Raw genomic sequence first — 57,671 nt, 5'->3', positions numbered from 1 at the left:
GTGCGGGTATCGGACAGACAACCCGTGCAGTTATCAATCAGGGTTACGAGCAAGATCTTCCCGTGGCGTTTGCACGTATTGAAGCGAATGCCAGTTCCTGGGCCGGCGAAGGTATTAAGGCTGTACGTGTAGGCGGTAGCGGTAAGACAGCAGTTGCTTTCGAAACGTCACAGGTATACAACGAAACAACCTCTACGACCCTTCTGGGTTATTATCCGCGTGCAACAGTGGCTACCTCGAGCGATCAGGATAAAGTTACAGTGCCTTATACGATCAACGGTGATATGGACATTATGGCAACAGAGGTCTTGACGGGTTCCAAAACCGCTCCGATTCAGAATTGTACTTTCCAGCGTCTGCTTGGTCAGTTGCAGTTCCAGTGTGTCGGTTCTGCAGCGGCGATCGCAGCCTGGAAGAATATCAGTATCAAAGTGAAAGGAGTTCCTTCCACATTGGAGGTATTGTTGAATAAGTCCACGGGAGCCAGTTTGAAGGTCAACAGTACACCTACGGTTGACCTGAATGTCTATAACTGTCCGACAATACCGACAAATCCGGATGCGCAGGATCCTGTAATAGGTTATACGATGCTTTGTCCGGTTGCCGACCTGGGTTCCGTGTCTGCTCCGATCACATTGGAAGTGAATGGAAGTCATAGCAATACTTCGTTGAGTAAACAAATCACAATCAGTAACATCCAAGGAGGCGTGAAGGCAGGTGTCTCTCACCTCATTACGCTCATCTTTACAGTCGACGGAGAGATATCGGCTTCAGCTACAGCTGAAATCGCCCCTTGGAATCCGGGTAATGCAAGTAGTGGGGTAGTAACTCCCAACTAATCACTAGCAGTAAATGAAGAATAAAATAGTGATAGTGATCTTCGTTTCCCTCCTGGGCTTTACGGCCTGTTCGGACGATAGCGGCCGGGAGCCGCAACCCGTTCGTGCGACAGCCGTGCGCCTGGAGGGGGCGATCGGTCTGTCTACCCGTGCGGTGATCGGTTCCGGCTATAATGAGGATCTGAAAGTCTGCTTTGCCCGCCGGGACGTGCTCACTCCCGGGTTACCAGATGTGACAGGTTCTTGGGGAGTACATTCTGCCGTGCGTAGCGGCGGGGTCGGTAGCCGTCCGATCGTGTTCATGGAGACGCAGACCTATCCGGCAAGCGGTAGCGTCTACCTTCACGGCTACTATCCGACTGATGGTGGAAAGGCTGTGCCAGACCTCGCTGCGGGCAAAGTTACCTTTACCATCGACGGACAAACGGATGTGATGGCTACAGGATACTTCAAGGCCTCGTCCGATCAGGCATCCGTCCCATGTACTTTTTGTCACCTGCTGACCTGGCTCTCTTTTGTCTGCTACAGCGACGAGTCCGGTAAATGGGGTAAGATCGTAGAGATTGAAGCCGCGGATATCCCTTTGCAGCAGGAAATGGACTGGACGTCAGTATCCGGGGAGGTGAAGTTGCGTGTTGCAGCCGGTAGCCCGGCAGGCACATTGCCGGTGCAAGACATTGCCTATCCGTTGCCTCTGTTGCAGGTAAGTCAGGATGATCCGCTGCCTGGCGAAGATAAAGCAACGGGGTATATCCTGTTACCCGTAGCAGGTGTGGCAGGCAACCTGGGTACCCCGGTTAATGCGTTGTGGCTGAACATAACGACTACGAAGGACGGAAAGGGTGTAGAAACGGAAACGACCTTTCGTGTCTCTGTCTCTGTCGAAGGAGGTCTTCAAGCCGGTAGCAGACATATCCTCTCTCTTTTTTTTACCGATGGTATCGGTATAGAAGTGGCCCGGGTCGGCGTAACGCCTTGGGAAGACGCGGCTATTACGAACCCTAATATTCCCATGCAATAATATCCACCATAAAATAACAGATCATGAACAAGACTGATTTAATAAATGCATTAGCGTTAAAAAATGAGAATCAACCGGAGTGAGTCCGGTCGGTTTCTCAACAGCTTTCTGGAAGTATTGGAAGATACCTTGAAAGCGGAAGAGCCTGTGGGGCTTCAGGGATTCGGGAAATTCGAACTGTGGAAGCAGACGGAACGTCTGGGTCGCAATCCGCGTACGGGAGTTCCCTGCATAATCCCGGCCCGAACCAGTGTAAGATTCAAAGCCGGTAAGTATTTGCTGGAAGCGTTGAACGCACGGGATACTTATATGCCGGCAGATATGAATGCATTATACAATAGTCAGAAATAAACTAACAAGTAAGAAAATGGCAGGGTATCGAATAAGGATATATCTATTGGGAACAGTCTCGTTTTATCTGTTGTGCGGATGTACGGCGGAGCCAGTTATAGATGCCGGTTCGGCAGACGCCCGTCCGGTGACACTGAGTTTTACCCGACCCGACCTGGGCAGGCCTGTTCCTGTTTCACGTGCCGGTGACGGGCTCGTCCCGGAGCGACTTCCGGTGAGGGCTACTGTCCGGATCGCCGCCTATTATCTCCGCAAAGGGGCGGACGGCGCGATACAGCCGGCTTCGTTCGACACTTCGGCACCACGTATGAAGCAACCTACGAAGTGCAGGCAGACGGTTCCCTCTCGCCCTGCATGGTCGATAACGATGGCAAAAAGATAGACGGCGCGGCTTCCGGCCTTTCCGTCCGCGGCGGCACCTACGATTTCTATGCCGTATCCCCGGCACGCCCCCTGCAACAGGGTTCAGGCAGCAAATATCAAATAACTAATATCCCTCATAAAGAGGACGTAATGGCCTCTTTTCAGCGTAATGTCGAAGTCTCGGCAACCTCTAACGTCGTTGCGCTGAATACCTTCGCCCGAAAATGTGTCTTAGTTGTTTTTAATGTCGCCCCTTCACCCGACAATGCCCTTCCTTTCGACCAATTGTATGGCACTTCCCTGATCCTGAAAAAAATATCTACTTCCGGTGCCAGCCTGATAGCAGGCGAAAGTACCGGTATTCCTCTAACGGGCGGCAACGCAGGTACGGCTTCTGAGGTTACTTTCTCCGCCGCAGACTTCGAGCCTGTAAGCGGCCTGCATCCTGACGGACGGAACAAAGCCAAAGGTGTTGTCCTTCCCAAAAACAATACCGCGTTCGATGTTTCCCTGACAGTGGTTCGTGACGATGAAACGGCAACCCTGAGTGCCACCATCGACAAACAGATCACCTTCGACCCCGGCAAACGCTATATCTTCACCCTCGACGTAAAAGATAACACCAGCAGCCTGCTGCTGACGATACTGAACTGGACTGCGGTTTCTTTTACAGATACAGGCGTGGGTGGCCCCGATGGTTCCCGTCCCGATCCCGATATCAATGCGGGGACAGGTACAACGATAACGGTCGCACAGTGGGATGAGATGTCGTGGACGGATGAACAGGTTGGACTTAGTTCGCCTGTGAGAACGGTGGCAATAGTAGCACACGTTGCGGACAGTACTTCGACAATGGCAATTTCAAAGGCTACAACACCACAACGGGTAGCTACTATGTCAGGTGTGTCGGGGATTAAGAAAATCAATTAATCAATTCAATAACTACTCTATCTTGAGCAGTCTGATATAATAAATGAAATACAATATACGATGAAACAATCAATAACAAGAAACCGATCACTTACCGGTGTCCGGAGTATCTTTTCTCCTCTCGAGAGGGGGCAGGGGGCGTGTAAATGCCCGCCCTTCAATCATTTTTATCTTCTTCTCCTTTTCCTCCTAATCGTCGGTTGCACCGAAACCGAGGTAGTAGACGGCCTCCGTCCCTCTGCCGGGCAGGAGGTAGAAACATCCTTCAACCTGCAAGTACTGGCCAATCAGACAACTAAAACACGCAGTATCACCTTCACTGCCGAGGGCACGATCGAGTCAGACAGCCTGGCGATAGACACCGCAGCCCCTAATATCCCAGATTCGATACGGACAAAGTCTACCAACCCTTTAACCGAGGTGCAGGAAAACCAATTATCCAGCCTGTGGGTCGGTCAATACGATGCAGCCACAGGCCAGCGCCTGTTCAGCCAGTATTTTTCTAGGCTGTCCGGTAATACAGTTAATATAAAGTTGAAAGTAAACACCGCCGGTCAGACCAGCCATGTATACTTCGTGGCAAATACCAGTGACCTGGGCGTAGTCGCCGATGAAGCGACTTTGAAAACACGCACCTTGCCTTATGGTTCTACAGACGCAGGCTTACCAAACAACAACCTCTGTATGATGATGGGACAGTGGAACGGAGCCATACCTTCCGGCGGTGTAAATAACATCACCGTGCAGCTAAAACGACTCATCGCTAAAATATCTTTTACTTATGCGGTCAGCAGCTCCGGTTTCTCGTTTACGCTTGACTCCGTGTCCTTAAGGAATGCTCCGGCCTTGTCTCAGGTGGAAGCTCCCACGACACAATTAACAGTCGCAGGCATGTCTTATACCCATTATACCGATAAGAATCCCAATCCTACGAGTAAAACCTTTTACTGGTATCTGCCCGAAAATATGGCCGGAACAGTCACTGGTTCCAACGCCGTCACTTCCGAGATGCAGAAGGTCGGTACCGGTGTAACCAACGCCACCTGCATCGAACTGCGAGGCAGTGCCGTGCAGGACGGTGTTACCTACAGCAATGTCGTTATTCGCTTTTTCCCGGGTGCCAATATGAATAATTACGATATAGTGCGTAATGCCCACTACCAGATGAAGGTTACTCTGGTCGGTCTGGATGCCTCCGACGACCGCATCACGATCGGAGAAATTCCCCCTGTCGAAGTCGACCCTGGCAAGATGGCGGCAGAAAAGGGCAGCGTGAAAGCCGTCCAGATTCCTGCCCGCCCGGGTATACCCTGGAATATGTATTTACCCGTCTGGCTATCCGCTCTGGTGGGCGGTACTAACGCTGACGCCGGTTCCACCATTACCTATGAAGGCCCTGTTCTTGTGACTTTACAGGCTGCCACAGCCAATCCGAAAGCAGAGGACAGAACCGAAACGGTCAACCTTTCTATCGATAATACTCCCCAACCTTTTGAGCTTACCCAGGCAGGTTCCTAATTGACGCTTGACAACAACAATATCTTGCTGGGTGAAGCGGGTGAAACCGTAAGTTCGGCCACTTTTACCACTACCAAAGGGTTGCCGTGGACAGCTGTCCCCAGTGCCGGGTGGATCATCTTTGCACCTGAAAATCTCGCAACCGAAGGTGAAGCAACCGGTCAGCAGCAAACCCTGAAAGTAAAAGCTGACGGAGCGAATCCGTCTGCCGCATTGCGTGAAGGTAGAATCGTGCTGAAAGCGGGTGCTTCTATAGCCGACAACACGTATACGGGGCTTAATAAAGAGGCATCTGTCGTGCAGAAAGGTTCTAAAGTAACCAACTGCACGGTGTTAAATAATATAGTCGCCGAGGGTGCTCTCAACTTGACCGGATCATTCACAGCTACGCCGGGTCTGGACTGGCGAACAAGTGTTGGAGCCGACACCTGGCTCCATGTAAAGGGTGGCGGTTCAGGCACGCCGACAACGGGTTCGTCCCAGACTATCACTTTTGATGTAGTTGCCAATCCCAACTCCACCCTCCGGTCGGGAGGTATTACCGTTGAAGCAGGTAACCCCGAGTCCGGTCCCAAGGGAAAGATAGTCGTGAGCCAGCTGGGTTCTACCTTTGAGCTCATTTCGCCTTCAACCATGGAAATTAACTTTACGGCTACAACCTTTAATGCTGTTATAAAGGGGACAAAGGGGTTGACATGGGAAGTTAACCCGCATGATGGAGCGAAACAGATAGCTCCGCTACTCTTTAATGGTGATGTAACCGGTCAGAATCAGAATATAGCGTTTTCAGCCCGCGAGAATTTCGGGCCGCCGCGCACCGATACATTTAACATAACCGTCCCGGGTGGTGACCATAAAAAGATGGTTGCCGTCAAGCAAATAGCCAATCCGATATTAACGATAAACCAGGAAATATTGACGAAGTATGCTGCAGAGTCTAAATATCCTCCGTTCGATATAGATGGTGATGGAGGTCAGTGGATCAAAGACAATCACCCCGGTGTCGATTTTACTTGGGGAACCCCTACTATGATCGGAAGTTATCGTCTCCAAGTACAGAGTACGCAATTCCCGCACCGTGTACCTTATCTAGACGGTGCCGATTTTGTAGCTCGGGATTATTGTAAGAATCTTTCTGAGGGGGGGCTTTCCAATTGGCGTTTACCAACTCAGATCGAGTTGTATACCATGTGGGATAAGGCTAAAGGAGCTAACTCTGATGCTACAGATAACGAGCCTGACACCCAGCTCTACGGCGCACCGTTCCTCAACTACTATTACTGGAGTAGTTATGGCAATGTCCAAACTCATGGAGTAGTGTTGTTCACCACTGGCCTAAACGACTATGGCGGCACGTGGCAATCGCTTCATGTCAGGTGTGTCAGTGATATAAATTAACCATTTCTTTCAGGAGGTACTTGTTCCCTGTATGATAAATGCCCGCACCAGTGTAAAGTTTAAACCCTGAAAGTTTTTGTTGGAGAGCCTGAATCCCGCAAGCAAATAATATCTGAAGAAAATAGTGTGCCGGATAACGAGGGCTAATCATTCCCTTGTTATCCGGCATTTTATCTGTGCGAACCGCTGTTGTCCCGTAAGTTACTGCGTTTGTTTGAGGGATTAGGTCATGAAAAAGCTATTGAAAGAGATGCAGTTGCTGTTTGGCAATGCACCACCTCCTGCATCGTTCGACACTAAGTTGAAAACTCTCGAAGAGCCTCTTCGTCAGCAGTATCGCCTGAACCTCTGCCGCCTGGCCTTCGGCTATTACGACCAGCTGCCCGGTCCGTTTCGAAAATTTACAGCCGCTTACCTGAAGCATGACCGCGAATTATATATCGATTATCTGCTAAATTATACTCCCTTAGCTAAACTCCGCTACACCTTACACAACCCCGAGCTGTTTCTTCCTTTATTATACGTATTTGAAAATGCCGACCACCGGGGTCGCGTCATGTACCACCAATTAGCCTCCAGCCTCTTACTGGCATTCTCCATCCCTTATAAACTGGAAACGCTGGACAACTACCTCTGCCACTCCCAACCTGACGCAGATACATTGAATGAGTTCCTTGCCCTGATGGGAAAGGTGAAGGTGGAAAGTGATTAGTTTTCTAAAAGGTTATAAAAAACATCTCATTTGCTTTCCTGAATTTGTTCGCGGAAATGTGACTTTTTTGTTTATTACATCAGATTATCAGCTTTTTATTAGTCTTTGTTCAGGAATTCTTCCGTTTTCTGCCGTAATACCTTTGTATTGTGCTCAAGAAAGAGTACGTAACATTTTAAATCATAAAATTATGGCATTAAAATTTAAGAAAGTACAGAGAAAGATCATGTTCGGGGAAGACAAGGACAAAGTGAAAACCTATGCAATGGCTAAGGCATCAGGCTATTGCGATATGGCAAAGTTGTGTGAGCTGATCTCTAACCGCTCTGCTATGTCGAGCGCGGATGTAAAGGCGATACTCGACTCGTTGAACTGGGCTATGGGGCTGGAACTTCGTTCGGGAAATATCGTACAGGTAGGGGAATTCGGTAATTTCCGTTTGTCGGTGAGATCTACCGGTACGGAGAATGCTGACGAGTTCAATGCTTCTAAAATCAAAAAGGCACGTATTGTATTTACACCGGGGGCGAGCTTGCGCTGGTCGAACGAGATCACGAAGTTTGAAGAGGAATCGGACAAGAAAGAAAACAAACCGAATACGGGCGGTGGAGATGATGACGATCGTCCGGTAATCGAGTAGTCAGATGAAGCGGTTGACGGTTCAGTTACTAATGGCAATCCTACTCGTTGTGAGTGGGATTGTTCTTCTCTTCTCCGGTTTTTGGATAGCCCCTGCCGGAGAGATCCACAATAGCGTACTCGTTGCTTTTGGTGAGATCAGCACCTTTGCCGGCGCCCTGTTTGGCGTCGATTATTCATACAAAATAAAACAAATAAAAGATGAAAAAGAACATTAGCAGAGATTTTACATGGGAGGAAATGACTTACAGCAACATTGCTGTACTGAACGGTTTGAGAAATGATCCTCCGGAAGAGGCTCGCGATGCTATTAGAGAACTGGTGAAATGCCTTCTTCAACCCCTCCGTATTGCTTATAACAAACCCATTGCTATCACTAGCGGCTATCGCAGTCTGGAGGTAAACCGTCTGGCCGGTGGTGTCCGTTCCAGTCAGCATGTGAAAGGAGAAGCAGCCGATTGTTATGTGCCGGATATTTATCTTCTTTTGGATATACTGAAGAAAAGCGGATTGTCTTTCGACCAGGCTATTCTTTACCGTAAAAAACATTTCCTTCATTTGTCTTACAAAGTGAATGGCAAACAAAGACGTCAAATATTATACAGGTAAAAGAATTAGGTATGAAGTATCAGAAAAAGTGTTTCCTGACTATTATTATTCTGCTGTCTATCTTACTCCTGTCGTCTGGTTGTCATACCGGACGACTCAGTAACAAACAGCGTATCCTGCGTAGCTCTGTTTTGACCCAGACCATTACTCATTCCGATAGCATTTCTTTATCGCAACAACTCCAAGCCACTTGTCAACAAAAGCTTCGTCTTGAACATATCGAACTTTTTCCACCTGATAGTTTACAAAGACAATATATCCGTTCAGTAACGAGGTTAGAAGGAGATAAAGAAACAGAAGAACTTAGTGTTATTTCGGGTAAAATAAATAAAGAAGAAGATATTTCTGTTAATAAAGAAAAGGTGGTTACTTCTAAAGTGACAAAGGTTTTATCGTCTTTTTGGTGGGGAGGCGTTGTTTTGCTGGTGATGGGGTGGATATTGGTTAATAAAAAAGTCTACTTTCACAAGTAGACTTTTTTATTCTTATAATGACCAATACCTTAACCTTAAACGAGAGGCCTAAGCCTCAAATATTACTTTGTGACAAATATATATATACTATTTGATAAATGCAAGCGCTATCGCTTTTTTTCAAGACGTATGTAAAAAAGATAATGGCTGGTTGCTACTGAAACTGGTGAAAGTGAAACCAGAGTGTAATTAAATAGTAAAATAGATGTCATTTTGATCCTGCTACATCATAAACTAGAATGTTTTAAAAGTGAATATGCGCTGCTTTTCAATGAAAAATGTTATATTTGTGGACAAGTGTAAAAGTCTAAGCTTCTTCGTCTGTTGTTTGTGATTCGGGAAATGAACTATCCTTTATAATATAATCGCGTTTGAATGAGCGATCTGAGACTTGAATTATTCTAATCTATCTAAAAAGCAGTGATGTTTATGATTAAAAGAAAAGAACTAACGTACGACAATTCTTATTTACTAAAAGTGTTTAACAGAGATTTTCCTCATTTGATAGCAATGGCGGAAGAGAGCTGGAGCGTGGAGCTGTTTAGAGAAGCTCTTCGTTCTTTTGTCTCTTCACGGCTTGAAACAGGTGAAGGGGGCAGTAATATGGGGAATGCCGTGGCGAAGCGTATTTTACTTTTATTGGATTATGATGAGACAACAGTGGATGAACTCTCAACGGGAGAGCAACTGTCTATACATACTTTTTCTTATTTCTGGCAGTTATTGACTGGGAAACTGACTGATAATGCCTCTCCCGATCTTTTCATCGATTTGTATCATCAATTTATGTTGCTGGAACGTCCGGAAGAAATAGTTCCCGACCGCTCGCAGGTAAAACGGCAAATGAGTCGTTGGCCGACAGGGTTGGATGAGGAAGTGGTAGCTGTTCGTGAAGCGAATAAAGAACGGATAATCAGAAGACTGATCCGTAAAATAGAACGTCGTAACGCACCATCGTCCCGATATCAGTTTTCTCCGGAAATGACAGAGGAGGAGAAATATGACCAGGTGAAGGAATGGTGGAATACGGCACGTTTCCATTTGGCTATGGCCATCAAAGGTCCCAAAGAACTTAATTATTTTTTGGGCGATTCGTTGTCGGAGGAGATGATGCAATTGCTGGGTCATGCCCGGAAAAAAGGTATGCCATTCTTTGTTACCCCTTATTATCTGTCGTTGCTTAATCCGGGAAAAGAGGGATATGATGATGAGACAATCCGGTCGTATATACTGTATTCTGAAGAACTGGTGGAGACATACGGAAGTATCAAAGCATGGGAAAAAGAGGATATAGTGGTATCCGGGCAACCCAATGCTGCCGGGTGGTTGCTGCCCGAAGGGCATAATATCCATCGTCGTTATCCTGAAGTTGCTATCCTGATACCGGATTCGATGGGCCGGGCTTGTGGGGGACTATGTGCTTCCTGTCAGCGAATGTACGATTTTCAAAGTGAACGTTTGAATTTTGATTTCGAAGCATTAAAAGCAAAAGAAAGCTGGGATAAGAAGCTGCGCCGGTTGATGCACTATTTTGAAGAAGATGCTCAATTAAGAGATATCCTGATCACCGGAGGAGATGCACTGATGAGTCAGAATGCTACACTACGGAAGATATTGGAGGCAGTATATAAAATGGCTGTTCGTAAACGGAAAGCCAACGAAGAACGTCCGAAAGGTGAAAAATATGCCGAGTTGCAACGCGTACGTTTGGGATCACGTTTGCTTGCCTATCTTCCGTTGCGTATAACGGACGAACTGGTTGCCATTCTCAAGGAGTTTAAAGACAAAGCATCTACGGTTGGTGTTTCCCAGTTTATTATCCAGACCCATTTCCAGTCTCCTTTGGAAGTAACTCCCGAAGCTAAACGAGCCATACAGGCGATCCTTGATGCCGGATGGATTATTACCAACCAGTTGGTTTATACGGTAGCTGCATCCCGACGGGGACATACGGCTAAGCTACGCCAGACTTTGAATTCCGTCGGAGTGATTTGTTATTATACCTTTTCTGTGAAAGGCTTTAACGAAAACTATGCCGTATTTACACCTAACAGCCGTTCATTGCAGGAACAATACGAAGAGAAGGTATTCGGTCATGTTCCTGAAGATAAACTGGAGGAACTGGATGATATCGTAACAAACAAGCGTCCGTTGGGTAAAAAGTTGATCAGTTTCCTTAGAGACAATCATTTATTATTTGCTGCAACCGACCGGAGTGTATTGAATTTACCGGCAATCGGAAAAAGCATGACATTTAAAACAATAGGATTTACAGCGGAAGGCAAGCGTATCCTCAAGTTCGACCATGATACCGGTCGTCGGCACAGCCCGATCATTCATCAGATGGGAGAAGTGTTCATTGTCGAGAATAAATCGGTGGCAGCCTATCTCCGGCAGTTGGAAGAATTGGGAGAGGATGTGAAAGAATACCGTAGTATCTGGAATTATTGCGAAGGCGTCACGGAACCACGTTTCAGTTTATATGAATATCCCGATTATCCGTTTGAGATCACAGAAAAGATGACAAATCTTGAACTTGAAAACGAGTAAAAGTGTATCTTTGTTCCTGCTAAACCAATAAAGAAATGATACAAAACGAAAGAGAGATACGACACGAATATGTGTTAACTGCTGTCCGTCAGATGATGACGGCTGCCCGGACGGCTCCGAAAGGGAAAGGTGTCGACATTATAGAGATTGCAATGGTAACGGGTGATGATATCCGGCATCTGTCCGAAGAGATGCTTAAGGTGGCTGCTGAGACGGGATTAAAGTTTTTCTTACGTGATGCGGATAACATCCTGAGTGCCGAGGCTGTAGTGATACTCGGTACGCGCCAGCAGGTACAAGGACTGAATTGTGCACATTGCGGATATGATACTTGTGTAGAGAAACCGGCAGAAGTTCCATGTGCTATTAATTCCGTAGATTTGGGTATTGCAATCGGATCAGCTTGTGCTACGGCTTCCGACCTGCGTTTGGATACGCGTGTCATGTTTAGTGCCGGCTTGGCTGCACAGCGTTTGGGCTGGCTCGGTGAAGACAGTAAGTGTGTCATGGCTATCCCGGTCAGTGCCTCTTCTAAAAATCCGTTCTTCGATCGTAAACCCAAAGAACAACCTGTGAAGTAATTAGCTGGATTTTGGACAAATAACAAGATGATTCTATGATAAAGTTTGAAAACAAACTTGAACTTCGTTATTCTTTTAACGATAAGTCCAGCTATATGGACGCTATGATTAAACACCGTTGTGAGAAAGAAATACTTTCCATGATCCGTGTATTGGCCGATATGCTGGATGTGAAGATGACTGCTCATTGCGAACCTGTTCCGCTGGCAGGTGGATACCGGATAGTATGGCCGATAGCTGGCGAAAGTCCGCGTGCTATTTCCATTGTATTGAATATATTGATGCAGGTTCTGTCGCGTCCGACCCTGTCGGTAGGGGGGCAACCTATTGCCGACCGGACGAATGCCGATGAAGAGAAAATGCAAAAGGAAATACTACTTCTGAAACGTTCGCTCAAACTAAAAGATCCGGGTGCCCGGATCCCTCATGAACTGATTGAATTGCTTTCTTCATGGCCTAAGTTCAGTAAGTGTAAATCCAATTTTTATGAAGCGTTGAAGGGATATCCCAAGGTGACAAAAATAACTGTACGCGAACTGAATGCAAACAATGGTAGTCGCTCCGGTTCTCTGGATGTGAAACGTGATCAGTTTGATTACTTTATCCTGCGTTCAGACGATCTGCCTACCATCAAAGATAATAAAGCGACGATAGAAATCATTTCGCCTGTATTGAAAGATAGCCGTTACCGTTGGAAAGGTATCTATAATAAAGGAGGCGAGACGATCGACTTTTATATGTGCGACGAAGATTTCAAGAAACAGATGTTCGATGAAAAGATATCTTTCACCAGCGGCATGTGTATCGACTGTGTATTGGAGATTGCACGTAAGTTAAGCGAATTGGGTGAAACGATCAATGTCAGCTATACGGTGACTACTGTGGTTCGTACCCGTTTCGATAAACTTGAAATCGTTACCCCACAGGGTAAGCGTCACCTGCGCAAGCTGGAAGCGGAGAAGAAACAACTTACACTCGACTTATTTGGCTAACTTTTCCTATCTTTACGCCAAATCTTAAAGATGTATGGCTAAGACAAAAACAGTATATGTCTGCTCCAATTGTGGAGCAGACTCTCCTAAATGGGTCGGTAAATGTCCTAATTGCGGTGAATGGAACACGTATGTGGAAGAAATCGTCACCACTAAAGAGCCCTCGGCAAAACGTATTATTCCCGGAATAACCGACAACGAAAAGGTTCGTCCGGTCTTACTGCGCGACATCACATCCGAAGAAGAATCCCGTATCGATTTGAAAGATGAGGAATTGAACCGTGTCCTCGGTGGGGGGCTGGTGAAAGGATCGTTGGTATTGATCGGTGGTGAGCCGGGTATCGGCAAGTCTACCCTGGTGTTGCAGACCGTTTTGGGGCTGAACGGGTTGAAAACACTATATGTTTCGGGGGAGGAAAGCAGCCGGCAGCTTAAACTTCGTGCCGACCGTCTGGCTCATGAAAATCCGGACTGTTTTATCTTATGTGAAACAAATCTGGAACAGATATTTGTACAGGCTCGTAACGTGCAACCGGATTTAATGATTATCGACTCTATCCAGACTATCTATACTGAGATTGTGGAATCGTCTCCCGGTAGTGTCTCCCAGGTACGTGAATGTAGCGCCGCTATTCTGAAATATGCTAAAGAAAGTGGTGTGCCTGTTTTGCTGATCGGCCATATAAATAAGGAAGGAAGTATTGCCGGGCCAAAAGTATTGGAACATATTGTCGATACGGTGCTTCAGTTTGAAGGCGACCAACATTATATGTACCGTATTCTGCGTAGTATTAAAAACCGTTTTGGTAGCACGGCGGAATTGGGTATCTATGAAATGAGGCAGAATGGTTTGCGTGAAGTAAGCAATCCGTCAGAATTATTGTTGACCCAGAATCATGAGGGGCTGAGTGGCGTGACGATCGCCGCCGCGATCGAAGGGATTCGCCCTTTCCTGATCGAGACTCAGGCATTGGTAAGTTCCGCTGTTTACGGTACGCCGCAACGTAGCGCAACGGGATTCGATCTGCGACGAATGAATATGTTGCTGGCAGTCCTTGAAAAACGTGCCGGATTTAAATTGATACAAAAGGATGTGTTTCTGAATATTGCCGGTGGTTTAAAGGTAAATGACCCTGCTATTGACTTAGCTGTTATCAGTGCCGTGCTTTCATCGAGTCTCGATATCAGCATCGAGCAAGGCGTATGTATGTGTGGTGAGGTCGGTTTATCGGGTGAGATCCGTCCGGTCAACCGTATCGAGCAACGTATCCTGGAAGCAGAGAAGCTAGGCTTCTCGCGTATAATTATTCCTCATAACAACCTGAAAGGTTTCGATACCGCTAAATGTAAAATACAGATTATACAGGTGAAGAAAGTGGAAGAGGCTTTCCGTCATCTGTTTGGATAATCGTTTTCTCTTTATAACAAGCAAATAAATAATGATACAAGAATTACAACTCCGTATTCTGCCGGAAGAAGCAGTCAATGAGCAATCCCTGAAACAAGTCGTTGCACGGGAAACCGGTACTCCTCTCAAAGATATACAAGCTGTACGGCTATTGAAACGTTCGATCGATGCCCGTCAGCGTACGATTTATGTAAATGTTAAACTGCGCATATTTATTAATGAGCAACCGGAAGAGGCAGAATACCAGTCGGTGGAATATAAAGATGTATCAAGCGGTAAACCAGTGATTGTGGTTGGTGCCGGCCCCGGAGGATTGTTTGCCGCTCTGCGTCTGATTGAACTGGGTTTGCGCCCTGTTATCATAGAACGTGGTAAGAATGTACGCGATCGTAAGAAGGATATTGCGTTGATCAGTCGTGAGCATGTCGTGAACAGTGAATCGAATTACAGTTTCGGTGAAGGTGGTGCCGGGGCTTATTCGGATGGTAAACTATATACCCGCAGTAAGAAACGCGGTTCGGTGGATAAGATTCTGAATGTTTTTTGTCAGCATGGTGCCAGCACATCGATCCTGGCAGATGCCCATCCTCACATAGGAACGGATAAATTGCCCCGTGTGATAGAAAATATCCGTGAGCAGATCATCCGTTGTGGTGGTGAAGTTCATTTTGAAACCCGTATGGATGCTCTGATCCTGAAAGGCAATGAAGTTGTCGGTATTGAAACCGATACAGGAAAGACCTTTCTTGGCCCGGTTATCCTGGCAACTGGTCATTCGGCCCGTGATGTCTATCGATATCTTTATGAGCAAAAGATCCCTATCGAAGCTAAAGGTATTGCCGTAGGTGTTCGTTTGGAGCATCCGCAGGAGTTGATCGACCAAATTCAGTATCACCGTAGGGAGGGGAGAGGAAAGTATCTTCCGGCTGCCGAATATAGCTTTGTTACGCAGGCTGGCGGAAGAGGTGTGTATTCTTTCTGTATGTGTCCCGGCGGATTTGTCGTTCCGGCGGCAAGCGGTCCGAAACAAGTTGTTGTAAACGGAATGTCACCGTCTAACCGAGGTTCGCGCTGGTCGAATTCCGGAATGGTGGTCGAGATCCGACCAGAAGATTATCCGGAACTGATGAAGCATGAAGAGATAAAGGTTCCTGCCGATTCGCCTTTAGCATTGATGGCTTTTCAGGAAAGGCTGGAAGAAGTATGCTGGCTGAATGGTGGTATGAAACAGACGGCACCGGCCCAACGTATGAATGACTTTGTTACGAAGAAAAACTCGTTCGATTTGCCGGAGTCTTCCTATACACCCGGGTTGTTGGCATCACCGCTTCATTTCTGGATGCCTGAATTTGTAACCAGCCGCCTGCGTGATGGTTTCCGTCATTTCGGAAAAACTTCCCGGGGCTTTCTGACTAACGAAGCCCTGATGATAGGCGTAGAAACCCGCACGTCTTCTCCGGTCCGCATCCTTCGTGATCGCGATACCTATCAGCATATCACCCTGAAAGGACTTTTCCCCTGCGGGGAAGGAGCCGGTTATGCCGGAGGGATTGTTTCTGCGGCTATCGATGGTGAACGCTGTGCAGAAGGTGTTGCTGAATATCATTCAGTAGGTTGATCCTTTCCAGTGAGAAAGTTGTATCGTGAGCTTGCAGATATTCCAATAACTCCTTTGCGCGAAGAAGCATTTCACATTGATCTTTGGGTTGTTGAAGGCCGTCTTCGATCAAGGTTTTGATCGCGATCTCGAGACGTAATACGCCTCCTTGATCTTCGTTGTCGAGGAATCGGAGGATATCGTCAGGCGCGGTTGTCATCAGATAGTTACGATCCACTTTCAGGTTATCGTAAACATCCTGTATCAACTCTGGGTTTCTATCGGTTGTATTGTTGTTGCGGTTGAAGATTACCTGGGCGATCATTTTGCCCAGTTCTTCGATCTGTACCATGATAAAATCTCTTTTTAGCATATGAATGGGGTTTATTCTACGGTTACACTTATAATTCTAATATCTTTTTGCGGACGGTCATACTGGTCTTTTGGCTGATTGGCGATAATGTCCAATACATCGAAACCTTCCGTCACTTCACCGAAAATCGTATAGATGCCATCCAGATGGTGACAACCACCGGTTGTTGTATAAGCTTTCCGCTGTTCGTCGGTAAAGATCAAATGTCCGGGAGTAGCCAGTATCATGGAGTCGATCTTAGCATTGATTGTAGTGATACGTTTGTTGTATTCCCGTTTGTTGCTTTGTTTCAGCATTTTCAGCTCTACGGCTTCCGGACGGTAAAATTCGTCGAGTGCCTTTTTGCGGATATTCTGGTTTGCAATCAATTCCAGCGTATCCAATTCTCCGTTGCGGTATACTTTTCCCTGCACGATAAAGAATTGCGACATATCCGATTTCTTTTGTGGATTGACGTCATCGTTTTGGCGGGGAGCAGCCAAGGCTCCTTTTTTATGGAAATATTTACTGTTCAGTTCCGGTAGTATCTCGGCAGACGAGTCGCCGAAACCGCAACGAGCACCCGGGGGAGCTGTTTTTGAGTCGGGAGCACCTCCCTGTATCATAAATTCTTTGATGACACGGGTAAAAAGCGTACCATTGAATTCACCCTGCCGTGCCCGGTTGATGAAAGTACGGACATGATTAGGCACGTCGTCGTATAGCCGAGCTTTCATCGTCCCCACATTCGTTTGGATTGTTACTGTCTTTCCTTCACCTTGCGCGTGAAGTGACCCTGACATTGCGAACAGTAGTAAAACCAAGTAGTATATCTTATTCATGCCTTCTATTTTTATTTGCCGGGTAAAGATAGTATTTATGTTGTTAAACACAAACTAAATGGTTATCTTTGCCCACTTTATTAAATAGTGACAAGGTTTTTTAATATTAGAATATGAATTGGATCAATGATTTATTATGGGGAGAAGGCATTGGCCACTCCATTCTGTTGCTGTCGTTTGTGATAGCGGCCGGAATTCAATTGGGTAAAATTAAGGTGTTTGGAGTCTCTCTGGGCATTACACTGGTTTTGTTTGTGGGTATCATTCTGGGGCATTTCGGTTTTACGATCAACCACAATGTAATTCACTTCTTTAAAGAGTTCGGTCTTATCCTGTTTGTTTACTCTGTGGGTATGCAGGTGGGACCCGGTTTCTTCTCGTCTTTTAAGAAGGGAGGAATAACCTTGAACTTACTAGCTTGCGGAATTGTGTTCCTGGGAGTAGTAACAGCTGTTATCTTGCATTACACAACCGGTATTCCAATGCCCACAATGGTTGGTATTTTGTCTGGAGCGGTGACAAATACACCGGGTCTGGGTGCTGCTCAACAGGCATATTCCGATATGTATGGTACAGCTGATAATACAATAGCACTGGGATATGCGGTTGCTTATCCGTTGGGTGTGATCGGTATCATTCTTTCGATTATGTTTATCCGTTATGCATTCCGTGTGAACTTCGACAAGGAGAATGAACAACTGGATAATGAGGATTCATCTCATGCTAATGAGGCTAAACCTATTTCCCTGGTGGTTAAAAATCCGGCAATATTTGGAAAAACGGTAGGGGAGTTGTCCGGTTTGCTGGAACATCGTGATTTCGTTATATCCCGTATCTGGCATGACAACAACAAACAGATTGAAATAGCTTCAGCTAATGCCGTATTGCATGAGAACGATAAAGTTTTTGTAATTACAACCGAACAGGATGCCGATACCATCAAGACTTTCGTCGGCGAAGTGATCGATATGGAACGCAAACAGTGGATTCGTATGGAAAGCCAGTTCATCAACCGTCGTATCCTGGTTACAAAGCCTGAGTTGAACGGTAAACGTCTCGGACAACTGAAACTACGTCAGTTATACGGTATCAATATTACCCGTATCAATCGTGCCGGCGTCGATCTGGTAGCTACTCCGCACCTGACACTGCAAGTTGGTGACCGTGTAAATGTAGTAGGTACCGAGACTGCTGTCACAAATGTAGAAAAGGTATTAGGTAACTCAATGAAACGTTTGAACGAGCCGAACCTGATCACGATCTTTATCGGTATTGCGCTGGGTATTGTGTTGGGTAGTATACCTATTACATTCCCGGGTATCCCTCAACCGGTAAAGCTGGGATTGGCCGGTGGACCGCTGATTGTGGCTATCCTGATCAGCCGGTTCGGTTATAAATATAAACTGATAACCTATACGACTCAGAGTGCAAACCTGATGTTACGCGAGATCGGTATCACCTTGTTCCTTGCCTGTGTCGGTATCAGTGCCGGTGATGGCTTTGTCGATACGATTGTGAATAACGGTGGTTTTGCCTGGATCGGTTACGGTTTTATCATAACGACAGTTCCTTTGTTGATCATCGGATGTATCGGCCGTTATTTCTGTAAGGTGAATTACTTTACATTAATGGGGTTGATTGCCGGTAGTACAACCGATCCGCCTGCACTGGCCTATTCGAATGCAACAGCCGGAAACGATGCTCCTTCCGTAGGGTATGCAACTGTCTATCCATTGACAATGTTCCTGCGTGTATTGACGGCACAGTTATTGATTTTGTTCTTTGCCTGATTAAGGATAAATAATAGGATAAAAAGGTGTTTGAATAGTTTTCAGACACCTTTTTTATTTAATAGATATTCGCCATACTAACTAATGGCTCATATAATTTTTCGATATCCTGGGCATCTATTTCGAGGGTTAACTGGTCGCCGGGCATGATAGTTTGGCCGGTAGGAGGGAAGTCTTTGCGGTCTCGGTGGATATTTATAATAATGCAGTTGTTCGGTAGATGCAGGGTATCAGTCTCTTTACCGTCGAAATAGGCCCCTGTCATGACCTCTACATCCAGCCTAAGCCGTTTTTCTTCCTGAAAGAGAGGCTTCTTGATCATCTCTTCGTAAAACATTACGTTGAACGGCTTTATTTCTAATAGTTCGGTGAAGTAGTAAGTCAATCCCCCGACGACGATTGAAGGATAGAACACCTCAAAATGCCCTGTGATCTCCGTTATCAGTATAATAGCTGTGATGGGAGTACGGACAACAGCCACCAGGAAAGCGGCCATCCCGACCAGCATCACATAACTGATGTTTTCGGGAGCGATAATTCCATGTTGCACCAGTAAAAGCGCACATATCTTTCCAAGCAAACCACCGGTGACGAGTGTCGGGATAAAACTGCCTCCGGGTAATCCGGAAGAAAAGGAATAGACCGTAAACACCATATGTAACAGCATCATGCCGGTAATCCATAATATACTTTGTTTACCGCCCAATGCTTGTTCCATCAGGAACTGTTCGCCTCCTCCCGTAAGATCGGTTATTGTCAGCGAAATGACATACGCCATGATCAATAGCCCCAACAACTTTATATATTCGGGCTGTTTGATGGTAGGGAACAACCTTTTAACATAAAGCATCAGTAGTGAGTAGAATTTTCCGAAGATGGAAACAACTACGGCAAACAACAGGAACAATTTGATCTGTAGAGAGAATGAAAGTTCGGGAGCTATAGCCTCTATCTCATGATAAGGATTGATCGGAAACATCATATTGGCAATCGTACCGGCCACAACTCCGGCCAGAATAGTAGTGATAGCCGTTTTGGGTGCGTCGAAACGTTCGATCGATTCGATCACCAGAGTGGCGCCAGCCAGTGGTGCGGCAAAGGCCGCTGCCAGTCCGGCACCGGCACCTGCAGCGAGTAGTTGCTTTCGTTCTCCGCTCAGGATATGCCCCCACTTGCCGACCAGGTCGCCTATATAAGAGCCCATTTGTACGGAAGGTCCTTCGCGCCCCATGGAAAGTCCGCTGCTTAATGTTAGTACCCCGCCGGCAAACTTAGCCAGTAATTGCCGGAACGAGTGTTTGTAAACGATCCTGCCATTGATTGCTCCGCGTGTTTGCGAGATGCCTCCACCTCCTATGTAAGGCCAATGTCTTACCAGTTTTGATACGAATATAAGCACAGCCCACAAAGTGAAGAAAGCGATTATATGAAGATACCAGGGAGGAGAAGATTCAAAAAAATCTTTCCGGTAGTTATAGAACAGCTGCAATAAATAATGGTAAGGAACTGCTACCAGGCCGGTTAGCAATCCTACGATGAGACTCACAAAATAGAGCCTGGCATCCACTAGTTTCAGCTTTAATATCCTCCAGTTTACCTTCATAAGCTCGATAAAAACAAGCCTGGTTTAGTTTTGGTTCTGATCTCCAACCAAATAATTGTCAATTGTCAATTGCCGACTGTCAATTTTTACTACATTTGCCTTTACAAATCTTTAAACCATATTAATACCATGAGACATTTATTTTTAGGAAAGCTGTTCATTGTGTTGATTTCCATGTTGTGTGTATGCTCGGTGTCAGCCAGGAAACCTATCAAAACTTTATTAATAACAGGGCAGAATAACCATAACTGGCAGGTCAGCCATGTGGTGTTAAAACAGATACTGGAAAATTCCGGCCGTTTCTCAGTCGATTTCGCGGTTTCTCCTTCACAGGGAAAAGACATGTCAAGCTTTGTACTTGATTTTACTCCTTATGAATTGGTAGTACTCGATTATAATGGTGACTCCTGGCCGGAGGAAACAAACAAACGTTTCCTCGATTATGTACAAGGGGGTGGCGGAGTAGTGATCTATCATGCCGCCGATAATGCTTTCTCCAAATGGCCGGAGTTCAATAAGATATGTGCTTTGGGAGGTTGGGAAAACCGTAATGAGAATTCAGGCCCTTATGTCTACTGGCAGGATGGCAAACTGGTCAAAGACAGTTCTGCCGGTCCCGGAGGCTCACATGGCAGCCAGCATGAATATGTTTTGAACGGACGTGATAAAGTGCATCCGATCGTCAAAGGTTTACCTCTGAAATGGCGTCATACAAAGGATGAATTATATGATCGTATGCGTGGGCCGGGTAATATCGATGCTCTCCTGTATACTTCTTATTCTGATAAGGAAACAGGCGGATCAGGTCGCGAGGAACCACTGATCTTCACTGTCGATTACGGCAACGCCCGTATCTTCCATACGATGCTCGGACATGCCGGTGAGACGGCTGAAAATAATACAGCTATGCAATGTACGGGTTTCCAGGTTTTACTGTTGCGTGGTGCTGAATGGGCGGCAACCGGAAAGGTGACTCAGAAAGTGCCGAAAGACTTCCCTACGGAAACGGAGTGTTCTTATCGTAAAGACTATAAAGAACAGAAATAATAGTACTTTTTTATATTAATGGATAAGACGACTCAAAAGGTCGTCTTATTTTTTTTGTTATTATTTCTCCTCATCATATTATTCAATCTCTGCATTATTTATTGGGGTTATCTGACAGGGGGATAGGCTTTTATTTTCTTTGCTTTTCATAACCTTTGCTGTATTGGCTTATTGGGGAAAAGTGCGTATTCTTGGGTCATAATAATAACTATATGACATAGATGGCAAAAAATCAAACAGCAGATCTGTTTTTAGCAGATGTATTTAAAGATCAGATCGATTATCTTGGCAAAAGTAAAAGCCAATTTACGGTCGACAACTATCGGAACGTCTATCGTTCCGTTTGTGATTTTGTAGGAAAAAAAGTAGATAAGCTCAAGGTGAAGGATATAACGGACTTATGGCTTAATGCTTATGTTATGCACATGCAGAAAAGCGGAAGTTTATCGTTAGCTAGTGTAGATAATTATTGTCGTATACTACGTGCGGTTTACAATAAAGCGGTGAAGACGTATTCGATACCTGCCGGTTCCAATCATCCTTTTACGAATATTCGTATACCTGTTCCCGCCACCTTGAAACGCTCACTAGAGAAAAAGGCGGTTTTAGACATAATCAGCCTTGATCTTTCCGGGAAGAAAGAACTTTGTAAGGCGCGCGACCTGTTTATGTTCCTGTTTTATGCACGAGGTATGTGTTTTGTGGATGTGTTTAGTCTGCGTTATGACTCTATAAACGGTGAGTATATTTGTTACAAAAGAAGTAAGACTTCTGCACCATTGCAGGTGAAAATTGTGCCTGAAATGAAAATGATCATGGAGCGTTATCGTGAGTCAGATAATCCCTATGTTTTTCCTTTTTTACGAAGGAACTCGTATGGTGGAAAAGATATTTCAGAAAAAAGTTCACTGAGGCGTATCAACCGTCAGTTAGGTAAGATAGGAGAAATGTTGGGATTGAAGCTAACTACTTATGTGGCGCGACACAGTTGGGCCTCGTTGATCGAAGAATGTGGAATGAGTATCGCTATTATCAGCCAGGGAATGGGGCATGGCTCGGAACGAGTCACGAAAACTTACATGAGAGGAATGCCTTCACGTGTGATTGATAATGCAAATGAAGAGATGTTAAACAGATTGATAAGAAAGAAATCAATAGAGAAAGAAAAAAAATGTCCCCTTCTTAGTAAGAATGAGACATCTGCTGGTTGATTTTTTTGAGCCTTTATTATTCAAAGGCTATCTTCCTGCAAATGTACATGTTATTATTTAATAAACAAATAAAAGATATGAAAAAGTAACCTTAAATTAAATCTTATCAGAAGAAAAACGCCTGTCTAAAAATACTATTCTATTTAATAACTCATCTTTAATCCGTTGTAATTCAACAAGTATACGATCTTCGTTTAAAGATGTCTCATTCTTACTAAGAATGAGACATGTACATAGGGTAGAAGATATGAAAAGAACGGGATTAAGAACGAAAATCAGGGTAAATCTCTTGCTGATCTCTTTGTTACTGCAATTGTCGGCTGTCGTAGCGCATAGCCAACAAATTGGAGTCAGGACGAATACGCTCTGGTGGCTAACAACAACACCGAATCTGGGTGTAGAGGTAGCGATTAGTAAGAAGCTGACTCTCAGTGTAGATGGAAATTACAATGCCTGGACGTTCTTTTCAGATGGCATGAGTCTGCGTCACTGGTTGGTACAGCCTGAACTTCGTTACTGGTTCTGTAAAAGCTTCGAAGGACACTTCCTGGGTGTGCATGGACATTACGGTCGTTATAATGTCGGACAGATTCCTTTCCTGCCGGATCTGGATACATATACTTATCGTGGCGAACTTTATGGTGGCGGTGTTTCTTATGGTTATCATTTTGCAATAGGGCGTCGTTGGGGTTTGGAATTGACCGCGGGTGTTGGCTATACCTATTTGGAATATAATAAATATGTATGTTCTGAGTGTGCGGAACTGATGGGCCGGTATAAACGGCATTTCTTCGGACCTACGAAGTTGGGGGTTTCTTTTATCTATATTATACATTGATTGGTATGAGACAAGCCATTAACACACCCTCTGTCTCCTCTCGAGAGGGGAAAAGTTACCATCAGATACTACAATCAGGTAGTGTTGGGAGTATTCTTTCCCTTCTCGAGAGGGGTCAGGGGGTGTGTCATTGGCTGTGTGTCATTCTTTTAATAATGAGCACCACCCTTTATGCTAAAGAGGTTACCCCCGACGGCATCCGCATCATCCCGCAGAGCCTTACTGTAAGTGACGATAGTGTCCATATCGACCTGAAGATCACCGCTACCGGTATCCGCATCCCTTCCGAAGAGTCTCTGACGTTGATCCCGTCACTCCATTTCGGAAAGAAAGAGGTGGCCCTTCCTCCGGTAGTTCTTTCCGGTAGCCGTCGTGCCCGTTTCGATCGTCGTGAAGAAACGGTGAATCCTGACCGTAACAAACCGCTCGCTTATCATACCTGGATCGGTGTCAAACGTGGAAATAACTACACCCTTCGTTATAATGTCAGTATCCCTTATGCCTCGTGGATGGAGCATGCCGAATTGCGTTTAAAGCAAATCAGCAAGGATTGCTGTACCGAACTGGTGTTGGCTGACGACATACTAACCACCGATATCAATCTGCCTTCACCTTGTGCTTTATTAGCGGCAAGTGAAGATGTTATCACACAACAGATGCAGGATAATCCGAAACGGGAGGCTGTTGTTCCGCAAAAGAAAATTATAAAGGAGATTATGCAGGTTCAAACGGTAGACACTTTCCAAAAGGTCACTAATCTTTATTTATATGCTGAAAATGTAAACATCCAAAAGTTGGAAGAAACTCCACCGTCAAAAACTCGAACACAGGAACAGCATGTCGCTGCCGCTACCCTTTATATCGACTACCCGCGTGGCGGTTCGAGAGTAGATCCTGCTTTTGGTCGTAACCGGCGTGAATTGCTGAAGGTAGACAGCCTGCTTACTCCGCTTTTGGGTAACCCTTACATATATATAAAGGAAATCCGTGTTACGGGTTATGCATCGCCCGATGGTGCTTATTACGATAACGAAGCACTAGCCAAAGCTCGTTCTTTAGGTTTTCGTAGCTATCTGACTAAATCATACGGGTTGGAAGATTACCCGTTCCGTACTGCCTGGGTGGCGGAAGACTGGGAAGGACTGCGCCGGTTAATCCGTGGTAAATCTTATGAAAAAGCTACCTGCTTTATAATAGACAATTACGGCATCTTTGAAGGACGCGAACGTTACCTGATGGATCTGAACGGGGGAGTACCTTACAAAGAAATGCTCCGTGAACTTTTCCCGAAGCTGCGGCGTATGGAGATAAATATAATATATAATGAAAGATATGAGAAGTAACCGTAAAACAACAGTGGTGTGGTTTGTGCTCTTGTCTTTTGTCCTGACCATGCTTATTTCTTCCTGCAATATCGACAGGGATCTGGAAGAATGTCCTTACAATGCCCGCTTGGAATACTGGTATACCGGAACCGGCCAGGCCAATATATTACCCGATTATATCTACCGGATGAAAGAGTTTGTGTTCGACTCCTTACAAGTGCTCCGTCAGGTAAACGAACTGGGAGGAAAAAAGAATATAGCCGCCGAATTAAACCTGCCTCCGGGTAGGTACACGCTCGTAGCTTGGGGCAATCTGGATAGTTGTAGTAGTCTGAATGACTCGGAGGTAGGGCGAACGAAGCTAACTGATATCCTATTGTATGCCAACAATCCCGTTCCGCCGTCAACCCGTATAGATTTACCATTGCGACAACAAAACGGTGAGCAGCTTTACTACGGATATGCCTCGTTCACGATCAAAAACAGGGGTGTTTCGCGGCAGCGCATCGATATGGTACATGCCCACTTGAAACTGGATGTAACGGTGAAGTGGAAAGGAAAGGCTCCTGCCGATACCGGTGATTTGTATATGTCGCTTAACAATATGCCTTCCGTTTATCGTTTCACGCCTGCCTTTGAGGTAAAAGGGTCGCCTTACTCGACGTATGGAACGGCCGCCGACGGTAGTCCTACGCGTTCCGGAATCTGGTATTACATACCGGAACGTTCGGATGATTATCCCTTGATAAGTTATGAGGTTCCAGTCAAAATGGATATAACGCATAGTGTGAACGCGACCTTCGTAACGTACCGTATCGGTAGCGACGACCACCCTGTGCTTCGGCTTTACGGCGGTGGTAAGCTTCTGATTAAGGAGATCGACTTATATAAATATTTCCGCACGATGCAGATCGATCTGGATGAAAACCTGCGTCAGGAATTCAGTCTGGTGTTGGAGGTGGATGCGGGCGGTGGTATCATCGTTTCGTCGGCAACAGTAAGCGACTGGGTGGACGGTGGTTCGATAGGAGGAATGATATGAACAATAATAATAGGATTTATGAATAAACATCAGGCAATTGCTTTGTTGGTCGTAGTAGCGACAGGGTGTTCCGCTCCCCGCTCGTTTGTGGAGAAGGAGGGTGCGGGAGAAGTACAGCAAAAACATATACCTCTTATGCGTATGCAATCGGTTGCTCAACTACAGGTAGACGCTGCTTCAGTTTATGGGCAGATGATCGAGTATTATTTGGAGAGTGAAAAGACAGCCCGTGACGGGGAACTGGCGGATAGGACGCAAGCCGTGTCGCGCAGGCTTGATGCTGTCCTTTCTTTTAAACCGGGCAGTACGGAGTTGTTGCCGTCGTATGGAGGTAACCGTACGGAACTGGAACGTATCAGTCATGAACTTGCCATACTGATGGCAGAGACCGGTGGTAATTTGCAGACAGTTTGCATCACCGGTTATGCTTCGCCGGATGGAAATACGAAACGCAATGAAGAGCTTGCTGCCGGACGGGCTTTACGCTTCAGTAATTATCTGAGTCGGAAAGAAGGTATTCCACAGCCAAAGATAATTGTCGGTGGATGTATGGAAGATTGGGATGGATTACAACGGCTTGTATCGGAAGCCCGAAAGCCGTATGCAGCGCAGGTGACTACCGTGTTTGCTCAGACCCCGGATGCCGATTCCCGACGTAAAGCATTGAAAGCCATCGAAAAGGGGCGCGTATGGAAAGATATGGAACAGACATTGTTCGGCCGTTTACGGCGTATGGAACTCGAGGTTATTTACCAGTTGCAGGAAGAGATCCCAGCTACCGACAATACAGATATGATGGAGAATACAACAGACCTGAATCGTTTGCTGGCATTATTTAACAATCACCCGGAGCAACTGACATTGGATGAATTACAGACAATCGCTCTTGTGTTTCGCCCCGGTACGGAACAATTTCGTGAAGTGTATGAACAGGCAGCTTACCGTTTTCCCGATTGCGCTGCGGCACAGCTTAATGCCGGCGCTGCCGCCCTTGCTGCAGAAGATACGGAAGCAGCTCGTTTTTTCCTGAGTCGTGTGGAAAATGATCCGCGTGCATGGATTAATCTTGGTGTCCTTTCTCTTATGGAGCATGATGCCGAAAGCGCTTCCGGTTGGTTTCGTAAAGCCTTACCTTATAAACCGGTGTTGGCACGCAGGAATTTACAGTTATTGAAGAATATCTAATCGCAGCCATTGGGGGCTGCCCAGTATAAACAATTTAATTTTATGATTTATGAAAATGAAGTATTATTTGATGGCGCTTGCGGGTCTACTGATGTCCTCCTGCAGCGATGACAATGATTCTTTGGGCCTTGATGGCGGTCAGGGTCAAACGGGTAGTCGCGAGCTCTCGTTTGTGTTCCCCGGTACAGCCCAGGGAGTAGTTCCGTATGCCGTAACGGCTTTGGATGCGGAAAATGAACTTAGCACATTGGATATTTACGTATTCGGTGTCGACTCAATGAATGGTGCCAGTCCCAAACCAATGGTGTTGGAAGAGATCTTCCGTAGCGGACAAGGGTATACGCTGACGACGAACGGGTCTGACAAGCAAGCAAAGATCAGTGTTCCGGCCGGGAACAACAAAGCCTTCTTCTTTGTTGCCAACGCTCGCGAACATCTGTCGCTCGACAGTGTGGTATTGCATGATACCGACACGGCTGAATTCAAGAAAAAAATGAGTAATACGCTCAAAGGGCATATCACCTGTCCGATGCTGATGAGTGCGCAGGTGGATATGCCGGATGTGGCACAGACGGTAGCCGATGCCAATACTGCCGGCACCGGTGTTAAGGTAGAGCTTACCCGCCGCGTAGCCCGTTTCGACATCAAGAACAACAGCGAAACGTCTAACTTTGTGATCAGCAAGATTGCTCTAGCCGATGTGCCGGGTAATGTTCCTTTGTTCCCACGTGACTCGTATACTGCTCCGATCGTGGCAGAGATGCCCATCATCGATTTTTCAGCGATGAAGAATTCGAATGCGGGTGTTACAAACAGTGCGTTTTATCTGTATCCGATCAAGATGACGACAGGCAGCGAAGTTGCTTTCTCTCTGGTTGGAACGAATCTGGTTACAAATGCTGCCCAGGTACTGGATGTCGAGTTCAAAAATTATAAGACGGATGCAGTGGTAAACGTCGAAGCCAACAACCGTTATCTGGTGGAGGTGGAAGACCTGGGTAGTGGTGAACTGACAGCAACCTTGAAGGTAATTGAATGGATCGTGGGTGATACCGTTAATGTTAATACCGGTGACGGAACCATTAGGCTCAGCAGTGAAGATGCCGGTTTTGCCAATAACACATTATCTATTGTTGCCGAACCGACCCTTACCGACTCTGTAGCGATAGCCGTTGCTGCCGATGGTGAATGGGAACTGATCGTAGAAGACCAGTACAAAGACTGGATCGGTGTCAGTGTACTTGCAGGCGATACAGTGTTGAAAGAGTTTAAGGTAACCACCTTGCTACCCAACCCCAGCAGCAAAGAAGAACGCCAGGGTGTAGTCATGGTACAGAACGTGCGCCGTCCCTCTATCCGCCAGCCGCTTATCATCAAACAAGCCGCTCAGGACCCGACAACCGGCCGTTTCCTTGATATCTCCGGAAAAGCCGTAGCTGGCAACCTGTTGAGTTTTTCGGGTGAAAAGACCGACAGTGATTCTTTGAACGTAACGATCTCCGCTCCTGCGGGAACAACATGGACAGCCACAAAAACGGGTTCGTGGTTCACTTTCGGAAAAGAATCGACCTTGAAAAGCGGTGCTGCCGTTGATGGTTCTACTTTTGAAGGAACCGGTAAAGAGACTTTCTCTATAGCCCCGACTCCTAATACGGATAAAGATAACGCAAGAGTGGATACGATCACAATCACAATCGCTAAGTCGGGTGAACTGAAAACGGATCTGGTACAGAAACTAATCGTTCGTCAGGCCGCTCAGAATCTGGGTTCAATTACAGCCAAATGTATCGGCCTGTCTAACGGCAAAGTGACATTACCTGCCACAGGCTTTACGGATAAGGGAGATAAAGATGGCAGTCATGTAGGTGAACGTAAGGTCACAGTCAATGCAACAACCGAGTGGAAGGTTGTTATTCCGGTCGATGCAGCCGGTTGGTTGACTCAGGAAGGATCAATAATCCTTGTTCCTCAGAGCCAGAACGGTAGTTTCTATCTGAAAGCAACAGCAAATACGGCAGTTGATGCCACAGAACGTACGGCAGTTGTTCGTATCGAAAACGTCCAGGATGCAACAATCTATCAGGAAATTACATTTGTACAAGCAGCTGATCCTGCTCCTGCTCCGGTGACAAAACCTACTTTAGGTGTTTCCGCCCTGACGGTAGACAACGATGGTACTAACCTGAGTGCATCAACGATCACAATTAGCGGTATCGATGCTTCTGAGCTTAGCAATTGGAGTATCGAAGGTAGTTACAATTGGATAAGTGCAGTGTTGACTGACGAGACAACGATCACGTTGACAATGGCCAGCGATGGAAACGAAGACAATTCCGGAACGGGTGCCACAGAACGTATAGCCACATTCACATTGAAGCATGGCACAGATGCTAATGCATCTGTTACTTTCAAAGTAACTCAGGCCGGTGAAACATTGCCCACGGCTCCAGTATTGGCTTCGAATGCCCTGACGGTCGACAAAGATGGTACTAACCTGAGTGCTTCTACAATCACTATCAATAGTGGTGTTGCTGATGCCGGTGAATGGGAAATCGAAAACGATGGCAGCAATGCCTGGGTAAGCGCTGTATTAACGGATGCCAGCACCATAACTGTAACAATGGCCTCTGACGGAACAGAAGACAACTCAGCCGGATCGGAGCGTGTAGCTACTATTAAATTGAAGAACAAAGCTCATCCTACAGTATCTGTAACATTTACTGTCACTCAACCGGGTGCTTAAGATTAGACAAACTAGTAATAATATTAAAACAGAAAAATCATGAATTATAAATTAGCCATGGTTCCTTTATTGTTAGCCGGCATGTTTGCTTCGTGTAACGATAGTGAGGAACTAATCAAGACAAATCCTGATTTTGTAGAAGCGGGCTATGGCGCGCTTACGCTGACCTTAAAATACCCTGATGCTCAAAAAACGAGAGCGGTTGGTGATACGCTGGTAGGTGTAGCCTATGATAAGGAGAAAACCATCAGCAGTGTTGCTTTCTTTGTCAATACGGAAACAGAGACTGTTGACGGAGTGGAACAGTACGGTGCTTTCGGCGGTTATTTCAGCGATGAAGAGGTTCTTTCTGCCAATGGTTTGCAGGAAGAGCTGGAAGAAGTCGTAGCCAATACACCGGGTGAGTATACCGCCAAGATCCGTCACCACAGTGACGGTTGGAAGAATCCCCAGGTGATCGTTATCGCAAACTATCTTGAGAATGGCTTGGCCGATAAACTGAAGGCCGTGACAAACTGGGAAGAGTTGGGTAAGGTGGTGTCTGAAACTGTCTCTAAGAATCCACAGACCCCTCTTTTAATGTATTCAACTAAAACGATCGAAGCCTGGAAACGTCAGCCGGGCGGTAATGGTGGTGGTTCTGCTTCGATGGATTTCGATATGGATCGTTTGGTCTCTCGTATCGACATTCATAACAATGCTTATAACAAGGCAGACGAATCCGCCGGTTTTGTGTTGACCTCCGCTCAGCTGGTTCGTCCCAAAACGTCTTCTTACCTTTTGCCGGGTTTGCCGGGTTCAACGGGCTTGCCTGCTCAGGATGTATCTTCTGTTCCTTTCGAAATAAGCGGAACGGTAGTCGAAGAAGGAATCGATCCTGACATCATCCAGAAGTTGGATAGTTTGTATGCTTATGAGAATGACAATGCTGATGCAGCTACTGCAACAGCCGTTCAGATCAACGGGACTTATCGTGGTGGTAAGATTTCTAAAGTGATTGACTTTAAGAAAGCGGATGGTGTAGGTACGACCGGTGATCCTATCGCCCTGGCTCGTAACCACCGTTATGTGGTCAACATCAATGCAGCTCCCGACAGTACGGATATCACATGGGATATCGTGGTAAAAGAATGGTCTGAGTCTGATACGATCAAGGTGAAACCTGTTTATACGAAACCTGTACTTTCAGACTTTGTGGAAGTCGATATGAAGGGCGCTGTCTGGGCGGAAGGAGCGAAAACATTGGATATAACGAATGTATCAGCAACCGGTGGAAGCATGACCTTCAAAACGATCGGAACAACCGCTTCTGTGGTGAAGTTAGCTTATGGGTTCGATGCGGATGCTTCTTCTATCGGTGGCAAGAGCGATGCAATAGCGAAAGCAGGCGATGCCATTGTCACTTACGCAGGTGCTAAGGTAGAAACTCCGATCACGATCAATATCCCTAAGCAGAATGATGATGAAAGAGTTCCTTTGGATATTTATGTAATCGTTCAAAACGGTGGTAATCTGAGTGCTTGCGATACGATAACGATTAAGAGCCGTCCGGTTTATAACGGAGTAGCCAATGCCAACCCGGTGTTGATGAAGGATGGCAAATATTGGGCTCCTATTAATGTTGGTGCAACGACTGTAAATAATAAAGCTGTTACCACAGCTAATACAGATATTACTGCCGATTGCGGCAAGTTGTTTCAGTGGGGACGCTTGTATGGTTTTACTGCTACTAACAATGCTTCAACAACAGCAGCCGATACCACTGGTATAAAGGATTTGGGTCGCCCTGTTCAGGCAGATCTTGCTAACATATCCAAGTGGGACGGTAAATTTATTTACAGTACATCTGCCCTTCAGTATAACTGGTTGCAGATCAACGGTGAGGGTAATCCTAACCCTGCTGGTGCCGATATGGGAAAAGGTGCTTGGTATCAACAGCTTTGGAATGTTAATGAAGGTAAGGATAATAGTGATGTCGTAAAGAATACAGCAACAGATCCTTGCCCAAAAGGTTGGCGCGTTCCGACTCAGGCTGAATGGATTGCTATCGGTGCAGGATTAGAACCAGCTCAATCCGGTACAACTTGGGATGCTACCAACTTACGCTTAACCGTTCCCGGCAAGGAAAGCGGAAAGAACCTTCTCTTGCCTGCTGCGGGCTACCGCGGCAACAGTACTGGAGGCTCCTACTATCAGGGTAGCTACGGCTACTACTGGTCGTCGTCTGCTCCTGCTGTTAGCGTCAGCGCCAGCAGCGTGTACTTCAGTAGCGCAGGTAAGTTGATTGCGAGCACGAGCAATCGTGCCAGCGGCTTCTCGGTGCGTTGTGTCCAAGAATAAAGGGAGGCGAATTGCCTCCCGCATCCGATTAATTTGATTGATTTGATTATTTCTTAAGACCCGCCGAAAGGCGGGTCGATTTTGGTCTAACAAGTAATAAATGGTATTTATGAACCTGAAAGAGAAAATAGATGCAGAACAGCAAGACAAACCATTAGTCCTTTTATATATGGAGGGAATGTTTTGGAAAGCATACGAGCAATCAGCCATGCGGTTTACGAAGGAGATTAAAGCATACAAATTACAAAAGCGCTTTTTCAAGAATGTGAACAGCGAAGTTGTCTCGTTAGGTTTTCCCGATGGGAGCTTGCAGGAGGTGTTGAAGGGACGAGAATTTACGCGGATCAATGAAAAGCAGATCTCTTTTTTTTTGAATACTGCTTTTACAACCGATGAATTTGAGGACTGGAAAAAGGCACTTCCTCTCGAAACCGAAGCTGACGCTTCGGTTTCGAGTCCGGCTGTTACTCTTACGGTGCAACCGGATACCCGTTTTTCGGATGCCGAACGCCGCGTATTGGCACAGTTGTCTGCCTTCCGCGTCGAAACGGCTTCCCCTTTACAGTGTATGATGTTGGTTTCTGATTTACAGGCTTTGTTGAAACAATGATATACGATAATCTGCCTGTTTATAAGGCTTCATACGATCTGCTGTTGACTATATTCCGGTTGAACCGGAATTTTCAACGCGATTACCGTTATACACTGGGTGAAAATGTGAAAAACGAGTTGATTGCTTTATTGGTATGTATCTATCAGGCGAATGCCACCACGCAGAAAGCTCCCCATTTGTTGAAAGCAAGGGAGCACGTGGTAGTGATAAAATTGCAAATACGCTTGTTGATGGACCTTAAACAAATCAACCTCAAACAGTATGCCACTGCTGCCGAGCAGATCGAGTCGATCTCGAAGCAACTGGCAGCGTGGCATAAATCGAGCGAAAAAAAATAAATAGAAGGGCGATTCTTGTCCGGAGTACCGATAGCTAAGGTTATCGGTAGAGAGACTTGTAAATTCAGTAACCCACTGGCAGAGTAAACAGACGTTAGGATGAATAAGGCGTATCCACGTTTCTGCTAGTTAATTTTCCCGGTTATCAGCATATTTGCTTAAGTGCATCTGTTCCGATAATTCATCAGAGGTTACTTATCTTGCCTGCTGCGGGCAACCGCAACAACAGTACTGGAGGCTCCAACAATCAGGGTAGCAACGGCAACTACTGGTCGTCGTCTGCTCCTGCTGTTAGCGTCAACGCCAGCAACGTGAACTTCAATAGCGCAGGTAAGTTGAATACGAACACGAACAATCGTGCCAACGGCTTCTCGGTGCGTTGTGTCCAAGCATTTACTAGTCGCCTTTTATTTATAAGTTGAACTAATGTATGGATTTGATTGAAGACATATTCAAAGCCTATTTCGATGCCCGACGCGGGAAACGAAACTCGGTGAATCAGCTTCGGTTTGAAATGAACCTGGAGGAAAACCTCGTCGCGCTTTATCGCGAAGTGGCCGACCGCAGGTATCAGGTAGGGCGAAGTATCTGTTTCATGGTGACATATCCCGTAAAGCGGGAAGTGTTTGCCGCCGATTTTCGCGACCGCATCGTTCATCATCTGTTATTCAATTACATTTCGCCGATATTCGAACGGGTTTTTATTGATGATTGTTATTCCTGCCGGAAAAACAAAGGTACATTATTCGGGATTAAGCGTCTCGATAAGCATATCCGCAGTTGTTCGCACAACTATACGAAGGATTGTTATGTGCTGAAGCTCGACCTTCAGGGATATTTCATGAATATAAACCGTCAGATATTATATGATTCCATCCTGAAAACGTTAGACAGATACGGATATCTGGAAATGCCGGACGGTATTCATTGGGAGGATTCGGAAGAATACGAGTTGGTAAAATATCTTTTGCCGCTTGTGGTATTTAATGATCCTACGCTGAACTGTGTCAGGCGGGGGGATGTGGCTGACTGGGAAGGACTTCCTCCTTCCAAAAGCCTGTTTCATTCGCCGCAAGGATGCGGGTTGCCTATCGGTAACCTGACGTCGCAACTGTTTAGTAATATTTATCTCACACCTTTCGATAATTATGTGAAACGGGAGTTGGGAATTAAGCATTACGGACGGTATGTCGACGACTTTTTCCTGGTTCATGAGGACAAGGAAGTATTGAAATCCCTGATCCCTGAAATCCGTAATTATCTGTGGAATACGTTGGGAGTGACGTTACATCCTAAAAAGATAGCATTGCAGCATTATACAAACGGGGTGGAGTTTCTGGGTGCGATGGTTAAGCCGGGTCGTATCTATATCCAGAACCGTGCCAAGCGGAAGTTTGCTGCCGAAATGTATTATTGGGAGAGTAACCTGGATGATAATCGGGCGCCTCCCGACAAACTTCGGATGATGCGTGCATCCATCAATTCGTATTTGGGTATAATGCAGCATTTCTGCACCTTGAATATAAAAAGAAAGATTCTGGGCCGTTGTTCGCAGATATATCTCTACGGATATTTCTGCAACGGTTTCCAGAAATACATATTACGTAAAGAATTTGAAAAATATCCGGGGATAAACCGGATAAATCATTTGGTATAAACAATTAAACAACGAATGAAATGGCTGATTACGAAAAAGACCATTATTGGGAATTCACCCTGCGTGACAATCCCTTGACAAAAGACAATACGGAGGACTGTGTGGCCGAAGTGAAAAGCGGGCCCAGGACGTTGCGCAAAGAGGATATTGCCAAGGAGATCAAACGTACCGGTTCCGAATTGAAGCTGCCGACTATCCTTTCGGTAACCACCCAAAGCAATGATATTATAATGGAAGCCTTGTTGAACGGCGATAGCGTGATTACCGACATTTGTCAGTTCATCCCGCGTATCACAGGCCCGTTTTATAATGTAGATGCTCCGTTCGATCCGGCTATCCACCGGCTGACGTTCGACGTAATATTTACCAAAACGATGCGCGAAGGGTTAAAGAAAGTAAAGACTATCAAGCTGGGAGCTAAAGAAAGCGTGGCTCGTATCGGCACTGTTACGGATACGCTGACCGGCCTGATCGACGGAACGATCACTCCGAACGAAGATATCATGATTTCAGGAGATCTGATCAAGATCGCCGGCGATGAGTCCGTAGTCGGTATTTTCTTCGTGCCGGAAAGCGGCGAGGCGGTAAAAGTAACGCGCCGTCTGACTCAAAACGATCCCGGCAAGATAATCGCCCGTGTACCTGCCCTGGCGGATGGTAGCTATACGTTACGTATTGTAACACAGTATAGTACAAGTAGCCATCAACTAAAAGAGGCCCGTACGCTTGAATACAAGAAGCCCCTGTTCGTAGGCGATCCCGGCGGCGAGGATGATCGCCCCGTAATCGAGTAATTCTCGTCGGGTGTGTCGACAAGCGTTAGTCGATGATGCCGACCTGTGTTTGTCGATCCCTTCGACACGTGCGTGTCGACACCTCCGACTAACGTTAGTCGATAGGGCTGACACCGCCCCTACATTCACATCTGATAATAATTGAAACAAATGAAAATAAACCATTTGATTGGAATCTTATTTTGCAGTTCCTTGCTGCTTGCCTGTAGCGAAGAGCACAGTGTGAAAACTGTGCCGTCTGCCCGGCGTACTGTCCTGGTTTATCTGGCGGGCGATAACAGTCTGTCGGGTGAAGTATGGGAGAAGGTGGACGCGCTTGTTTCGGGCTGGCATAATATGCAGGATAACCTGCTGATCTATCAGGATACACGGGGGGAGAAAGGAACTCCTTCACTGATGAAGGTGATTTGCAATGGTAGTCATTCCTATACCGAGGTCGTAAAAGAATATCCGGATGCCAATTCGGCTGATCCGCAGGCCTTTTCGGATGTTTTGAGGGATGCAACGAGTGGTTTTCCGGCTCCTTCTTACGGGTTGTTGCTTTTCAGTCATGGAACGGGCTGGCTGCCTGCTGGAAGTTATGTCGATCCACGTGCTGCTTATCGACCTGCTGGAAGAGGGGTGTCAGGAGAAGGGCTTCGTTCTATCATTGACGATGCCGGACGCGAGATGGAGATAGCGGATTTTGCAGCGGCTATTCCTGACGGACAGTTTGACTTTATCGTTTTGGAAGCGTGCCTGATGGCTAGTGCGGAGGTGGCTTACGAGTTACGGGACAAGGCCGGTTATCTGCTTGCATCATCGACTGAAATACTGAGTCCGGGGTTCACTCCGGTGTACGAAGATATGCTTCAGGCTTTGTTTGCACAACCTGAAGCGGCACTGACAGAGGTGGCTGCTGCCTATTATACGTATTGCAATGAACAGGAAACTCCTTACCGGAGTGCCACGGTCAGTGTGATACGGTTGGATGAAATGGAGGAACTGGCACGGGCAGTAGGAGAGGTATATCGTCTTTTGCCTGATGAGATCAGTAGTGAAGAGTTGAAAAACATTCAATGTTTCGACCGCTCGGACGATCGGCTGTTTTTTGATCTGGCAAGTCTGATTACCTATGCAACCGGAAAAGCGGACGGACGTGTAGTTGCGGAACATGCAACGGAGGTGTTGTCGGATGTTATTCGTTATAAGTGTGCGACACCTTTCTTTGTCAGTTTGCCGATACATAGCCATAGCGGCCTGACCGTTTATATACCACAGCATGACTATCCTGTATTGAACAAAGCCTGGGAGCAAACCGGATGGGGAATACAGATGAAATGAACAAATAAATAAAAAGAAAACAGTATGAATAAAACAGAATTAACAAAACGAGTATCTAAACGTATGTCTATCACCCAAGTGGAAGCCAGGCGTTTTATAAACGCTTTCGAGGCTTCTATGGCGGATGCGTTGAAAGAAGATAAAACTTTGATGTTGCAAGGGTTTGGAACCTTCTATCTTTGGGAGCAATCAGCCCGTGAAGGCCGTAACCCGCGTACGGGAGAGGCTTGTTTGATCCGTCCCCGCTTAAGTGCAAAATTCAAACCGGGGAAGATTTTGCTGAAGGATTTAAATAAATAGGGATGATTGTCAGTTGACAGTTGGGCTTCGCGCTCGGATGTAGAAAGATATGAGTCAAATGTAGAAATAACTGAGCTATTATAGCAAGATATGAGCTTATGTGCCCACCGGCTAACTGTCCTTAATAAGACAAACCCAGTTACAGGTTTATTTGCCGTCAGTTTTAACTGACGGATCAGTAAATGATCTATTTCTCTGGACTTTAGTCCCATTTTAAACAGTCTCTTTATTTACAGAGAAATGTGGCTAAAGCCAAAAAAGGATAAACAACTTGTAATCCGTCAGCTAAAGCAGACGGCAAATGAACCTGTAATGGCGAAGTCTCTTTGATAAGGGGAAGCTTCAATGATAGCTCATATCTGACAATAATATAGCTCAAAACCGGTAAAGCATAAATTTTCTTAAGCTTGTGTTGTATTTCTCCAAACCCGTACCATATAAAATGGCAAATGTGTGAATGCGAATACGAACGAAATGATCAGTAGAATCTTGCTTTCATCCCATCCCACTGTCTGCTGATGCCATAGTCCGGTGATAACACAGAGGACGGAGAGGGTGATACCTATCATGTTGAGTGAAAGCTGCCCTTTACGATGCTGCTGCATATATTCCAGTTTGCTGTGTTTAATGCCATAGCAAGCATAGATATCCAGTCCGAGCAACATCCATAAGATTAAACGTATCCAGGTATCGGCCGGGAGAAAGAGCATCATACAAAGGCAGGTCACGATTCCCAGAATAGGAATGAGCGGAACAAACGGCGTTTTGAAAGCTCGCTGAACGTCCGGCATTGTCTTTCTTACCACCAATACTCCGGCACATACCAGTGTGAATGCAAATAAAGTTCCGATACTGGTCATTTCACCTGCTACACGGGCCGGAACAAAAGCTGCCAACAGTCCTACCAACAGCATAAAAAGCAGATTACTTCGTGCCGGCGTACGGAACTTTTCGTTGATATGGGAGAAGAAAGGAGGTAAAAGTCCGTCACGACTCATACTAAGGAATACGCGGCTTTGTCCAAGCAGGGTCACCATGATAACCGAACAGTAACCGAACAGAATGGCCAGAACGATCGCTTTATTCAGCCAGGGATAATCCGGCTGGATGATACCTGCCGTATCTGCATTCCCCATATGTGAAATAGCAACGGCTACGGGAGCAATCCCTTCTTGTCCGCCAAACTGGGTATAATGTGCCACCCCTGTCATCACATGGGCGAACAGCATATACAAGACGGTACACACCAATAGAGAGACGAGAATACCGATCGGCATGTCGCGTTTCGGGTTTTTAGCTTCTTGTGCTGCGGTAGATACTGCATCGAATCCGAGGAAAGCGAAAAAGACGATAGCCGCTCCGCGAAGTACTCCCGAGAAACCGAACTCACCGAGCGTTCCCGTATTGGCAGGGATATAAGGTATATAATTGTCCGTATTGATATATTTCCAACCCAGTACAACGAAAACCAGTACCACGGAAACCTTCAGGAATACAATGATCCCGTTAAAGATCGAACTACCTTCCGTTCCGCGGATCAGGAAGATACTCATCAGGACAACGATCAGGAAAGCAGGGATATTGACTATGCCACCATCCCAGGGACAGGCAGTAAGTGTTTGTGGTAAATGAATGCCTAACCCTTCCAGGAAAACTACGAGGTAGCGGCTCCAACTGATACTGACGGTCGTTGCCGCCACGGTGTATTCGAGAACGAGATCCCAACCGATAATCCAGGCGATCAGTTCGCCCATAGTCGCATACGAGTAGGTGTAGGCACTTCCGGCCACCGGGATCATCGAAGCAAACTCAGCATAACACAGTCCGGCAAAGCAGCAACCCAGGGCAGCAATGGCAAACGATAAGGTGATGGCCGGTCCGGTATATCCGGCTGCAACGGTTCCTGTGATCGAGAATAATCCCGCTCCGATAATAACGCCGACGCCTAGTGCTACCAGGCTCCACGGCCCCAATACCCGTTTTAATGTTTTACTTCCCGATTCATTTGCTTCTGCCTGTAGGGTTCCCAGAGGTTTCTTTATGAATAATCCCATTTTCTTTTATTTGTGCATTTTGATAACCGGGCACAAAGGTAGAGATTACGGAAAAGATATACAAATTCAATTATGGATTGACAATCGTTCCCAGACGTAGGAGGGGATCAGTTTCCAGAAGAACACAAGAGTTACATAACGCCAGTCGATGATGACAGTGCGTTTTTTTCTGCTCAGTGCCCTCACGATCTTTTGGGCAACTCGTTCAGGACGCATCAAAAGAGGATATTTATCATTTTTCAATAGGTCTGTTTTTACGAAGCCGGGACGGATATCGGTAAAATGTATAGGCAGTTTCTCCATTCTGGCCAATTGGGCCAGAGCGTCGATGTAGGTATTCTGAAATCTTTTGGTGGCCGAATAGGCAGGAGCGGCTCCCAAGCCTTTTGTTCCGGCTATGGAACTGATGACAGCCAGATGTCCTGCCCCTTGTTCCTGAAAATAATGGTAGGCGGCTGTTACCATGCGGGTAAAACCGATAGCATTGGTATTCACCGTTGCCAGTTCTATGTCCGGATTTAACATCCTATTCTGGCTACCGATGCCTGTACTGAGCAGGAATAGATCCATGCCTCCCAACTTGTCGGTCAGTTGATGAAGTTTTTCTACTGCATCGACCTCGGTAACATCAAGTTGTTGTATCTCTATCTGTTCAGGAGCCTGTTCTTTGAATGCTTCGAGCCGTTCGATACGGCGTCCTGCCACTCCGATACGCCAACCTAGCTGACGGTATATTTTTGCAACTTCATAACCGATACCCGACGTTGCTCCGATGATAACAATCCTCTTGACCATTTCCCTTGTTTAAAATATATAGTGGGACAAATATAGGGATATACTGTGAATATAGGAAATTATTATCTTTGTAAACCTTATAACGGATTCAGTAATCCCAAAAACAAAAAAGATCGTATGACAAGAATACTGATAGTAGAAGATGAACAGCGTGTAGCGGAGCTCCTGAAGGCCGGTCTGGAAGATTCCGGCTATCAGGTGTCGGTGGCTTTTGACGGGGAGATGGGGTTGCGTCTTTTTCGGGCTTCGGGGTTCGATCTGGTGATCTCCGATATTATCCTGCCGAAGATGAATGGTTTTGAGTTGACGAAAGAGGTGCGGCAACTGAATCCGGATATCCCTGTTCTGATGCTTACTGCTTTGGGCACAACCGATGACAAGCTGGACGGCTTCGATGCCGGAGCGGACGATTATATGGTCAAACCTTTCGATTTCCGCGAACTGGATGCCCGTATCAGGGTGTTGCTGAAAAGAAAAGTTGTCGCTTCGCAGACTGTCCAACCCCAGGAGTTAAACTATGCCGACCTTCGTATCGATCTGTCCGGCAAGTCTGTCTTCCGTGATGGACGTGAGATAAAACTGACACCTAAAGAGTTCAATTTGCTGGCTTATATGATGGAGAATCCGGAGCGTGTCCTGTCGCGTGCGGAGATAGCCGATAAGGTTTGGAACACTCATTTCGATACGGGGACTAATTTTATCGATGTCTATATCAATTATCTTCGAAAGAAAGTCGACCGTGATTTTTCTGTTAAACTGATCCATACTAAGCCAGGCATGGGTTTTATACTGCGTACCGATGAAAATCAGGACTAAACTGACGATCCGTTATACGGCAGTCACAGCTACTGTCTTCCTATTCCTGATGGGAATGATCTGGTTCTTGTCGGAAAGTAACCGGAAAAGTGTTTTTTATCGTGACCTGAAAAAGGAGGGGATTACGAAAGCCAATCTGTTCCTGCAACATAAGGTCGATGCCGCTACCATGCAATCCATTTACATGAAAAACCGAGAGTTTATCGATGAGGTGGAGGTGGCGGTCTATGACCCGTCGTTCAACCTGCTTTATCATGATGCCAAAGAGATAGACCGGGTGAAAGAAACCCCGGAAATGATCCGGCGCATTGTCGAAAAGAAATCTATCGAATTCTTTGAAGGAGATTATCAGGTGGTCGGACTTTTGTATCCGTTTGAGGGGAAAGACTATGTAATCACGGCTGCTGCATTTGACGGTTATGGCTATGCGAAACTCGATGCTTTACGGAATATCCTGCTGATATTATGGGGTATCGGGCTGGCGGTACTGGCTGTTGTGGGGTATTTTCTGTCGCGAAGTGCTTTGTCGCCTGTCTCGAATATCGTCAGGAAGGTGGAGAAGATAACGGCATCCAATCTGGACGAAAGAGTTCCGGTAGCGGACGAGAAAGACGAGTTGGGAGAGTTGGCTGTGACCTTCAACCATACGCTCGACCGGTTGGAGCAGTCGTTCGATGCGCAGAAAATGTTTGTCAGTAATGTCTCCCATGAACTTCGTACGCCTATGGCTGCCTTGATCGGTGGCCTGGAGGTTACGCTTCTCAAGGAGCGTTCCGGTGAAGCCTATCGGAAAGCGGTGGAAGAGGCTTTGACGGATGCGGATAAGGTGGTGAAATTGTCTGAGGGCTTGCTCAACCTGGCCCGTGCCAGTTATCAGCCGGAGCAGATCAGTATGGAAGAGGTACGCCTGGACGAATTGTTGCTCGATGCCCGCGAACTGGTTTTGAAAGCCAATAAGGAGTATAAGGTCAATCTGCTTTTTGAAGAAGAGACTGACGACGATGCCATGATCACCGTTTCCGGGAATGCTTATTTATTGAAAACAGCCTTTGTAAATCTGATGGAGAACAACTGTAAATTCTCCGACGACAAAACTTCCTCAGTACAGATATCTTTCTATGAAGAAAAATCCATCCTCCGCTTTTCCGATTCAGGCATCGGAATCCCCGCAGAAGATATGGAACATCTTTTTACCGCCTTTCACCGTGGCAGTAACCGTAACTATGCTGTCGGCAATGGAATAGGGATGGCGTTAGTTCAAAAGATCGTTTTCCTCCACAAAGGAAATATCTACGTTCATTCTTATCCGGGCGAGGGGACTGTGTTTGTGGTGGAGTTTCCGCATATATAATTAGCATAATACAAAATATTATGTACCTTTGCCGCATGTTAAACAAACTATTTAAATCGGATTTGGTGTAGTAAACAATCTGTATTCCTTGTACAGGTTGTCCTTTCGTTTATTCCCGGGTAATTCTGCTCGGGCATAATTTCTATTGTATTAGTTCAATTTTAATCAGTGTACAATGATGATAGCATTGTTATGCTTTCACGAGTATGCTATATACATAAAAGAAAATGAGTAACGAAAATAAAACAATTCACGAATTCGATATTAATTTAATCTGCGAATATTTTTTAAACACAGAACGTCAGGGACCCGGAAGTCCCGAAGTGACCCTTAAAGCATTGAGCTTTATAGACAACCTGACCGACCGGTCCCTTATCGCCGATTTGGGTTGCGGTACGGGTGGACAGACAATGACATTGGCGCAGCATGCGCCGGGACATATTACGGGTCTCGACTTTTTTCCGGGATTCATCGACCGGTTCAACGACAATGCCAGGAAACTGAATCTTCAGGATAGAGTGGAAGGAATCGTCGGTTCGATGGATAACCTTCCTTTCGGAGAAGGTGAATTAGACCTGATCTGGTCGGAAGGAGCTATTTATAATATCGGCTTTGAACGCGGACTGAACGAATGGCGTAAATATCTGAAAACAGGAGGATATATCGTCGTTTCCGAAAGCACATGGTTTACCGAAGAACGTCCGGCAGAGATCCATGATTTTTGGATGGAGGCTTATCCGGAAATAGATACTATTCCCAATCAGGTAGCCCTGATACAAAAGGCCAGGTATCTTCCTGTCGCTTCCTTTATTTTGCCTGAGACTTGCTGGACAGAGCATTATTTTGCGCCTTTGGTTAAAGCACGGGAAAAGTTTCTAGCCAAATATCCGGGAAATAAAACAGCCGAAGAACTTGTCGCGATGTCACATCACGAAGAGGAATTATACCGTAAGTATAAAGGATTCTACGGCTATGTGTTTTATATCGCTAAAAAGATAACGCTATGATCTGTTTGGATATGTATGGTTGGAATGACAGGTTGAACCAACTGAAACAAGAATCGGCATATAATACGTTATCTCACGGACGGATAGCCGTCGTGCATCGCACCTGTTATGAAGTTATTTCCGAAAATGGATTGTTCCAATGTGAGTTGACGGGAAATATGATGTATGGAAGATCTGACTTTGAACTGCCTTGTACGGGCGATTGGATTCTGTTTCAACCTTTCGACGATAGTAAAGGGATTATCGTCGATATGCTGCCCCGTGAACGGACTTTATACCGCAAGAGAAATGGAACGGTAGCCGGAAAACAGGTAATTGCTTCGTATGTTGATAAGGCGTTTATCGTGCAGAGTCTCGATGATAATTTCAATATGCGCAGGGTGGAACGTTTCATGGTTCAGATATTGGAAGAAAATATCCATCCCGTATTGATACTCAATAAGACTGATTTGTCTTTTGATAAACAGGAGACAGAGGAAGCAATCAGGCATCTTACCCGTAGGATGCCGGTGTTCTTCACAAGTATCCATCACCCTGAAACGGTTTCCCGGTTAAGGGAATCCATATCGGAAGGCGAAACGGTGGTGTTTGTCGGTTCGTCGGGTGTGGGGAAGAGTTCTCTTGTTAATGCGCTTTGTGAAAGGTCGGTGCTGCTGACGTCGGATATAAGCCAGTCCACAGGAAAAGGACGGCATACTTCCACCCGGCGGGAAATGGTCTTGATGGACGGCTCAGGTGTTTTAATCGACACTCCGGGTATTCGTGAATTTGGATTAGCTGTAGATAATCCCGATTCACTTGCTGAAATGCTGGAAATTTCCAGTTATGCAGAATCATGCCGCTTCAAGGATTGTACACATACCAATGAACCTGGTTGTGCTGTTCTGGAAGCAGTTGCAGAAGGTTTGCTAGATACCAAAGTGTATGAAAGCTATCTGAGACTAAAGCGTGAAGCCTGGCATTTCTCCGCCTCCGAGCATGAAAAACGTAAAAAGGAAAAATCCTTTACAAAGCTCGTGGAAGAAGTGAAGAGGCGTAAGGCTGATTCCTGATTTTTATTTATATGGTGCAGGTTTCTTCGGATTCCTGCATTGTATTATATTATTTTTTAGACCTACAAACTTTAGGGTAGAATGGTTTTTGTTTTGTGTATAAAATAAAAATGGACAAATGGATGTCATCAAATAAAATACTATAACGAATAAATCCATGATAAATAAGAAAGAACTTGTATTAAAACCTCTGATGGATGAAAATATCATTTCTATAAAGGCATTACTGAGAAATGGCTTTCAGAAGAAAGGCGATGGAGACTATAGAAAAGTAATAATAGATCGTTAAATCATTCGACTATGAATATAACAATACTTGGATTCGGGTGCGGGTTTACGTTATTCAATAGTACCTGTCGTTTGTTTACGTATTGCCGGAATAAGAAACAAAACTGATCCCAATAAAAAAAATAATACCCCGATAATTGTAGAGACTGCACCTAGTTCCCAAAATACAAATTGTTGAATTGCTCGAATAAACCAGAATCCAGCAGTACTCATCAAGAAGCATTTTCCAAGATTTGTTGTAAATAGTTCTTTATGAAACGCAAAGCAAATTACCGCAGTAAAGATAAAGTAGTAGATTATTTGAACATTTAGAATAGGCATGATCCATTTATTGGTGAATGACAGCTTTTCCAACTCTGTGTTCCAGTCCCATATTTTCCAAAATCCGATGTGGAATAGCACAAAGAATATGTTATATATCCCGCCTGCAAAAATTACTTTTTTCATCTTATCTGTTTTTAAGTGTTATAGTATCTCCGAAAGTGATTTGTATAATAGTATAGGATACAAATATATGAAAAAGGCTGATATATAGGTAATTATTTCAATATGTATTGTGAGCTTTCGTTGTATGCCCCAATTTTATTGGGGTTAATAGTATTTTCCGATTCCGCCGAATCCGGTTATTATTTTATTTTCTCTCGTTTTATTGATAAAGTTGTTTAATCGTTTTTCAAATTCTTCAGGTCGTTTTCTTGCTGCTTCAATGTATGCGATTCGGATACGTTTATATGGGTCGGAAAATTGTTGATAGTTTTTCCATACTATCTTATTTTCTTTCAGTTTGTCAATTATATCGTTAGGGAAAATGAAAGGGTCAGACAGAACATTTCGTATTTTGTCTTCAAATTTGGGGTGTATCATTTTATTTTCCAATAACCATTTAAGTCTTTCTTTGTTGGCTTGCGAGTATGTGCTTTTTGGGTTTCTAGGCGTGAAACGCTGAATTTTATGTTTTTTGTCAAGTGTTTTTATCGTACTGTCGATCCACTCGAAACAAAGGGCTTCTTCAACAGCGTCGTTGTATGTAATACTTTTTTTGTCTGACGACTTGCAAGGGAAGACAAACCAAATTTCGTCTTTGGTTTCAAAGTTGTCTGCCAACCACTTTCTCCAATCTTCCCTATTTTCAAAATATTTTATTTTATCTTCTGTCGTCATAGGGTCATTTCTTTGTAAACTCGATCGGCTCGATGTCATAATTTAGGGTTCTGATGTCGCAGTCTTCATAATCTATTCCGTAACGCATCCTGATTTCTGCAAAATGCGGACAGATATACGATGGAAATGTTGGGTCGACAGAACACCAACCTGCACCTTCTATGTAGCATTCAGGCCAGGCATGGGTACTTTCGGTATTCCATTCAGGGACATTCCAATATCCTACAGCAAAACGGGTCGGTATATTCATATAGCGCATCAATGCGGTAAATAGATTAGTATATTCGCTACAAGTACCTTTTCTTGTCTGGATAACTGTATTGACATCTACGGTTCTGCAAATCCCTGCATCGATCTGTTTGGCAATGGAGTCGGAAGGTGACAGATAGGTATAGACAAATTTAAGGGCTTTCTCTATTATGACAAAGGTTTGCGTTTCATCTTTGAACAGTGTATCGGCAATTTGTTTAACGTGTTTGTTTTGTGCATCTATCAACGGAGTAGATTGCAAAAATCTAGCGATCTCTCTGTCGTATTCCCGTGATTTGTCATACTTGGCTTCTTTCATTTTAGCCAGTTTGCTTCCATCCAGGTAGGGGTTGATAGTCGTGAGTGATATTTCGTAATTTTCTCCGTTTTTCGATATTTGGATAATCTGTTGAGGATAACAGTCTATTGCCTTAATATCTGGTTTCTTCACAGTAAAAGTAAAGTTGACGGTATCTTGGTTTTCCAGGCGAAAGTATTTGGAATATGATTGTGCAAAAGCCGATTGTGCAATAAATAGGCACAAAATCAGCATAAATGGATATTTACTCATGACGTTTCGTTTTATGATTTACAATTGGCGGCAAAGGTAGTAAATATTTGAGATGTTGGGATGAGGATAGAGGTATCAATATTTAGAAGCAGAAGTAAACTGTAAAATTCTAATGGTTCTCTAATACCCTTCTAATAGTTCTCTAACGGCTTGTCTGGCCGGGTGTCTCTACTTTTGCGTTGTCAAAAAGAGAGACATAAAACGAATACCAAACCGGAGACCTCCTGCTTTGGGAGCAGGGGGCTTCATAAAAGAGAATTATCATGTGGATCAGAAGAAAGAAAAGAAAGAACAACAACGCAATCTCTTTCAACAGCGAACGGGTATTTCTGGCAGCTACCCAACCACTGAAATCTGTATTCAGTTATTTCGACACTTCGCGTATGGGACTGACGGAAGGAGAAGTGACAGATCGTTTACGTTTTCATGGGCCTAACGAAATCGTACGCGAAAAGCGCGACCGTTGGCTGATCATGTTTATTAAAACCTTTATCAATCCTTTTATCGGTATATTGATGGCATTGGCGGTTGTCTCGCTGGTGATAGATGTCCTGATGGCTGCGCCGGAAGACAGGGAATGGGTGACCGTTATCGTTATTACGGCGATGGTGATGTTGAGTGCGGTACTTCGTTTCGTGCAGGAATGGAAATCGGGTAGGGCTTCGGATGCCTTGAAACGGATGGTGAAAAATACAGCTACCGTCTACCGCCTGGGTGCAAAAGACGGGCAGGAAGTGAATATTGCAGAACTTGTGCCGGGAGATATCGTTTACCTGGCTGCCGGTGATATGGTGCCTGCCGATATCCGTATCGTGGAATCTAAGGATTTGTTTGTCAGCCAGTCGTCGTTGACGGGCGAGTCGGATGCCATAGAGAAAAGAGCGGAACTGGGGAAGAGGACGCACCGGACGGGCAGTGTGGTCGAGTTGGATGATATCTGCTTCATGGGGTCGAATGTGGTGAGCGGATCAGCAATAGGCGTGGTGTTTGCTACCGGGCGTTCTACCTATCTGGGGACGATTGCCAAAAGCCTGACGGGGGTGCGGGCGCAGACGAGTTTTGACCGGGGAATCAATAAGGTGAGTTTGTTGCTGATACGGTTTATGCTGGTGATGGTTCCGTTTGTGTTCCTGATTAACGGGTTGAGCAAAGGGGACTGGTTCGATGCTTTTCTGTTTGCGGTGTCGGTTGCTGTCGGTCTTACGCCGGAGATGTTACCGATGATCGTTACCTCTAATTTGGCGAAAGGAGCTGTCAGTATGTCGCGCCGCAAGACGATCGTGAAGAATCTGAATGCGATACAGAGTTTCGGAGCGATGAATATTCTTTGTACGGATAAGACGGGGACGTTGACGCGTGATAAGATCGTATTGGAAAAATATCTCAATGTGCATGGGGATGACGATCTGCGTGTGTTGCGGCATGCCTATTTCAACAGTTATTTCCAGACCGGGTTGAAGAACCTGATGGACAAGGCGATCCTTTCGCATGCGAAGGAACTGGATTTCGAACATCTGGGTGATAAATACAGGAAAGTGGACGAGATTCCGTTCGACTTTACCCGCCGCCGTATGTCGGTGATCGTGGAAGATAACGACGGTAAACGACAGATCATCACCAAAGGGGCGATCGAGGAGATGATGCAGATCTGTTCGTATGTGGAATATAACGGTGAAGTATGCCCGATGACGGACGAGCTGAAGCAGATTGCTTTGGCAATAAGCGGGCGGATGAACCGTGACGGTATGCGTGTGCTGGCTGTTGCCCAGAAGAGCTGGATAGAAAAGGAACTGGATTTCTCGGTGGAGGATGAAATGGATATGGTGTTGATAGGTTATCTGGCTTTCCTCGATCCTCCCAAATCCTCGGCTGCCGGAGCGATCCGACAGTTACATGAGCATGGTGTAGAGGTGAAGGTATTGTCAGGCGATAACGAGGCTGTGGTGAAAGCGGTCTGCCGCCAGGTCGGTGTGGATATTACGCATACGTTGCAGGGACCGGAGATCGAGAAGATGACGGACGAGGAACTGGTGAAGGAGCTGCAATATACGACGGTTTATTCGAAACTGACTCCGATGCAGAAAATGCGTATTATCACGTTACTGCAACAGGGTGGGAATACGGTTGGTTTCCTGGGGGACGGGATTAACGATGCGTCGGCCTTGCGTCAGTCGGATATCGGAATTTCGGTAGATACGGCGGTTGATATTGCCAAGGAGAGTGCCGATATCATTCTGCTGGAAAAGGATTTGATGGTGCTGGAGCAGGGTGTTCTCGAAGGGCGTAAGATATTCGGCAATATCATGAAGTATATCAAGATGACGGCGAGTTCGAATTTCGGTAATATGTTCAGTGTGTTAGCGGCGAGTGCTTTTCTGCCTTTCCTGCCGATGCTTCCGATTCATTTGCTGGTGCAGAACCTGTTGTATGATGTTTCGCAGACGACGATACCGTTTGACAAGGTCGACCGCGAATACCTGCTGAAGCCGCGTAAGTGGGATGCTTCCGATCTGAGCCGTTTCATGATCTGCATCGGGCCGATCAGTTCGATATTCGATATTACGACTTATCTGTTGATGTGGTATGTATTCGGGTGTACTTCGCCGGAACATCAGGCTTTGTTCCAAAGCGGCTGGTTCGTGGAAGGGCTGCTTTCGCAGACATTGATCGTGCATATGATCCGTACACGGAAAATACCGTTCATACAAAGCCGCGCTTCATGGCCGGTATTGCTCACCACTTTTGCGATCATGGCGATCGGCATTATCCTGCCGTTTACAGGGATAGGGGCATCTATCGGGCTTGTACCGCTGCCGCTGAGTTATTTCCCCTGGTTGATTGCTACTTTACTTGGATATTGTATGTTGACTCAATTTGTAAAACAATGGTACGTAAAACGGTTTACACGCTGGCTATAATAGTGTTGCAGATGGGTGAGGAGAAAGTGGTTTTTGCCCAGGCAAAACTGGAGGCATCCGTTCAGTACACTACCGAACTGCAATCGGATTTAGGCAATCGGTTGAATTGGGTGAATCTTCTTTCTCTCCGCGTTGCGATTCCGACCGAACGGCTGGGGCTGTGGAGTAATGGGAAGTTGGAGGTCCAGACGATCTCCGTCTATAAGACTTCCCGCGAACGGATCGCTGGAGACAGGCAAGTTTTTTCAAATATAGAAGAGGACAATCTGCCTTTCAGCCCCTTTCTCCTGGGATATTCCCAGCAAATAGGAAAAGTACTTTTGTTCGGGGGATTGCGGAATGTGAACGAGGATTATTTCACAACTCCCTACACCTCCCTGTTTACGAACAGCTCTTGTGGAATTTATCCGACGCTATCGGCTAATTATGTATTGGCAAACTATCCTTTGTCTGCCGTTTGCCTGCATCTGGAATACCGGATAAACGAGATGATCAGGATAAAGAACAGTCTTTATAACGGGCAGGCTTATCTGCCTTTTAAGCAGGGAAGTTCGGTATTTGCCGTTTCACCGCAGCGGGATGGCTTAATGGATATTGCAGAAATGGATTATACTACAAACAGCAGTTATCATGGTTCTTATAATTTGGGTATTGTTGTACATGGCGGCAATCGTTGCTGTGATGCGGCAGACGACAGTTTGGCACCGGAGCAGGCATCGGCGGAAACGACGTCGGAGAAACATCGAAAGGTGAATTATGCCTGCTGGCTTTCGGTGGAGCAGGAGTGTTGGCATTCGGGCCGCTATTCGGCGGGAGTGTTGGGGCAGTATTCTTTCGCTCCATCCGATCGTAATGACTGTCGGCGGTATATGGCTGCAGGAGGTATTTTCAAAGGACTATTTTCGGCTTCGGGGGAAGATACTCTGGGGGTAGTCTTTTCGCAGGCTTCTTTCTCCGATATAAGGGAGAAGGCTTTGGAAATAACGTGGAATTATACGGTGTCGAATCATTTTAGCGTGCAACCTGCATTCCATTTTATACGGACTGGAAATGAGAGGTCTCATATTGCGATGTTGAGGGTGATGGTAGAGTATTAGCTTATAAATTCCAGGAGGTACAGGAACTTTCTCCTTATGGCCGTTGTTTTATTATTGATAAATAAAAGAGTTAGTATATGGAAAACGGCGTAATGATGCAATATTTCGAGTGGAATCTCCCGAATAACGGAAATTTGTGGAAACAGTTGAAAGAAGATGCATCTCATTTACATGAAATCGGTGTCACGGCAATCTGGATTCCGCCTGCATATAAAGCGGACGAGCAACAAGATGAAGGTTATGCCACGTACGATTTGTATGATTTGGGTGAGTTTGACCAGAAATGTACCGTCAGGACAAAGTATGGGACGAAGGAGGAACTGAAGGCAATGATCGATGAACTGCATAAATATCATATTTCGGTTTATCTCGATGTGGTACTGAACCATAAGGCCGGAGGCGATTATACTGAAAAGTTTATGGTTGTAGAAGTCGATCCAACCGACCGTACGAAACCTGTCAGCGATGAGTTTGAAGTACAAGGTTGGACCGGCTATAATTTCCACGGCCGGGGTGACAAGTATTCCGATTTTAAATGGCACTGGTATCATTTTTCCGGTATGGGTTTTGATGACAAATCAAGAAGGAGTGGTATTTTCCAGATCTTAGGTGAAAATAAGAACTGGAGCGAAGGAGTGGATTCCGAAAATGGGAACTACGATTTTCTTCTCGGAAATGATATCGACCTTAATCATCCCGAAGTAATAACAGAATTGAACCGTTGGGGAAAATGGGTTTCTAGCGAATTGAACCTTGACGGAATGCGTCTGGATGCTATCAAACATATGAAGGACCAGTTTGTCAAACAATTCTTAGAAGCTGTGAGAACCGAAAGGGGAGAAGACTTTTTTGCTGTAGGTGAATATTGGAACGGTGATCTGGAAACGTTGGACAACTATCTGGAAGCAGTCGGGAATAAAATCAGTCTGTTCGATGTGCCGCTTCATTATAATCTTTTCCAGGCTTCGCAGGAAGGAAAAGAATATGACTTGCAGAACATTCTGAAAAATACCTTGGTAGAACTGCATCCGGAACTGGCTGTCACCTTTGTCGATAATCATGACTCGCAACTGGGTAGTTCTCTGGAGTCACAGATCGAAGATTGGTTCAAACCGTTGGCCTATGGCTTGGTTTTACTCATAAAAGACGGCTATCCTTGTCTTTTTTATGGTGATTATTATGGTGTAAATGGAGAGAAGTCGCCCCACACGCAGATCATTGATCTTTTGTTGGATGCCCGTCGGAAATATGCTTACGGAGAACAAACAGATTATTTCGATCATCCTTCCACTGTTGGTTTCGTAAGGAGTGGGGATACTGAGCATCCGGGATCGGGTTTGGTTTTTCTGATTTCAAATGATGAAAAAGGCAGTAAGACGATGAATTTAGGCAAAGAGCATGCAGGAGAAAAATGGTATGAATTGACTGGAAGCGTTGCCGATGAAGTACAGATAGACAAAGAGGGAAATGGTGAGTTTTCCGTCAATGGTCGTAATTTGGCTGTTTGGATCAAAAAACATCAATAATAATGCTGCATTTGCTTAGTTATTCGTTTTTAAAGGAGATCGCTTTCGTATGAATTTAGAATGATTATACCTAAATATTTGATAAATAAAGAGAAAAGCCGGAGAAGTCAATATCAACTATTGCTTTTCCGGCTTATTAATTGTTTATGCTGTTTGAAATATGTTTCTTTCTATTTCTTCAGTAAGATCATTTCTATTTTTTCTTTCAGAACCTCTTTAGGCTGTGCGCCCTGAAGCATCTGAGGCGTTCCTTCCATCGGAATGTATAACAGAGCCGGTATTCCCTGAATGCCGAAAGCGGTTGCCAGTTCGGTCTCTTTGTCTACATCCACTTTGTAAATATCGATTTGTCCGGCATATTCCTTGGCCAGTTGGTCCAGAGAAGGTGCGATCATTTTGCAGGGGCCACACCAGTCTGCATAGAAGTCAATAATGGCTGGCTTGTTACCCAGATATTTCCATTCGTTCGGACTCGCTTCGAAATTATATACTTTCTTCAGAAAGCCTGCCTTGTTGATATGTATAGGAGCAGTAGCATCTTTTCCTGTCGTCTCGGTGCTACTTGCTGTTTCGTTGGTTTTGGCCTGCCCTTTGCATGAAGCTAAAGCCATAAAGCCAATCATTAAAGCCAGTAATGTGAAGATTTTTCTACTATTCATTCTATTTTATTGTTTAATTATTTCCACTGTCACAACTTTGTGCAGTAATTATGAAACAATATTGATAAATAAAAGGTTTGTCAGAACCGTACAAATGTACATTGTGAATTATAGACTCTTATAGTTATTAAAGAACAATTCTTTCGTCCATATGATTTTATAGGAGATATTATTAGTAAATTGCAGAAAATAAAATATTTAACCATATATCCATCACTTCACGTTTTACTAATTCTCTAGTATAAATTCTCCGTCAAACAATGTATTATGAAAGGTAAAGAAAACAAGAAAGAAAAGAAGAAGGAAAAGTCTGGAGCCGATAAAATAAAAGCTCAGACTGACTATCAGCGCGAAAAAAAGAGTAAGCAAGACAAAGGCTTTAATCTAATAACTAAGACATAATGGTAAACATACAAAGGGAAGGCATTATTCTTGAAAGTACAGATTTAAGTTTTGAAAACGAAAGCGTAATGAATCCGGCTGTCATAGCCGAAGGAGATACTGTACATATGTTTTACCGTGCAGTGAAAGAGGGTAACTATTCAACTATCGGCTATTGTAGGTTGGAAGGAGCCCTTAAAGTTGTTCAACGAAATGAAGACCCTTTAATCCGGCCTGAGTATGTTTATGAAGCTCAGGGAGTAGAAGACCCACGGATTGTAAAGATCGATGATACCTATTATCTGACTTATACGGCTTATGATGGCAACAGTGCCGTAGGAGCGTTAGCCGTATCTTCCGATTTAGTTCATTTTGAAAAAAAAGGAGTAATTACATCACAGTTTACATTCCGTCAGTTTAAAAGATTGATGACATCGCATGGACATCAGATCGGTAAATATTTCCGTTCTTATAATAAGCGGGAATCAAATACTAATCTTGGAAAAAAGATCTATCTCACAGATAAGAATGTAGTGTTTTTCCCTCGTAAGATTAATGGGAAATTCTACTTTATGCATCGGATCAAACCGGATATACAATTGGTCAGTATCGGGAAACTGGAAGACTTGACCACAAAGTTTTGGACTGATTATTTTATTGATTTTTTCGATCACATTCTGTTGAAACCTCAGTACCGTCATGAGGCAAGTTATATCGGTGCCGGTTGTCCTCCCATTGAAACACCTGAAGGATGGTTGCTTATTTATCATAGCGTATATGATACTCCGGAAGGGTATGTCTATTCTGCCTGTGCCGCTTTATTGGATCTGAATGACCCTTCTATAGAACTGGCGCGATTGCCTTATCCTTTGTTTACTCCCGATACGGATTATGAGTTGCTGGGCATAGTAAACAGAGTTTGTTTCCCTACCGGTACTACTTTGTTTGGTGGCAGACTCTATATTTATTATGGGGCGGCAGACAAATGCATAGCCTGTATATCGGTAGTACTTCAAGAGTTAGTTAATGAATTAATATCCCATAAAAAATGAATAATATATTATGTATAACAACTTTTCCTCCCAGAGAATGTGGCATTGCTACATTTTCAGGCGATTTGATCCGGGCAATTCTGTACAAATTCGGAAATACTTATTCTATTAAAGTTTGTGCATTAGAATCGGATTCGGAAAAACATGTTTATTCTGATACGGTAAAATATAGGTTAAATACTTCAGACGCCAATGACTACACAGTCATTGGCACACAGATCAATCAGGATGCAGTTATAGATCTTGTCCTGATACAACATGAATTTGGCCTGTATAGTGAACATGAAGATGATTTCCTGCAGTTTGTGAAATCAATAACAAAGCCTGTAATAATCGTCTTTCATACTGTATTGTCTAATCCGGTCGCTTCCTTGAAAAAATATCTACTGGAACTGACAAATGCTTGTGCTGCAATTATAGTGATGACGCAGGTTTCCAAACGTATTTTGCTGGAGGATTATCAGATTGAAGAGGATAAAATAGATGTGATACCACATGGAACACACCTCGTTGCTCATCAGGATAAGAGACTGCTGAAAGATAAATATCGAGTCACAGGAAGAAGGATACTTTCAACCTTCGGCTTACTGAGTGCCGGAAAAAGCATTGAAACAACTTTAGAGGCCTTACCTGCCATTGTAAAAGAAAATCCGACAGTCTTGTTTGTCATTATCGGGAAGACACACCCGACTGTGTTTAAAGCAGAAGGAGAGAAATATCGGGAGATGCTGAAAGCCAAAGTTATGGAGCTGGGTATGACTGACCATGTCCGTTTTGTAAATTTCTATCTGGATTTATCCACTTTGCTAGAGTATCTACAGCTGACAGATGTATATCTGTTTACCTCCTGTGATCCTAATCAGGCGGTAAGCGGTACATTTGTTTATGCCTTAAGTTGCGGATGTCCTATTATAGCCACTCCGATTCCTCATGCATTAGAGTTGTTGAAGGATAATTCAGGTATCATCTTCGACTTTAAAAATTCCATCCAGTTGGCTGCGGCAACCAACCGGCTACTGTCGAATGAAAGTCTCCGGTCTAAAATGAGAATAACCGGTTTGCAGAAAACTGCTGCTACCGCTTGGGAGAATGTGGCAATAGCCTATGTCTTATTGATAAAGAGTGTATTGAAAGATAATGACGAACTGCTTTATTCGTTACCTCCGATAAATGTAAGACATATTAAAAGAATGAGCCGGAACTTTGCTATGATCCAGTTCTCTAAAGGCAATCGTCCGGATATTAAAACCGGTTATACGTTGGATGATAATGCCCGGGCATTAATGGCACTTTGTCAGGTCTATGTAGAAATAAGGGATGTCTCCTGCGAAAAGTATATCAGGAGCTATCTGAATTTCATAAAGTATTGTTTGCAACCGGATGGTTCCTTCTTTAATTATGTGGATAAGGAACTGGCTTTTACAAAGCAAAATCAGGAAGTGGGTTTGGAGGATAGTAATGGGAGAGCAATTTGTGCTTTGGGGTATTTTATTTTTCATGGCGATAAATATCCTGATCAATGGACTGCCGAAGCAATCCAGATTTTCAGAAGATCACTTCGGGTGCTTTCTGGTTTTCAGTCTCCGCGTAGTATTGCTTTTGCATTGAAAGGACTTTGCTATTATAACCGACGGTATTCTTGCCCGGAGATTGCCTCATTAATCAATTTGCTGGCTGATAAATTGGTCGGATTTTATAAACAAAGTACAGATGGTGCGTGGTTGTGGTTTGAATCCTACTTGACATATGATAACTGTGTGTTGCCGGAAGCACTACTTTTCGCTTACCAGGCTACCGGAAATGAAAAATATAAAACGATAGCTAAAGAGTCATTCGATTTTCTACTGAAGAACATCTTTGTAGAAGATCGCATCAAAGTGGTTTCCAACCGGGGGTGGCTGCACAAAAAGAAAAAAGGACTGATTTATGGGGAACAACCGATTGACGTGGCAAGTACTGTTATGACATTGGTTACATTTTATAATGTATTTAAGGATAACGATTATTTATTGAAACAGACACAGGCTTTCAACTGGTTTTTAGGTAATAATCATCTTCATCAGATACTTTATAATCCGGCCACAGGAGGTTGTTATGATGGGTTGGAAGAAGATAATATCAATTTGAATCAGGGAGCTGAATCGACAGTTTGCTATTTAATGGCAAGACTTTCTATGCTAAATAATATAAGTTCGAATTTGAGTGTCCCCAAAGGCGATTTCCAGTAAAAATCGGTTGATCGAATTTCATATGATTGAAATTACCTATCTTTGTGGTCAAAGAAAGGTAATCAATGACTCAAAAATATCCATCTGCTTTATTGGAAAATGCAGTAAACGAGTTGGCTTCGCTTCCCGGAGTGGGAAGGAAGACGGCTTTGCGGTTAGCTTTATATATGCTTCGCCGGGATGAAGGCTATACGGAAAACTTTGCGTCCGCCTTACTGGCTTTGCGGAGAGATGTAAAGTATTGTACAGTGTGTCACAATATTTGTGATGACGAAATGTGTTCCATCTGTGCCGATCCTCACCGGGATCATTCGACTGTCTGTGTAGTTGAAAATATCAAAGAAGTGATGGCAATTGAAAACACCGGACAGTTCCGGGGCGTTTATCATGTCCTGGGTGGTATTATTTCTCCTATGGACGGTATTGGCCCGGGTGATCTGCAAATAGACAGTCTGGTGCAGCGCGTAGCCAATGATGAAGTAAAAGAAATCGTACTTGCCCTCAGTACTACAATGGAAGGAGATACTACCAACTTTTTCATCTATCGTAAACTGTCGGCTTATGATGTAAAGATTACGGTCATTGCCCGTGGCGTTTCCATTGGTGACGAGATAGAATATGCAGACGAAATAACGTTGGGTCGTTCTATCGTGAACCGGACCAGTTTTAATGATTCGATAAAAATATAATCTGATTCTTATGTACGAAACCAAGATATCCATTATCATTGTAAACTATAACGTAAAGTATTTTTTGGAGCAATGCCTATACTCGGTCCGTGCTGCTGTTGCTGGTTTTGATGCGGAAGTATTTGTCGTGGATAACAACTCTACGGATGGTTCTGTCGATTATCTCCGCCCCAGGTTCCCGGAAGTGACTTTTATAGAGAACAAGGATAATCCGGGATTTGCCAAGGCTAATAACCAAGCAATCCGTCAATGCAATGGAGAGTACGTGTTATTGCTTAATCCCGATACTGTGATAGGTGAGGAGAGTCTCCGGACTCTTTGTTTCTTTATGGATGAACATCCGAAAGCAGGCGGAATAGGGGTGAAGATGTTGGATGGGCATGGCGCATTCCTGCCTGAGAGTAAGCGTAGTTTCCCTTCTCCCTGGGTTTCGTTCTGTAAAATATTCGGATT

At 45.0% G+C, this 57,671-nt stretch carries 54 protein-coding genes (2 of these 54 only partly in view); 45 read left to right on the top strand and 9 right to left on the bottom strand.

Annotated elements, in window-relative coordinates:
• From M1P97_RS07365 to M1P97_RS07285, 17 genes are all read left to right on the top strand, one after another.
• On the top strand, positions 1–839 hold the 3' portion of the coding sequence (locus M1P97_RS07365; RefSeq protein WP_249388730.1) for a fimbrillin family protein. It extends 112 nt beyond the left edge of the window; 839 of the gene's 951 nt are visible here — the last part of the coding sequence; its start codon lies beyond the left edge, outside the window; its stop codon occupies positions 837–839.
• Between the two features lie 13 nt (positions 840–852).
• Positions 853–1,860: a fimbrillin family protein gene (locus M1P97_RS07360; RefSeq protein ID WP_249388729.1), complete on the top strand. Its 1,008-nt coding sequence runs from the start codon at positions 853–855 to the stop codon at positions 1,858–1,860.
• A 63-nt stretch (positions 1,861–1,923) separates the two neighbouring features.
• Positions 1,924–2,211, top strand: coding sequence for an HU family DNA-binding protein (locus M1P97_RS07355; protein WP_229058439.1), 288 nt, complete (start codon positions 1,924–1,926; stop codon positions 2,209–2,211).
• 16 nt (positions 2,212–2,227) lie between these two features.
• On the top strand, positions 2,228–2,593 hold the full coding sequence (locus tag M1P97_RS07350) for a hypothetical protein (protein ID WP_249388728.1): 366 nt from the start codon (positions 2,228–2,230) through the stop codon (positions 2,591–2,593).
• Entirely contained in the window at positions 2,566–3,504 is a 939-nt protein-coding gene (locus M1P97_RS07345) for a BF2992 family fimbrillin-A clan protein (protein WP_249388727.1), read from the top strand. Before M1P97_RS07350 ends, M1P97_RS07345 begins: the two co-directional genes overlap by 28 nt.
• Before the next feature lie 60 nt (positions 3,505–3,564).
• A complete protein-coding gene (locus M1P97_RS07340; protein ID WP_249388726.1) occupies positions 3,565–5,022 on the top strand; it encodes a DUF4906 domain-containing protein in 1,458 nt (485 codons plus the stop codon).
• 24 nt (positions 5,023–5,046) lie between these two features.
• On the top strand, positions 5,047–6,420 hold the full coding sequence (locus M1P97_RS07335; RefSeq protein WP_249388725.1) for a BACON domain-containing protein: 1,374 nt from the start codon (positions 5,047–5,049) through the stop codon (positions 6,418–6,420).
• A 229-nt stretch (positions 6,421–6,649) separates the two neighbouring features.
• Positions 6,650–7,132, top strand: coding sequence for a hypothetical protein (locus tag M1P97_RS07330; RefSeq protein WP_249388724.1), 483 nt, complete (start codon positions 6,650–6,652; stop codon positions 7,130–7,132).
• A gap of 190 nt (positions 7,133–7,322) precedes the next feature.
• The gene (locus M1P97_RS07325; protein WP_249388723.1) at positions 7,323–7,772 is read left to right on the top strand and encodes an HU family DNA-binding protein; all 450 of its coding nucleotides are present in this window, start codon (positions 7,323–7,325) and stop codon (positions 7,770–7,772) included.
• A 4-nt stretch (positions 7,773–7,776) separates the two neighbouring features.
• Positions 7,777–7,989, top strand: coding sequence for a hypothetical protein (locus tag M1P97_RS07320; protein ID WP_195372178.1), 213 nt, complete (start codon positions 7,777–7,779; stop codon positions 7,987–7,989).
• Entirely contained in the window at positions 7,973–8,380 is a 408-nt protein-coding gene (locus M1P97_RS07315; protein WP_249388722.1) for a D-Ala-D-Ala carboxypeptidase family metallohydrolase, read from the top strand. Before M1P97_RS07320 ends, M1P97_RS07315 begins: the two co-directional genes overlap by 17 nt.
• A gap of 11 nt (positions 8,381–8,391) precedes the next feature.
• Positions 8,392–8,853 carry a hypothetical protein gene (locus M1P97_RS07310; RefSeq protein WP_195372176.1) on the top strand — a complete coding sequence of 154 codons (462 nt, stop codon included), beginning with the start codon at positions 8,392–8,394 and terminating at the stop codon, positions 8,851–8,853.
• Between the two features lie 429 nt (positions 8,854–9,282).
• Complete coding sequence (locus M1P97_RS07305) at positions 9,283–11,403, top strand: KamA family radical SAM protein (RefSeq protein ID WP_249388721.1); 2,121 nt, start codon at positions 9,283–9,285, stop codon at positions 11,401–11,403.
• A gap of 35 nt (positions 11,404–11,438) precedes the next feature.
• Positions 11,439–11,984 carry a ferredoxin domain-containing protein gene (locus M1P97_RS07300; protein ID WP_195372174.1) on the top strand — a complete coding sequence of 182 codons (546 nt, stop codon included), beginning with the start codon at positions 11,439–11,441 and terminating at the stop codon, positions 11,982–11,984.
• Positions 11,985–12,019: 35 nt separating this feature from the next.
• Positions 12,020–12,976: a hypothetical protein gene (locus tag M1P97_RS07295; RefSeq protein WP_195372173.1), complete on the top strand. Its 957-nt coding sequence runs from the start codon at positions 12,020–12,022 to the stop codon at positions 12,974–12,976.
• Positions 12,977–13,010: 34 nt separating this feature from the next.
• Positions 13,011–14,384, top strand: coding sequence for a DNA repair protein RadA (gene radA, locus M1P97_RS07290; RefSeq protein ID WP_195372172.1), 1,374 nt, complete (start codon positions 13,011–13,013; stop codon positions 14,382–14,384).
• 31 nt (positions 14,385–14,415) lie between these two features.
• Entirely contained in the window at positions 14,416–16,002 is a 1,587-nt protein-coding gene (locus tag M1P97_RS07285; RefSeq protein ID WP_249388720.1) for an NAD(P)/FAD-dependent oxidoreductase, read from the top strand.
• Here M1P97_RS07285 and M1P97_RS07280 read toward each other — a convergent pair.
• Together M1P97_RS07280 and M1P97_RS07275 are read right to left on the bottom strand one after the other, a co-directional pair.
• Positions 15,947–16,354 (bottom strand): DUF6483 family protein, encoded by a 408-nt coding sequence (locus tag M1P97_RS07280; RefSeq protein WP_195372170.1) that lies wholly within the window; start codon positions 16,352–16,354, stop codon positions 15,947–15,949. The two genes, M1P97_RS07285 and M1P97_RS07280, sit on opposite strands and share 56 nt — an antisense overlap.
• Positions 16,355–16,365: 11 nt before the next feature.
• The gene (locus M1P97_RS07275; protein ID WP_249388719.1) at positions 16,366–17,175 is read right to left on the bottom strand and encodes a peptidylprolyl isomerase; all 810 of its coding nucleotides are present in this window, start codon (positions 17,173–17,175) and stop codon (positions 16,366–16,368) included.
• Between the two features lie 113 nt (positions 17,176–17,288).
• Here M1P97_RS07275 and M1P97_RS07270 point away from each other — a divergent pair, with 113 nt between their 5' ends.
• Positions 17,289–18,965 carry a putative transporter gene (locus M1P97_RS07270; protein ID WP_195372168.1) on the top strand — a complete coding sequence of 559 codons (1,677 nt, stop codon included), beginning with the start codon at positions 17,289–17,291 and terminating at the stop codon, positions 18,963–18,965.
• Positions 18,966–19,023: 58 nt separating this feature from the next.
• Here the strand turns inward: M1P97_RS07270 and M1P97_RS07265 are convergent, their stop codons facing one another.
• On the bottom strand, positions 19,024–20,568 hold the full coding sequence (locus M1P97_RS07265; protein ID WP_195372167.1) for a ClC family H(+)/Cl(-) exchange transporter: 1,545 nt from the start codon (positions 20,566–20,568) through the stop codon (positions 19,024–19,026).
• 129 nt (positions 20,569–20,697) lie between these two features.
• On the opposite strand from M1P97_RS07265, the gene M1P97_RS07260 reads away from it, so the two are divergent.
• The 14 genes from M1P97_RS07260 to M1P97_RS07195 all read left to right on the top strand — a co-directional run bounded on the left by M1P97_RS07260 (position 20,698) and on the right by M1P97_RS07195 (position 37,324).
• Complete coding sequence (locus tag M1P97_RS07260; protein ID WP_249388718.1) at positions 20,698–21,615, top strand: ThuA domain-containing protein; 918 nt, start codon at positions 20,698–20,700, stop codon at positions 21,613–21,615.
• A 221-nt stretch (positions 21,616–21,836) separates the two neighbouring features.
• The gene (locus tag M1P97_RS07255; protein ID WP_195372165.1) at positions 21,837–22,826 is read left to right on the top strand and encodes a tyrosine-type recombinase/integrase; all 990 of its coding nucleotides are present in this window, start codon (positions 21,837–21,839) and stop codon (positions 22,824–22,826) included.
• A 247-nt stretch (positions 22,827–23,073) separates the two neighbouring features.
• On the top strand, positions 23,074–23,664 hold the full coding sequence (locus tag M1P97_RS07250; protein ID WP_195372164.1) for a DUF3575 domain-containing protein: 591 nt from the start codon (positions 23,074–23,076) through the stop codon (positions 23,662–23,664).
• A gap of 155 nt (positions 23,665–23,819) precedes the next feature.
• Positions 23,820–25,007: an OmpA family protein gene (locus M1P97_RS07245; RefSeq protein WP_195372163.1), complete on the top strand. Its 1,188-nt coding sequence runs from the start codon at positions 23,820–23,822 to the stop codon at positions 25,005–25,007.
• Entirely contained in the window at positions 24,988–26,031 is a 1,044-nt protein-coding gene (locus M1P97_RS07240; RefSeq protein ID WP_195372162.1) for a FimB/Mfa2 family fimbrial subunit, read from the top strand. Before M1P97_RS07245 ends, M1P97_RS07240 begins: the two co-directional genes overlap by 20 nt.
• A gap of 18 nt (positions 26,032–26,049) precedes the next feature.
• Positions 26,050–27,216 carry an OmpA family protein gene (locus tag M1P97_RS07235; RefSeq protein WP_195372161.1) on the top strand — a complete coding sequence of 389 codons (1,167 nt, stop codon included), beginning with the start codon at positions 26,050–26,052 and terminating at the stop codon, positions 27,214–27,216.
• Positions 27,217–27,265: 49 nt separating this feature from the next.
• Entirely contained in the window at positions 27,266–29,959 is a 2,694-nt protein-coding gene (locus M1P97_RS07230; protein ID WP_249388717.1) for a hypothetical protein, read from the top strand.
• 39 nt (positions 29,960–29,998) lie between these two features.
• Positions 29,999–32,299 (top strand): FISUMP domain-containing protein, encoded by a 2,301-nt coding sequence (locus M1P97_RS07225; protein WP_249388716.1) that lies wholly within the window; start codon positions 29,999–30,001, stop codon positions 32,297–32,299.
• Between the two features lie 109 nt (positions 32,300–32,408).
• Positions 32,409–32,909: a hypothetical protein gene (locus tag M1P97_RS07220; protein WP_249388715.1), complete on the top strand. Its 501-nt coding sequence runs from the start codon at positions 32,409–32,411 to the stop codon at positions 32,907–32,909.
• Entirely contained in the window at positions 32,906–33,250 is a 345-nt protein-coding gene (locus tag M1P97_RS07215; RefSeq protein ID WP_195372157.1) for a four helix bundle protein, read from the top strand. Before M1P97_RS07220 ends, M1P97_RS07215 begins: the two co-directional genes overlap by 4 nt.
• 430 nt (positions 33,251–33,680) lie before the next feature.
• Complete coding sequence (locus tag M1P97_RS07210; protein ID WP_249388714.1) at positions 33,681–34,907, top strand: RNA-directed DNA polymerase; 1,227 nt, start codon at positions 33,681–33,683, stop codon at positions 34,905–34,907.
• 20 nt (positions 34,908–34,927) lie between these two features.
• A complete protein-coding gene (locus tag M1P97_RS07205) occupies positions 34,928–35,701 on the top strand; it encodes a DUF4469 domain-containing protein (protein ID WP_195372155.1) in 774 nt (257 codons plus the stop codon).
• Positions 35,702–35,851: 150 nt separating this feature from the next.
• Positions 35,852–37,024, top strand: coding sequence for a clostripain-related cysteine peptidase (locus M1P97_RS07200; protein WP_249388713.1), 1,173 nt, complete (start codon positions 35,852–35,854; stop codon positions 37,022–37,024).
• Between the two features lie 24 nt (positions 37,025–37,048).
• Positions 37,049–37,324 carry an HU family DNA-binding protein gene (locus M1P97_RS07195; RefSeq protein ID WP_195372153.1) on the top strand — a complete coding sequence of 92 codons (276 nt, stop codon included), beginning with the start codon at positions 37,049–37,051 and terminating at the stop codon, positions 37,322–37,324.
• A gap of 401 nt (positions 37,325–37,725) precedes the next feature.
• Here the strand turns inward: M1P97_RS07195 and M1P97_RS07190 are convergent, their stop codons facing one another.
• On the bottom strand, positions 37,726–39,378 hold the full coding sequence (locus tag M1P97_RS07190) for an amino acid permease (protein ID WP_249388712.1): 1,653 nt from the start codon (positions 39,376–39,378) through the stop codon (positions 37,726–37,728).
• Between the two features lie 66 nt (positions 39,379–39,444).
• Positions 39,445–40,173, bottom strand: coding sequence for an SDR family NAD(P)-dependent oxidoreductase (locus M1P97_RS07185; RefSeq protein ID WP_249388711.1), 729 nt, complete (start codon positions 40,171–40,173; stop codon positions 39,445–39,447).
• Positions 40,174–40,290: 117 nt separating this feature from the next.
• Between M1P97_RS07185 and M1P97_RS07180 the strand changes: the two genes are divergently transcribed.
• From M1P97_RS07180 to M1P97_RS26265, 5 genes are all read left to right on the top strand, one after another.
• Entirely contained in the window at positions 40,291–40,989 is a 699-nt protein-coding gene (locus M1P97_RS07180; RefSeq protein WP_249388710.1) for a response regulator transcription factor, read from the top strand.
• On the top strand, positions 40,973–42,340 hold the full coding sequence (locus M1P97_RS07175) for a sensor histidine kinase (RefSeq protein ID WP_249388709.1): 1,368 nt from the start codon (positions 40,973–40,975) through the stop codon (positions 42,338–42,340). Before M1P97_RS07180 ends, M1P97_RS07175 begins: the two co-directional genes overlap by 17 nt.
• 227 nt (positions 42,341–42,567) lie before the next feature.
• Positions 42,568–43,347, top strand: a complete 780-nt coding sequence (locus M1P97_RS07170; protein ID WP_249388708.1) for a class I SAM-dependent methyltransferase — start codon at positions 42,568–42,570, stop codon at positions 43,345–43,347.
• Positions 43,344–44,399, top strand: a complete 1,056-nt coding sequence (gene rsgA, locus M1P97_RS07165; protein ID WP_195372147.1) for a ribosome small subunit-dependent GTPase A — start codon at positions 43,344–43,346, stop codon at positions 44,397–44,399. Before M1P97_RS07170 ends, rsgA begins: the two co-directional genes overlap by 4 nt.
• A 157-nt stretch (positions 44,400–44,556) precedes the next feature.
• Positions 44,557–44,688 carry a hypothetical protein gene (locus M1P97_RS26265; protein ID WP_262923227.1) on the top strand — a complete coding sequence of 44 codons (132 nt, stop codon included), beginning with the start codon at positions 44,557–44,559 and terminating at the stop codon, positions 44,686–44,688.
• A 50-nt stretch (positions 44,689–44,738) separates the two neighbouring features.
• Here M1P97_RS26265 and M1P97_RS07160 read toward each other — a convergent pair whose 3' ends face one another.
• The 3 genes from M1P97_RS07160 to M1P97_RS07150 form a co-directional block, all read right to left on the bottom strand.
• A complete protein-coding gene (locus M1P97_RS07160; RefSeq protein WP_195372146.1) occupies positions 44,739–45,134 on the bottom strand; it encodes a hypothetical protein in 396 nt (131 codons plus the stop codon).
• 144 nt (positions 45,135–45,278) lie between these two features.
• On the bottom strand, positions 45,279–45,848 hold the full coding sequence (locus M1P97_RS07155) for a YdeI/OmpD-associated family protein (protein WP_249388707.1): 570 nt from the start codon (positions 45,846–45,848) through the stop codon (positions 45,279–45,281).
• Between the two features lie 4 nt (positions 45,849–45,852).
• Positions 45,853–46,668, bottom strand: coding sequence for a transglutaminase-like domain-containing protein (locus tag M1P97_RS07150; RefSeq protein WP_195372144.1), 816 nt, complete (start codon positions 46,666–46,668; stop codon positions 45,853–45,855).
• A 263-nt stretch (positions 46,669–46,931) separates the two neighbouring features.
• Between M1P97_RS07150 and mgtA the strand changes: the two genes are divergently transcribed.
• The 3 genes from mgtA (at position 46,932) to M1P97_RS07135 (ending at position 52,209) form a co-directional block, all read left to right on the top strand.
• Positions 46,932–49,586 (top strand): magnesium-translocating P-type ATPase, encoded by a 2,655-nt coding sequence (gene mgtA, locus M1P97_RS07145; protein WP_195372143.1) that lies wholly within the window; start codon positions 46,932–46,934, stop codon positions 49,584–49,586.
• A complete protein-coding gene (locus M1P97_RS07140; protein ID WP_249388706.1) occupies positions 49,553–50,683 on the top strand; it encodes a carbohydrate porin in 1,131 nt (376 codons plus the stop codon). The genes mgtA and M1P97_RS07140 overlap by 34 nt, the downstream gene beginning before the upstream one ends.
• Positions 50,684–50,760: 77 nt before the next feature.
• A complete protein-coding gene (locus tag M1P97_RS07135; protein WP_249388705.1) occupies positions 50,761–52,209 on the top strand; it encodes an alpha-amylase in 1,449 nt (482 codons plus the stop codon).
• A 170-nt stretch (positions 52,210–52,379) separates the two neighbouring features.
• On the opposite strand, the gene trxA is transcribed toward M1P97_RS07135, so the two are convergent.
• On the bottom strand, positions 52,380–52,868 hold the full coding sequence (gene trxA / locus M1P97_RS07130; protein ID WP_249388704.1) for a thioredoxin: 489 nt from the start codon (positions 52,866–52,868) through the stop codon (positions 52,380–52,382).
• A 267-nt stretch (positions 52,869–53,135) separates the two neighbouring features.
• Here trxA and M1P97_RS26260 point away from each other — a divergent pair, with 267 nt between their 5' ends.
• From M1P97_RS26260 to M1P97_RS07110, 5 genes are all read left to right on the top strand, one after another.
• Positions 53,136–53,270 carry a hypothetical protein gene (locus M1P97_RS26260; protein WP_262893279.1) on the top strand — a complete coding sequence of 45 codons (135 nt, stop codon included), beginning with the start codon at positions 53,136–53,138 and terminating at the stop codon, positions 53,268–53,270.
• Positions 53,270–54,301 carry a glycoside hydrolase family 130 protein gene (locus M1P97_RS07125; protein ID WP_195372139.1) on the top strand — a complete coding sequence of 344 codons (1,032 nt, stop codon included), beginning with the start codon at positions 53,270–53,272 and terminating at the stop codon, positions 54,299–54,301. Before M1P97_RS26260 ends, M1P97_RS07125 begins: the two co-directional genes overlap by 1 nt.
• Positions 54,298–56,529, top strand: a complete 2,232-nt coding sequence (locus M1P97_RS07120) for a glycosyltransferase (protein WP_249388703.1) — start codon at positions 54,298–54,300, stop codon at positions 56,527–56,529. The genes M1P97_RS07125 and M1P97_RS07120 overlap by 4 nt, the downstream gene beginning before the upstream one ends.
• Positions 56,530–56,594: 65 nt before the next feature.
• Positions 56,595–57,218 (top strand): recombination mediator RecR, encoded by a 624-nt coding sequence (gene recR / locus M1P97_RS07115; RefSeq protein WP_195372137.1) that lies wholly within the window; start codon positions 56,595–56,597, stop codon positions 57,216–57,218.
• 10 nt (positions 57,219–57,228) lie between these two features.
• Positions 57,229–57,671, top strand: partial view of a glycosyltransferase family 2 protein gene (locus M1P97_RS07110; protein ID WP_249388702.1) — the start only. Its footprint extends 733 nt past the window's final position; 443 of the gene's 1,176 nt are visible here — the first part of the coding sequence; it begins with the start codon at positions 57,229–57,231; the stop codon falls past the right edge of the window.

It is taken from the genome of Parabacteroides leei (assembly GCF_023369805.1).
GTDB classification, from domain to species: domain Bacteria; phylum Bacteroidota; class Bacteroidia; order Bacteroidales; family Tannerellaceae; genus Parabacteroides; species Parabacteroides leei.
The sequence above is the reverse complement of the archived record's forward strand: the minus strand, read 5'-3'. Positions and strand labels throughout refer to the sequence as shown.

Excerpts from the sequence above, each read along its gene's own strand:
- M1P97_RS07360 (WP_249388729.1), top strand. The coding sequence starts at position 853 with ATGAAGAATAAAATAGTGATAGTGATCTTCGTTTCCCTCCTGGGCTTT.
- M1P97_RS07355 (WP_229058439.1), top strand. The coding sequence starts at position 1,924 with ATGAGAATCAACCGGAGTGAGTCCGGTCGGTTTCTCAACAGCTTTCTG.
- M1P97_RS07350 (WP_249388728.1), top strand. The coding sequence starts at position 2,228 with ATGGCAGGGTATCGAATAAGGATATATCTATTGGGAACAGTCTCGTTT.
- M1P97_RS07345 (WP_249388727.1), top strand. The coding sequence starts at position 2,566 with ATGGTCGATAACGATGGCAAAAAGATAGACGGCGCGGCTTCCGGCCTT.
- M1P97_RS07340 (WP_249388726.1), top strand. The coding sequence starts at position 3,565 with ATGAAACAATCAATAACAAGAAACCGATCACTTACCGGTGTCCGGAGT.
- M1P97_RS07330 (WP_249388724.1), top strand. The coding sequence starts at position 6,650 with ATGAAAAAGCTATTGAAAGAGATGCAGTTGCTGTTTGGCAATGCACCA.
- M1P97_RS07325 (WP_249388723.1), top strand. The coding sequence starts at position 7,323 with ATGGCATTAAAATTTAAGAAAGTACAGAGAAAGATCATGTTCGGGGAA.
- M1P97_RS07320 (WP_195372178.1), top strand. The coding sequence starts at position 7,777 with ATGAAGCGGTTGACGGTTCAGTTACTAATGGCAATCCTACTCGTTGTG.
- M1P97_RS07315 (WP_249388722.1), top strand. The coding sequence starts at position 7,973 with ATGAAAAAGAACATTAGCAGAGATTTTACATGGGAGGAAATGACTTAC.
- M1P97_RS07310 (WP_195372176.1), top strand. The coding sequence starts at position 8,392 with ATGAAGTATCAGAAAAAGTGTTTCCTGACTATTATTATTCTGCTGTCT.
- M1P97_RS07305 (WP_249388721.1), top strand. The coding sequence starts at position 9,283 with ATGATTAAAAGAAAAGAACTAACGTACGACAATTCTTATTTACTAAAA.
- M1P97_RS07300 (WP_195372174.1), top strand. The coding sequence starts at position 11,439 with ATGATACAAAACGAAAGAGAGATACGACACGAATATGTGTTAACTGCT.
- M1P97_RS07295 (WP_195372173.1), top strand. The coding sequence starts at position 12,020 with ATGATAAAGTTTGAAAACAAACTTGAACTTCGTTATTCTTTTAACGAT.
- radA (WP_195372172.1), top strand. The coding sequence starts at position 13,011 with ATGGCTAAGACAAAAACAGTATATGTCTGCTCCAATTGTGGAGCAGAC.
- M1P97_RS07285 (WP_249388720.1), top strand. The coding sequence starts at position 14,416 with ATGATACAAGAATTACAACTCCGTATTCTGCCGGAAGAAGCAGTCAAT.
- M1P97_RS07280 (WP_195372170.1), bottom strand. The coding sequence starts at position 16,354 with ATGCTAAAAAGAGATTTTATCATGGTACAGATCGAAGAACTGGGCAAA.
- M1P97_RS07275 (WP_249388719.1), bottom strand. The coding sequence starts at position 17,175 with ATGAATAAGATATACTACTTGGTTTTACTACTGTTCGCAATGTCAGGG.
- M1P97_RS07270 (WP_195372168.1), top strand. The coding sequence starts at position 17,289 with ATGAATTGGATCAATGATTTATTATGGGGAGAAGGCATTGGCCACTCC.
- M1P97_RS07265 (WP_195372167.1), bottom strand. The coding sequence starts at position 20,568 with ATGAAGGTAAACTGGAGGATATTAAAGCTGAAACTAGTGGATGCCAGG.
- M1P97_RS07260 (WP_249388718.1), top strand. The coding sequence starts at position 20,698 with ATGAGACATTTATTTTTAGGAAAGCTGTTCATTGTGTTGATTTCCATG.
- M1P97_RS07255 (WP_195372165.1), top strand. The coding sequence starts at position 21,837 with ATGGCAAAAAATCAAACAGCAGATCTGTTTTTAGCAGATGTATTTAAA.
- M1P97_RS07250 (WP_195372164.1), top strand. The coding sequence starts at position 23,074 with ATGAAAAGAACGGGATTAAGAACGAAAATCAGGGTAAATCTCTTGCTG.
- M1P97_RS07245 (WP_195372163.1), top strand. The coding sequence starts at position 23,820 with ATGAGCACCACCCTTTATGCTAAAGAGGTTACCCCCGACGGCATCCGC.
- M1P97_RS07240 (WP_195372162.1), top strand. The coding sequence starts at position 24,988 with ATGAAAGATATGAGAAGTAACCGTAAAACAACAGTGGTGTGGTTTGTG.
- M1P97_RS07235 (WP_195372161.1), top strand. The coding sequence starts at position 26,050 with ATGAATAAACATCAGGCAATTGCTTTGTTGGTCGTAGTAGCGACAGGG.
- M1P97_RS07230 (WP_249388717.1), top strand. The coding sequence starts at position 27,266 with ATGAAAATGAAGTATTATTTGATGGCGCTTGCGGGTCTACTGATGTCC.
- M1P97_RS07225 (WP_249388716.1), top strand. The coding sequence starts at position 29,999 with ATGAATTATAAATTAGCCATGGTTCCTTTATTGTTAGCCGGCATGTTT.
- M1P97_RS07220 (WP_249388715.1), top strand. The coding sequence starts at position 32,409 with ATGAACCTGAAAGAGAAAATAGATGCAGAACAGCAAGACAAACCATTA.
- M1P97_RS07215 (WP_195372157.1), top strand. The coding sequence starts at position 32,906 with ATGATATACGATAATCTGCCTGTTTATAAGGCTTCATACGATCTGCTG.
- M1P97_RS07210 (WP_249388714.1), top strand. The coding sequence starts at position 33,681 with ATGGATTTGATTGAAGACATATTCAAAGCCTATTTCGATGCCCGACGC.
- M1P97_RS07205 (WP_195372155.1), top strand. The coding sequence starts at position 34,928 with ATGGCTGATTACGAAAAAGACCATTATTGGGAATTCACCCTGCGTGAC.
- M1P97_RS07200 (WP_249388713.1), top strand. The coding sequence starts at position 35,852 with ATGAAAATAAACCATTTGATTGGAATCTTATTTTGCAGTTCCTTGCTG.
- M1P97_RS07195 (WP_195372153.1), top strand. The coding sequence starts at position 37,049 with ATGAATAAAACAGAATTAACAAAACGAGTATCTAAACGTATGTCTATC.
- M1P97_RS07190 (WP_249388712.1), bottom strand. The coding sequence starts at position 39,378 with ATGGGATTATTCATAAAGAAACCTCTGGGAACCCTACAGGCAGAAGCA.
- M1P97_RS07185 (WP_249388711.1), bottom strand. The coding sequence starts at position 40,173 with ATGGTCAAGAGGATTGTTATCATCGGAGCAACGTCGGGTATCGGTTAT.
- M1P97_RS07180 (WP_249388710.1), top strand. The coding sequence starts at position 40,291 with ATGACAAGAATACTGATAGTAGAAGATGAACAGCGTGTAGCGGAGCTC.
- M1P97_RS07175 (WP_249388709.1), top strand. The coding sequence starts at position 40,973 with ATGAAAATCAGGACTAAACTGACGATCCGTTATACGGCAGTCACAGCT.
- M1P97_RS07170 (WP_249388708.1), top strand. The coding sequence starts at position 42,568 with ATGAGTAACGAAAATAAAACAATTCACGAATTCGATATTAATTTAATC.
- rsgA (WP_195372147.1), top strand. The coding sequence starts at position 43,344 with ATGATCTGTTTGGATATGTATGGTTGGAATGACAGGTTGAACCAACTG.
- M1P97_RS26265 (WP_262923227.1), top strand. The coding sequence starts at position 44,557 with ATGATAAATAAGAAAGAACTTGTATTAAAACCTCTGATGGATGAAAAT.
- M1P97_RS07160 (WP_195372146.1), bottom strand. The coding sequence starts at position 45,134 with ATGAAAAAAGTAATTTTTGCAGGCGGGATATATAACATATTCTTTGTG.
- M1P97_RS07155 (WP_249388707.1), bottom strand. The coding sequence starts at position 45,848 with ATGACGACAGAAGATAAAATAAAATATTTTGAAAATAGGGAAGATTGG.
- M1P97_RS07150 (WP_195372144.1), bottom strand. The coding sequence starts at position 46,668 with ATGAGTAAATATCCATTTATGCTGATTTTGTGCCTATTTATTGCACAA.
- mgtA (WP_195372143.1), top strand. The coding sequence starts at position 46,932 with ATGTGGATCAGAAGAAAGAAAAGAAAGAACAACAACGCAATCTCTTTC.
- M1P97_RS07140 (WP_249388706.1), top strand. The coding sequence starts at position 49,553 with ATGGTACGTAAAACGGTTTACACGCTGGCTATAATAGTGTTGCAGATG.
- M1P97_RS07135 (WP_249388705.1), top strand. The coding sequence starts at position 50,761 with ATGGAAAACGGCGTAATGATGCAATATTTCGAGTGGAATCTCCCGAAT.
- trxA (WP_249388704.1), bottom strand. The coding sequence starts at position 52,868 with ATGAATAGTAGAAAAATCTTCACATTACTGGCTTTAATGATTGGCTTT.
- M1P97_RS26260 (WP_262893279.1), top strand. The coding sequence starts at position 53,136 with ATGAAAGGTAAAGAAAACAAGAAAGAAAAGAAGAAGGAAAAGTCTGGA.
- M1P97_RS07125 (WP_195372139.1), top strand. The coding sequence starts at position 53,270 with ATGGTAAACATACAAAGGGAAGGCATTATTCTTGAAAGTACAGATTTA.
- M1P97_RS07120 (WP_249388703.1), top strand. The coding sequence starts at position 54,298 with ATGAATAATATATTATGTATAACAACTTTTCCTCCCAGAGAATGTGGC.
- recR (WP_195372137.1), top strand. The coding sequence starts at position 56,595 with ATGACTCAAAAATATCCATCTGCTTTATTGGAAAATGCAGTAAACGAG.